The organism is Rhodococcus sp. R1101, from assembly GCF_000278445.1.
GTDB lineage: Bacteria > Actinomycetota > Actinomycetes > Mycobacteriales > Mycobacteriaceae > Rhodococcus > Rhodococcus gordoniae.
Genome location: NZ_AJVB01000003.1, coordinates 1 through 42944, shown reverse-complemented (window position 1 = coordinate 42944; position 42944 = coordinate 1). Strand labels below are relative to the sequence as shown.

Annotated in this window: 42 protein-coding genes and 1 tRNA gene; 18 read left to right on the top strand and 25 right to left on the bottom strand. The window is 67.5% G+C overall.

Annotation, left to right across the window (positions count from 1 at the left end):
• Positions 1–579 (bottom strand): SGNH/GDSL hydrolase family protein (locus tag R1101_RS0100815; RefSeq protein WP_026002745.1); only part of this gene is annotated, 579 nt, incomplete at its 3' end.
• 192 nt (positions 580–771) lie between these two features.
• Between R1101_RS0100815 and R1101_RS0100810 the strand changes: the two genes are divergently transcribed.
• Entirely contained in the window at positions 772–2097 is a 1326-nt protein-coding gene (locus tag R1101_RS0100810; protein ID WP_016931589.1) for a serine/threonine protein kinase, read from the top strand.
• 6 nt (positions 2098–2103) lie between these two features.
• On the opposite strand, the gene R1101_RS0100805 is transcribed toward R1101_RS0100810, so the two are convergent.
• Positions 2104–3111: a LacI family DNA-binding transcriptional regulator gene (locus tag R1101_RS0100805; protein WP_016931588.1), complete on the bottom strand. Its 1008-nt coding sequence runs from the start codon at positions 3109–3111 to the stop codon at positions 2104–2106.
• A 144-nt stretch (positions 3112–3255) separates the two neighbouring features.
• On the opposite strand from R1101_RS0100805, the gene R1101_RS0100800 reads away from it, so the two are divergent.
• Together R1101_RS0100800 and R1101_RS0100795 are read left to right on the top strand one after the other, a co-directional pair.
• Positions 3256–4443, top strand: coding sequence for an acyl-CoA dehydrogenase family protein (locus R1101_RS0100800; RefSeq protein ID WP_016931587.1), 1188 nt, complete (start codon positions 3256–3258; stop codon positions 4441–4443).
• The gene (locus tag R1101_RS0100795) at positions 4440–5552 is read left to right on the top strand and encodes a CaiB/BaiF CoA transferase family protein (RefSeq protein WP_016931586.1); all 1113 of its coding nucleotides are present in this window, start codon (positions 4440–4442) and stop codon (positions 5550–5552) included. Before R1101_RS0100800 ends, R1101_RS0100795 begins: the two co-directional genes overlap by 4 nt.
• A gap of 13 nt (positions 5553–5565) precedes the next feature.
• Here the strand turns inward: R1101_RS0100795 and R1101_RS0100790 are convergent, their stop codons facing one another.
• The 3 genes from R1101_RS0100790 to R1101_RS0100780 form a co-directional block, all read right to left on the bottom strand.
• Positions 5566–5778 (bottom strand): DUF4287 domain-containing protein, encoded by a 213-nt coding sequence (locus tag R1101_RS0100790; protein WP_016931585.1) that lies wholly within the window; start codon positions 5776–5778, stop codon positions 5566–5568.
• Positions 5779–5886: 108 nt separating this feature from the next.
• Positions 5887–6645, bottom strand: a complete 759-nt coding sequence (fabG, locus tag R1101_RS0100785) for a 3-oxoacyl-ACP reductase FabG (protein ID WP_016931584.1) — start codon at positions 6643–6645, stop codon at positions 5887–5889.
• Positions 6646–6675: 30 nt separating this feature from the next.
• Positions 6676–7437 (bottom strand): SDR family NAD(P)-dependent oxidoreductase, encoded by a 762-nt coding sequence (locus tag R1101_RS0100780; RefSeq protein ID WP_016931583.1) that lies wholly within the window; start codon positions 7435–7437, stop codon positions 6676–6678.
• A gap of 519 nt (positions 7438–7956) precedes the next feature.
• Here R1101_RS0100780 and R1101_RS30560 point away from each other — a divergent pair.
• The 6 genes from R1101_RS30560 (at position 7957) to R1101_RS0100745 (ending at position 12529) form a co-directional block, all read left to right on the top strand.
• On the top strand, positions 7957–9234 hold the full coding sequence (locus R1101_RS30560; protein ID WP_016931582.1) for a PPE domain-containing protein: 1278 nt from the start codon (positions 7957–7959) through the stop codon (positions 9232–9234).
• 4 nt (positions 9235–9238) lie between these two features.
• Entirely contained in the window at positions 9239–9973 is a 735-nt protein-coding gene (locus R1101_RS0100765) for an ESX secretion-associated protein EspG (RefSeq protein ID WP_016931581.1), read from the top strand.
• Between the two features lie 49 nt (positions 9974–10022).
• Positions 10023–10496, top strand: coding sequence for a DUF309 domain-containing protein (locus tag R1101_RS0100760; protein WP_016931580.1), 474 nt, complete (start codon positions 10023–10025; stop codon positions 10494–10496).
• Positions 10496–11116, top strand: a complete 621-nt coding sequence (locus tag R1101_RS0100755) for an LON peptidase substrate-binding domain-containing protein (protein WP_016931579.1) — start codon at positions 10496–10498, stop codon at positions 11114–11116. Before R1101_RS0100760 ends, R1101_RS0100755 begins: the two co-directional genes overlap by 1 nt.
• 100 nt (positions 11117–11216) lie before the next feature.
• The gene (locus R1101_RS0100750; RefSeq protein WP_016931578.1) at positions 11217–11699 is read left to right on the top strand and encodes a nuclear transport factor 2 family protein; all 483 of its coding nucleotides are present in this window, start codon (positions 11217–11219) and stop codon (positions 11697–11699) included.
• Positions 11699–12529 (top strand): SDR family NAD(P)-dependent oxidoreductase, encoded by an 831-nt coding sequence (locus tag R1101_RS0100745; RefSeq protein ID WP_016931577.1) that lies wholly within the window; start codon positions 11699–11701, stop codon positions 12527–12529. Before R1101_RS0100750 ends, R1101_RS0100745 begins: the two co-directional genes overlap by 1 nt.
• Here the strand turns inward: R1101_RS0100745 and R1101_RS0100740 are convergent.
• From R1101_RS0100740 to R1101_RS0100715, 6 genes are all read right to left on the bottom strand, one after another.
• On the bottom strand, positions 12491–13525 hold the full coding sequence (locus R1101_RS0100740) for an ABC transporter ATP-binding protein (protein WP_016931576.1): 1035 nt from the start codon (positions 13523–13525) through the stop codon (positions 12491–12493). The two genes, R1101_RS0100745 and R1101_RS0100740, sit on opposite strands and share 39 nt — an antisense overlap.
• The gene (locus R1101_RS0100735; protein WP_016931575.1) at positions 13522–14508 is read right to left on the bottom strand and encodes an ABC transporter ATP-binding protein; all 987 of its coding nucleotides are present in this window, start codon (positions 14506–14508) and stop codon (positions 13522–13524) included. The genes R1101_RS0100740 and R1101_RS0100735 overlap by 4 nt, the downstream gene beginning before the upstream one ends.
• Entirely contained in the window at positions 14505–15407 is a 903-nt protein-coding gene (locus R1101_RS0100730; RefSeq protein WP_016931574.1) for an ABC transporter permease, read from the bottom strand. The genes R1101_RS0100735 and R1101_RS0100730 overlap by 4 nt, the downstream gene beginning before the upstream one ends.
• The gene (locus tag R1101_RS0100725) at positions 15404–16351 is read right to left on the bottom strand and encodes an ABC transporter permease (protein ID WP_016931573.1); all 948 of its coding nucleotides are present in this window, start codon (positions 16349–16351) and stop codon (positions 15404–15406) included. Before R1101_RS0100725 ends, R1101_RS0100730 begins: the two co-directional genes overlap by 4 nt.
• A gap of 66 nt (positions 16352–16417) precedes the next feature.
• Entirely contained in the window at positions 16418–17956 is a 1539-nt protein-coding gene (locus R1101_RS0100720; protein WP_037221853.1) for an ABC transporter substrate-binding protein, read from the bottom strand.
• A gap of 31 nt (positions 17957–17987) precedes the next feature.
• Complete coding sequence (locus tag R1101_RS0100715) at positions 17988–19532, bottom strand: ABC transporter substrate-binding protein (RefSeq protein WP_051017426.1); 1545 nt, start codon at positions 19530–19532, stop codon at positions 17988–17990.
• Between the two features lie 201 nt (positions 19533–19733).
• On the opposite strand from R1101_RS0100715, the gene R1101_RS0100705 reads away from it, so the two are divergent.
• Together R1101_RS0100705 and R1101_RS0100700 are read left to right on the top strand one after the other, a co-directional pair.
• Positions 19734–19810 (top strand) — tRNA-Met (locus R1101_RS0100705).
• A gap of 131 nt (positions 19811–19941) precedes the next feature.
• Positions 19942–21072, top strand: a complete 1131-nt coding sequence (locus tag R1101_RS0100700) for an AI-2E family transporter (protein ID WP_016931569.1) — start codon at positions 19942–19944, stop codon at positions 21070–21072.
• Positions 21073–21147: 75 nt separating this feature from the next.
• Here R1101_RS0100700 and R1101_RS0100695 read toward each other — a convergent pair whose 3' ends face one another.
• Both R1101_RS0100695 and R1101_RS0100690 read right to left on the bottom strand, forming a co-directional pair.
• Entirely contained in the window at positions 21148–21795 is a 648-nt protein-coding gene (locus R1101_RS0100695; protein WP_016931568.1) for a CoA transferase subunit B, read from the bottom strand.
• Positions 21792–22538, bottom strand: a complete 747-nt coding sequence (locus R1101_RS0100690) for a CoA transferase subunit A (protein ID WP_016931567.1) — start codon at positions 22536–22538, stop codon at positions 21792–21794. The genes R1101_RS0100695 and R1101_RS0100690 overlap by 4 nt, the downstream gene beginning before the upstream one ends.
• Positions 22539–22692: 154 nt before the next feature.
• On the opposite strand from R1101_RS0100690, the gene pcaB reads away from it, so the two are divergent.
• Genes pcaB through R1101_RS0100670 form a run of 4 tightly spaced genes read left to right on the top strand, consistent with a single transcriptional unit; the run spans position 22693 to position 27260 of the window.
• The gene (gene pcaB / locus R1101_RS0100685) at positions 22693–24042 is read left to right on the top strand and encodes a 3-carboxy-cis,cis-muconate cycloisomerase (protein WP_016931566.1); all 1350 of its coding nucleotides are present in this window, start codon (positions 22693–22695) and stop codon (positions 24040–24042) included.
• The gene (pcaDC, locus tag R1101_RS0100680) at positions 24039–25208 is read left to right on the top strand and encodes a bifunctional 3-oxoadipate enol-lactonase/4-carboxymuconolactone decarboxylase PcaDC (RefSeq protein ID WP_016931565.1); all 1170 of its coding nucleotides are present in this window, start codon (positions 24039–24041) and stop codon (positions 25206–25208) included. The genes pcaB and pcaDC overlap by 4 nt, the downstream gene beginning before the upstream one ends.
• Positions 25205–26026, top strand: a complete 822-nt coding sequence (locus tag R1101_RS0100675; protein ID WP_016931564.1) for an IclR family transcriptional regulator domain-containing protein — start codon at positions 25205–25207, stop codon at positions 26024–26026. Before pcaDC ends, R1101_RS0100675 begins: the two co-directional genes overlap by 4 nt.
• Before the next feature lie 22 nt (positions 26027–26048).
• A complete protein-coding gene (locus R1101_RS0100670; RefSeq protein ID WP_016931563.1) occupies positions 26049–27260 on the top strand; it encodes an acetyl-CoA C-acetyltransferase in 1212 nt (403 codons plus the stop codon).
• 157 nt (positions 27261–27417) lie between these two features.
• Here the strand turns inward: R1101_RS0100670 and R1101_RS0100665 are convergent, their stop codons facing one another.
• The 9 genes from R1101_RS0100665 to R1101_RS25605 all read right to left on the bottom strand — a co-directional run bounded on the left by R1101_RS0100665 (position 27418) and on the right by R1101_RS25605 (position 36763).
• Positions 27418–28449, bottom strand: a complete 1032-nt coding sequence (locus R1101_RS0100665) for an NADP-dependent oxidoreductase (RefSeq protein ID WP_016931562.1) — start codon at positions 28447–28449, stop codon at positions 27418–27420.
• 99 nt (positions 28450–28548) lie between these two features.
• A complete protein-coding gene (locus R1101_RS30555; RefSeq protein WP_016931561.1) occupies positions 28549–28713 on the bottom strand; it encodes a hypothetical protein in 165 nt (54 codons plus the stop codon).
• Between the two features lie 164 nt (positions 28714–28877).
• Positions 28878–31364, bottom strand: a complete 2487-nt coding sequence (locus R1101_RS0100655) for a glycosyl hydrolase 2 galactose-binding domain-containing protein (protein ID WP_051017428.1) — start codon at positions 31362–31364, stop codon at positions 28878–28880.
• Between the two features lie 14 nt (positions 31365–31378).
• Positions 31379–32338 carry a DUF1839 family protein gene (locus tag R1101_RS0100650; RefSeq protein WP_016931559.1) on the bottom strand — a complete coding sequence of 320 codons (960 nt, stop codon included), beginning with the start codon at positions 32336–32338 and terminating at the stop codon, positions 31379–31381.
• A complete protein-coding gene (locus R1101_RS0100645; protein WP_016931558.1) occupies positions 32335–33291 on the bottom strand; it encodes an amino acid--[acyl-carrier-protein] ligase in 957 nt (318 codons plus the stop codon). The genes R1101_RS0100650 and R1101_RS0100645 overlap by 4 nt, the downstream gene beginning before the upstream one ends.
• Entirely contained in the window at positions 33288–34475 is a 1188-nt protein-coding gene (locus tag R1101_RS0100640; protein WP_016931557.1) for an acyl-CoA dehydrogenase family protein, read from the bottom strand. Before R1101_RS0100640 ends, R1101_RS0100645 begins: the two co-directional genes overlap by 4 nt.
• A complete protein-coding gene (locus tag R1101_RS0100635; RefSeq protein WP_016931556.1) occupies positions 34472–34714 on the bottom strand; it encodes an acyl carrier protein in 243 nt (80 codons plus the stop codon). Before R1101_RS0100635 ends, R1101_RS0100640 begins: the two co-directional genes overlap by 4 nt.
• Positions 34711–35142 (bottom strand): holo-ACP synthase, encoded by a 432-nt coding sequence (gene acpS, locus R1101_RS0100630; protein WP_016931555.1) that lies wholly within the window; start codon positions 35140–35142, stop codon positions 34711–34713. Before acpS ends, R1101_RS0100635 begins: the two co-directional genes overlap by 4 nt.
• Positions 35143–35389: 247 nt before the next feature.
• Entirely contained in the window at positions 35390–36763 is a 1374-nt protein-coding gene (locus tag R1101_RS25605; RefSeq protein ID WP_016931554.1) for an NAD(P)/FAD-dependent oxidoreductase, read from the bottom strand.
• Between the two features lie 156 nt (positions 36764–36919).
• Between R1101_RS25605 and R1101_RS0100620 the strand changes: the two genes are divergently transcribed.
• Positions 36920–37816, top strand: a complete 897-nt coding sequence (locus tag R1101_RS0100620; protein WP_016931553.1) for a LysR family transcriptional regulator — start codon at positions 36920–36922, stop codon at positions 37814–37816.
• Between the two features lie 95 nt (positions 37817–37911).
• On the opposite strand, the gene R1101_RS0100615 is transcribed toward R1101_RS0100620, so the two are convergent.
• Positions 37912–40035, bottom strand: a complete 2124-nt coding sequence (locus R1101_RS0100615; protein WP_016931552.1) for an oxidoreductase — start codon at positions 40033–40035, stop codon at positions 37912–37914.
• A 123-nt stretch (positions 40036–40158) separates the two neighbouring features.
• Positions 40159–40734, bottom strand: coding sequence for a TetR/AcrR family transcriptional regulator (locus tag R1101_RS0100610; protein ID WP_016931551.1), 576 nt, complete (start codon positions 40732–40734; stop codon positions 40159–40161).
• A 251-nt stretch (positions 40735–40985) separates the two neighbouring features.
• Between R1101_RS0100610 and R1101_RS0100605 the strand changes: the two genes are divergently transcribed.
• Both R1101_RS0100605 and ygiD read left to right on the top strand, forming a co-directional pair.
• Complete coding sequence (locus R1101_RS0100605) at positions 40986–41825, top strand: alpha/beta hydrolase (protein WP_016931550.1); 840 nt, start codon at positions 40986–40988, stop codon at positions 41823–41825.
• A 20-nt stretch (positions 41826–41845) separates the two neighbouring features.
• Entirely contained in the window at positions 41846–42688 is an 843-nt protein-coding gene (ygiD, locus tag R1101_RS0100600) for a 4,5-DOPA dioxygenase extradiol (protein WP_016931549.1), read from the top strand.
• 4 nt (positions 42689–42692) lie between these two features.
• Here the strand turns inward: ygiD and R1101_RS25600 are convergent.
• The coding region (locus tag R1101_RS25600) for an alpha/beta hydrolase (protein ID WP_037221849.1) at positions 42693–42944 on the bottom strand (252 nt) is incomplete at its 5' end.

The window sequence follows — 42944 nt, the reverse complement described above, 5'->3', positions numbered from 1 at the left end:
GTCGCTGGTGGGGATGTTCGGCCAGCAACCCCGGTTGCCGAAGACGCCGCCGTGCCCGACCAGCAGGACCCGTGCGCGCGGTGCACGTTGCTGAACGGCGGTGAGTGTCGCAGTGACCTTCGGTCCGAGCGCACTCAGTGAGGCGTCCATGCGCGAGACGGTGCCCGGGTCGGTGCGGCAGTGCGCGTCGCCGCCCGGAAGCTCGGTGTAGCACGCCGAAACGATCCCCGACCAGCCGACATCATTGCCACCGATGCTCAATGTGACGAGATTCGTGTCCGGGGCGAGCGAATCGATCTGCGGGGCGACCGATCCGGTCGACGTCTGCTGCGGGACGGATGTGATGTGTTCGGTGCGCGCACCCGTACAGGCGACGTTGACGAAGCCGACCGGGTGCAGCGAACCCGCGACGAGATTCGGATATCCCGCGTCGGCGCGGGCGCATCCGCTGATCATCGCCGCTGCGTCGAGGTAGGGTCCGGCGGCACGCGAGTCGCCGAGCGCGACGTAGCGAATGCCCTGCTCGCTGCCCGGGTCACTCATCGCGGATACCGGCCACACCATCGATGCAGCTGCCATGCCGGCGACGATCCCGGCTCGCACAATCGTCTTCATCCAGACCCTCCGACAGCATGTTCTCCCGGCTTGAGATCGGCACGAATTACAAACACGTTACGAGCAGCGGGTGAAGATCCCGGATGAAGCGCGGATGCACCTCGCCCCACCAGCACATTTTGTTTACCTTCCTGTTCGAACGGCTACCGTCCATCTGTGACCGCCCACAAAGTTCTCGACGGCCGCTACGAGCTGAGCGGCCTACTCGGCGTGGGCGGGAGCGGCGAGATCCACGACGGTTGGGACACTCGCCTCCACCGGCCCGTCGCGGTCAAACTGCTCGGACGGGAGTTCGGCAGCAGACCGGACGTACGACGACGTTTCGAGGTCGAGGCCCGGGCGGCCGCGGCCCTGAACCACCCTCGCATCGTCGCCGTGTACGACACAGGCGAACACGACGGACGTCCCTACATCGTTATGGAACGGCTCCCCGGCCGCACCCTCGCAGACGACATCTCTCGCGGACCCCTGCCCGGCGATCGGGTACGCACCGTGCTCGTCAGCATTCTCGAGGCTCTCGTCGCCGCACACGACGCAGGGATCCTCCATCGGGACATCAAGCCGGCGAACGTGCTCATCACAGAGAACGGCGAGATCAAGGTCGCCGACTTCGGCATCGCCAAGAGCGTCGGCGACGACCTCACCCGCACCGGTGAACTCGTGGGGACCGTCGCCTACCTGAGCCCGGACCGCATCACCGGACATGCCGCGTCCGTGACGGACGATCTGTACGCGGTGGGGATCGTCGGTTACGAATCCCTGTGCGGGCGGAGGCCGTTCGCCGAGGACAACATCCTCGCGCTGGCACGGGCCATCACACACGACCTACCGCAGCCACTGCCCGAGCTCCGTCCGGATGTCCATCCGGGACTCGTCGCGGTGATCGAGCGGGCCATGGCACGTGAGCCTTCCGACCGATTCCGCACTGCACGCGAGATGCTCTCGGCGCTGAGGAATTCCAGCGAATACCCTGCCGCGACGTCCCGCCTGCCGGCAGGATCCGTAGCCGGCCCGACAACCACCGCACACAGATCCACGGATCGTCCTCGTGGAGTTCTCCTCGCGACGGGACTGACGCTGGTCGGAGCGATCACCGTGGGCGGCCTCGCGCTGGGATTCGGACGGGATTCCGCCTCTCCGCCTGCCGCAACTCCGGAGACCGCCACTTCGGGCACCTCCGCGTCGCTTCCTCGACGGATACCGGCGACGACCGAGATCCCCCAGCCCACCGACTCCGGGGTCGTTCCGGCGAGCACCGCAGTCGAGACTCCGATCGTGCCCGTCCCGGAGACCGTCCCCGTCGCACCACCGACCGATTCCGTGCCCACGAGGTCCGGACCGGAGTCCCGCGGGAACAACGGGCCCGGCAACAACAACGGGAACGGCAGCGGAAATTCCCGGGGCAACAACGGGAACGGCAACGGCAACAACGGTAATGGGAACGGGAACGGGAACAGCGGCCGCGGCAACGGCAACGGCTGAGGCCGCTCAGCTCGATCCGCGCACCACGAGTTCGACGGGAAGTCGCGTCGACTCCGTTTCCCCGTCGCGCACGAGTTCGAGCAGCCGCTCGATGGCGGTCTCCCCGATATCGTGCGCGGGTGAACGCACGGTGGTGAGTGGCACCGGCAGCTGCGCGACGACGGGGATGTCGTTGTAACCGACCACGGCGAGATCGCCGGGGATGGACAGACCCAGGTCGCGGGCGACGCCGAGGATGCCGATGGCGATGGTGTCGCTGACCGCGAAGATCGCGCGGGGACGATTCGGACGAGCCAGCAGCGCACCGGCGGCCTCCACACCCCCGGCGACGTCGAAGCTCGACCGCACGATCCGCTCGGGCGGCAGTGACACCAACGCTTCCTTCAGGGTGTCGACGAAGCCGTCGCGGCGGTCGTGGGCGGTGCTGGCGTGGTCGGGACCGGCGATGATCGCCAGGTCGTCGTAACCACGGTCGAGCAGGTGCCGGGCGGCCAGCGCTCCCCCTCGGTAGTCGTCGCCCACCACGAACGGCAACCCCGCGTCGGCATGGCGGGTGACCGCCAGGATGGGCAGCGATCCGAGTGCCAGCGACTCGACGAACGGACGACCGGGAAGGTGCAGGCTGCTCAGCAGCAGACCGTCGACCTGGCGGCCCACGAGCAGCGCGATGGCGCGACGTTGCGCCTCGAGATCGTCGGGTGGACTCGACAGCAACACCGAATAGCCCGCTTTCGTGGCGGCTTCCTCGATGCCCTGGTAGGTGGTGGCGACCACGCCGTCGGTGAGCCGCGGCATGACGACGCCGAGAGTCGTGGTCTTGCGGGTGCGCAGGCTCGCTGCCCACAGGTTGGGCCGATATCCCAGTTCGGCCGCTACCTCCCGCACCCGCTGGGCGGAGTCCGACCAGCCGTCGACCGGTTCGGGCTGGCGCAACACCCGCGAGGCCGTCGAGACGTGAACGCCGGCGCGCTCGGCGATCTCCTTGAGTGTCGGGGCGCGGTCCGGACGGGGCATTCGGCTCTCCTGCTTGTTTCACATCGAGTTCGCTTTCCGGGTTGACGAGCCCGGAACATGCACTTAGCGTATGCCATGCAATCGTTCGTGCAAACGTTCTCGCAATCGTTCTGACAAACGTTTCCTCGACCACCGGAGAAAGCCATGTCCCACGTTCAGTCGCTGCCCCAGCTCTTCGCCCTCGACTCCCTGCTCGAGCAGGAGGAGATCGACATCCGCGACACCGTCCGCAAGTTCGGCAACGAGCGCATCCGCCCTCACGTGGCCCAGTGGTTCGAGGAAGCGAAGCTCCCGGCCCGCGAACTCGCCAAGGAGCTCGGGCAGCTGGGCGTGCTGGGCATGCACCTCGACGGTTACGGTTGCGCCGGCATGAGCGCCACCGCTTACGGCCTGGCCTGCCTCGAGCTCGAGGCCGTCGACTCCGGCATCCGCAGCCTCGTCTCCGTGCAGGGCTCGCTGGCGATGTTCTCCATCCATCACTGGGGCAGCGAGGAGCAGAAGCAGGAATGGCTCCCTCGCATGGCCGCCGGCGAGGCCATCGGCTGCTTCGGCCTGACCGAACCCGACTTCGGCTCCAATCCTGCCGGGATGCGCACCAACGCCAAGCGCGACGGTGACGACTGGATCCTCAACGGCACCAAGATGTGGATCACCAACGGCTCGATCGCCGACGTCGCCGTCGTCTGGGCACAGACCGACCTCGAAGAAGGCGCCAAGGGCATCCGCGGCTTCGTCGTCCCCACCGATACCCCCGGCTTCTCCGCACCGGAGATCCACGCCAAGCTGTCGCTGCGCGCCTCGGTCACCTCGGAGCTCGTCCTCGACGACGTGCGTCTGCCCGCCTCGGCGATGATGCCGAAGGCCGAGGGGCTGCGCGGACCACTCACCTCGCTCGGCGAGGCCCGCTTCGGCATCGTCTTCGGTGCGATCGGCGCGGCCCGCGATTGCCTGGAGACCGCGATCGACTACGCCCGGTCGCGCGAGGTGTTCGACAAGCCGCTCGCCGGCTACCAGCTCACCCAGGCCAAGATCGCCGACATGGCGCTCGAGGTCGGCAAGGGCCACCTGCTCGCCTATCACCTCGGCCGCATCAAGGACCGCGGCGAGATCGCCCCGGAGCAGGTCAGCCTCGGCAAGCTCAACAACGTGCGCGAGGCCATCGCCATCGCCCGCGAGTGCCGGACCATCCTCGGCGCCAACGGAATCACGCTCGAGTACCCCGTCATCCGTCACGCCAACAATCTCGAATCGGTGCTGACCTACGAGGGCACCTCCGAGGTCCACCAGCTGACCATCGGCAAGGCGCTGACCGGTGAGGCGGCCTTCCGGTGACCGCCGTTCCCGGCGCGCTCGAGGGGCTGGTGATCGCCGACTTCGGTCGCGTGCTCGCCGGCCCGTACGCCACCATGCTGCTCGCCGACCTCGGGGCAGAGGTCGTCAAGATCGAACGCCCCGGCTTCGGGGACGACACCCGGCACTGGGGTCCGCCCTGGGTGGGCGAGGAGTCCACCTACTTCCTCGGCGTCAACCGCAACAAGAAGTCGGTGGCCATCGATCTGACCACCGAAGGCGGACTCCACCAGGCCCGCGATCTCGTGCTCCGTGCCGACGTCGTCGTCGAGAACTTCCTGCCCGGCACGATGACCCGGCTCGGACTCGGCTACGAGCAGGTCCGGGAACTCAACCCCGGCATCGTCTACGCGTCGATCACCGGCTTCGGCGGACACAACGATCTGCCCGGTTACGACCTGCTCATCCAGGCCGTCGGCGGCTTGATGAGCATCACCGGACCCGACCCGGCGACACCCACGAAGGTCGGTGTCGCCGTCGTCGACGTCATCACCGGAATGCACGCTGCGGTGGGCATTCTCGCCGCACTGCGGCACCGCGACCGCACCGGGGAAGGACAGCGGGTCGAGGTGAACCTGCTGTCGTCCCTGCTGTCGGCGCTGGCGAACCAGTCGTCCGGCTACGTCGCGGCGGGTGTGGTGCCGAAGGCCATGGGCAATCGTCATCCGAGCATCGCGCCCTACGAGGTGTTCCACACCGCCGACCGGCCGTTCGTCCTCGCCGTCGGCAACGATCGTCAGTTCGCTTCGCTGGCCGAGGTCCTCGGAGCTCCGGAACTCGCCTCCGACGACCGGTTCACCACCAACACCGCCCGCGTAGCGAACCGAGAGGAATTGACGAAGATCGTCGACGAGTTGCTCTCGACCGAGACGGCCGATGTGTGGTTCGACGCACTGACCGCCGCCCGAGTGCCGTGTGGTCCGCTCAACGACATCGCCGACGCGGTCGCGCTCGCCGAACGACTCGGCCTGTCGCCGGTGGTGTCGATCGACGATCCCGAGCGGGACGCTCCGCTGCGCCAGATCGCCAACCCGATCCGGCTCAGCGCCACCCCCGCGACCTACCGCACGCCGCCCCCGCGGTTGCCGTAGACGGACGCTCTCGTCAGTCGGGGCTCTGTTCCTTCAGAGTGTGCGCGACGAGAGCGTTGGCGTGCCCGTGGCCCATGCCGTGTTCCTCTTTGAGCCAGTTCACCAGCTCCATGTGCTTGCCGAGATCCGACGCGCGGATCATGGTCTTCCACTCCTCGATCGGGCGCCCGTACTTCTGCTCGATCGACGGGAAATACGACTCGGGTCCCTTGACCTTCTCGCTCATGCCGGAAGGCTAGCCGGGGCGACCGACAAGTTCCGTCCGATCCGCTGAAAACGACCGCGGCGCCGCAGTCCCGGATGGGACGCGGCGCCGCGGAGGTACGGAAGTGGATCAGGCCTTCGGGCCACCGGCCACGTAGATGACCTGACCGGACACGAAGCCCGCGCCCTCGGACGCGAGGAACGATGCGGTGTGGGCGATGTCGTCGACCTCGCCGATGCGGCCGACCGGGATGTCGGCCGCGACGTTCGACTTGAAGTCGTCGAACGACACGCCGAGACGCTCGGCGGTCGCGGCGGTCATCTCGGTGGCGATGAAGCCCGGCGCGATGGCGTTGGCGGTGACACCGAACTTGCCCAGCTCGATCGCGAGGGTCTTGGTGAAACCCTGCATGCCGGCCTTGGCTGCGGAGTAGTTGACCTGGCCGCGGTTACCGAGGGCCGACGTGCTCGAGAGGTTGACGATGCGGCCGAACTTGGCGTCGACCATGTAGCTCTGGACGGCACGCGTCATGAGGAAGGCGCCACGCAGGTGCACGTTCATGACGGCGTCCCAGTCGTCGACGGTCATCTTGAACAGCAGGTTGTCGCGGGTGATGCCGGCATTGTTGATCAGGACGGTGGGTTCGCCGAGTTCGGTGGCGACCTTCTCGACGGCAGCGGCGACGGACTTCTCGTCGGAGACGTCGGCTCCCACGGCGAGCGCCTTGCCCCCGGCGGACTCGATGGCCGAAACGGTGTCTTCACAGGCGGATTCGTCGAGGTCGAGGACGGCGACCCGGTACCCGTCGCCGGCGAGACGCTTCGCGACGGCTGCGCCGATACCGCGTGCGGCTCCGGTGACGATGGCAGTGCGGGGTTGTGTGCTCATAGCGTTCCTCCGTAGGGATGGGTGGTGCCGTCAGGTGATGGTGAGTCCGCCGTCCACGGCGATGGTCTGACCGGTGACGTAGGCGGCGGCGTCGGACGCCAACCACACGGCGGTAGCTGCGATCTCCTCGGCATCCCCCGTCCGGCCGAGAATGATCCGCTGCTTCATGGAATCGAGGTATCCGGGCTGGTACTCGTCGGTCATCTCGGTGCGGAAGAAGCCCGGCGCGATGGCGTTGACGCGGATCCCCTTCCGCGCTCCCCACTGCTGCGCCAGGTCGCGCGTGAGGCCGATGACACCCGCCTTGCTGGCCGAGTACGCGGCCTGCGGCAGACCTGCCGTGGTGAGACCGAGAACCGACGAGATGTTGACGATCGCGCCACCGGGTTGCATCACCCGGGCGACGGCCTGTGCCGCCCAATACGATCCGTTGAGATTGATGTCGATGACCTGCCGGAACTGCTCGGGGGTCTCCTTGGTGGCGGGGACGGCCGTGCCGATCCCCGCATTGTTGATGAGGATGTCGACCCGACCGAGCTGTTCGACGGCCTGATCGACCATGCGCTGGGCCTGTTCGGGATCGGCGATGTCGGTCTCGACCGTGACGGCCTGCCGTCCGGCTTCGCGGACCAGCTCGGCGGTCTTCTCGAGTCGGTCGACCCGGCGTGCGGCGAGCACGACATCGGCTCCCGCCTCGGCCAGCCCTCGGGCGAACGCGACACCGAGGCCCGAAGAGGCACCGGTGACGACGGCAACGCGGCCGTCGAGACGGAAGCGGTCGAGCACGGACATACGTCATCTCCTCGCTGTGACGGGGCCTACAGGAACTGTACAGCCGACGGTCATCTCATCCACCAAACAGCCTGTATCCAATTTTGTTGAACAACACTGCGTTTCAGAGCCAGATCCTATTCTTCTCCTCGGCGGATCCTATGCTGCCGCGAACGCTGCAGCGCGGAGAGGACTCCGCGTCGCACCCACCGTTACCAAGTCGATAAGCACTGGCTTACTTCTAAGCGCTTGCTTATCGTGCGATGCCGTAGCGGGCTTGTCAACAGCAGCCGGACAGGAGCGGAAGACCTTCGTGAGCGATGCATGGGACGATGTCGTCGGCGGATCCGAGGCCCTCGGGCCGTTACGACGACGCTGCGATGATCAGCGCCCCGTATGCCGATCTTGCCCTGCGCCTGGTGGGTGCCGTGCGTTAGCATCGTCGCCACCATCGGATCGGGGGGATCTACGTGGGCAGGGGGATATCGCGCCGCCGTCGGCTCCTCGAGACGCGAGAGCATCTGAGGGGAGCTGTCGTCCATGTCCATCAATGACAACGTCGTCGACCGACTATCGGTGTCGCTCGGGGTCGACGCCCCGGCCCCCGATTCCGTCGCCCGCCGGCAGTCCAATTACGACACACTGGCCGCACGCATCGACGTGGGCGTCGATCCCGAGTACATCGCGGCGTTCGAGAACTTCCACGGCATGGAGCACGCCGACATCCACCGGCTGTCCCAGAGCATCAACCCCGTCGCGATGACCACCCTGGCCACCGAATGGGCCGAGCTCGGAAAGGGTTTCAGTCTCACGGTCGCGTGGGGCACGCTGATGATCCGCAAACTCGTCTCCCAGCACTGGGAGGGTGCGGCGGCCGACGCTGCCATGGACGCGACCGTGCGATTCGGCGAATCCGCACAGCAACTGTCCGACGCCGCACGCGCGACGTCCGAGAAGCTCCGCATCGCCGCCGACGTCGGTGAGCGGGTGCGATCGTCCGTCCCCCCGCCCTCGGCGAACACGTCGTCGCTCCTGTACGCGCTCGATCCCGTCGCGGGTGCCGCCGCGGCCCGGCAGGAGGAGGCCGCTCGCGCCCAGGCCGTGCGGGTGATGGAGGCGCTCTACAAGCCGTACTACCGCGATTCCGGCTCGGCGGTCCCGGTACTGCCCTCGCCGTATGCCGCCACCACGAGTCGAGCAACCGAGGGCTTCGTTCCTCAGAGCTACGGCACGTCGGCGATCGGCGGCACCCAGGCGGAGGGTGGCACGGCGGGGATCCCGAGTAGGAACGGAGGAGGTCCGGACGGGCCGACACCCGCGGAGGCGGAGAACCGTACGCCCGCGGAGACTCTCGGAGAAGACCCGGGCGCACGCGCGAACAACTCCGATTCCGCCGGTGGAGCAGGTTCGAACGATCCTGCGGCGACCACTCCTGCGGCCACCTCCCCCACTGCGACCGGCGCCCCGGGAAACCCGACAGGTCACTCGTACGGTTCTCCGTCCGCCGGGGCGGGTGGAGGTGTCGGGGGTGGTCTACCGGGTGGCGGCTCGGCCGGCGGGGCGTCACCTGCGGCCGGTCCCTCCCCGCTCGTCGCGGGAGCCGCGCCCACCGGCGGTGTGGCCGGTCAACCCGCTGCTGCCGCGACTCGCGGCGCAGGCGCTCGCCCGTTCGGGATGATGCCGGGAATGGTCCCGCCCGCCTCGTCCCGCGGCGACGAGCAGGACAAACGCGTGGCGAGTTATCTCGTCACCAGCGACAACGGGAACGAACTGATCGGGTCGTTGCCCGACACCGCCCCGCCGGTTCTGGGGGCCTGAGGCTGTGAACCGATACCTCACACCCGACCGATTCCTGGCCTCCTGGACCGCCGCGGGCGGCGACGAGTTCCCCTTCCCGCTGCGCTACCGAACCTCGGTCCTGTGGGAGGACGAGCACGCCGCGAACCTGCGGGCCGCCCGGGCGTGGCGGAACGAGACACCCGACCCTGCCCTCGACGACGCGATGCGCATCCTGCTGACCGGCCGGATTGCGGTGGAGGTCTACGGCCGTTCGACGGATCCGGCATGCGAGGTCTTCGTCCGCGCAGCCGCGACCGGCGAGCAGGCCGTCCTCGCCCGTCAGGCTCCCGTCGCAGGCGATATCCGCATCACCACGACCACCGACCTCGCGGGCGCGATCGTCGGGGAACTGCCGGTCGTGGCCGCGGGCCGCGAACCGGCACGCACCGCGCCGAGCCGCGAGGTGCTCGAACCATCCGAAGCCGGAGCAGTCCGCCGTCCGGCGGGTGGCACGCACGCAGAGTCGTTGCGCCGGTTGCTGCGTCGCGAACGCTCGGCCACCGGCAGCATCCGCATCCTGCGGTACGCGTATCCGGGGTACACACCCGTTGCCGACGTCGGCTGGTTCGACGTCGTGGACGACGGCCGGTATCTCTTCCACCCCGGTACCGATCTCCGTGTCGCTCCGGGCACCGTCGACGCGTTCGTTCGGGAACTGTCGACGCAACTGTCCAGGTTGTCACCCGAAGGTCGGAACGGTGTCCTCCGGCCGTACTGAGCGTCGTTCGGACCTCTCACCGAACAGGCCTGTCGTCTAGGCTGGCGACATGACGGACCGGGACCGCACACCCGACGGCAGGCCGCAGAACGCGCGTCCGCGCGACGCCCTGGGGCGCCCGCTGCCGCCGGGCGAAGAAGGCGTCGAACGCATTCCCGACGATATCGACCTCGATGTCGAGGAGACCATCGCCGAAGGTCAGCGTCTCCTCGATCACGGTTTCCCTTTCCACGCGCATGAGGTCTTCGAGGCGATGTGGAAGAAGGCGCCGCCCGAAGAACGTCCCCTCTGGCAGGGTCTCGCCCAGCTCGCCGTCGGTTTGACCCATCTGCTCCGGGGCAACCCGACGGGGGCCGCGTCACTGTTGAAGCAGGGGCAGGCCCGGGTGCGGCACTACGAGGACGAACCGCCGTACCGGCTCGACATCGACGGTCTCTCGAGCTGGGCCGATCATCTGCTCACCGAGATCGCTCGCGACGAAACCGTTGCCGCTCCCCCGACCCCGCGCCTGAGGATGCCCTGATGCCGATACTTCCCATGTTCCCGCTCGGCACCGCGCTGCTTCCCGGATCCGACCTGCCGCTACGCATCTTCGAACCGAGATATCTGCAACTCGTCCAGGACTGCGCGGCCTCGCCGGACGGCCCTCGCTTCGGTGTCGTTCTCATCGCCCGGGGACACGAGGTGGGCGGAGGCGAACAGCGACACGATGTCGGTACCGTCGCACGGATCGTGGTCGACAACGAGGTCGGTGCGGGTCGTCGTGAACTCGAATGCATTGCAGAGGAACGCATTCGCGTCACCCGATGGCTTCCCGACGATCCCTACCCGCGCGCGGAGGTGGAGCCCTGGCCCGACACCGATTCGGGGCCGGTGGATTTCGCCGCGATCACCGGACCGATGGGCCGGCTGTACGGGGTACTCGATCGTCTCACCGACGGCCGGGCCCCGCTCCCTCCCGCCACCACGGAGCTGCCGGACGATCCCGGCGCGCGACTGTTCGCCCTCGCCCGGTACGTGCCGATGGGGGAAGCGGACCGTTATGCAGTGCTCGCCGCACCCGGCCCGGCCGAACGCATGGCGGTGCTGCTCGAAGCGATATCCACCGCAGTCGATCTCGCGGAATGGAAGCTGAAGGGCTGAGATATCAGGCCGTCCGGTCAACGGGAACACGCCTCCTGCGACCACCCGGTTGCGGGCTAGGGTCCGTGGCACTGCTCGTTCCCGACCGGAAGGCACACCGATGGATACCGTCGAGCAAAGGCTGGCCCGGCTCGAAGCCCTCGAAGAGATCAGGATGCTCAAGCATCGCTACTTCCGGGCGTGCGACGCCAAGGACCCGGAAGCGATGCGCGACTGCTTCGTCGCAGGGCGCGCCGACATCTACTACGGACCTGCGCTGGGCAGCTTCGACGACGCCGACGCCCTGATCGACATCTACTCACGCATCGCTCTCGAACGGGTCGACGACCGTTACGTCGTGCTCGACATGCATCACGGCATGCATCCGAGCATCCACCTCACCGGACCCGGTACCGCCACCGGCGCCTGGACGCTGCGGTTCCGGCAAGTGGATCTGCGTGCCCGCACCGAACGGGTCACCGCACTCGACTACGACGACGACTACGTGGTCGAGAACGGAACATGGAAGATCTCCCGCTGCCACGTGAAGGTCCTGTGGTCGATCCAGCGGGCCCTCACCGACGACGTGGAAGTGGTGCAGTGATGGCAGAAGCAAAGGTGGCGCTGATCACCGGCGCGAGTCGCAGTGTCGGCAAGGGCATCGCGTGCGCTCTCGGTTCCGACGGCTGGACCGTCTACGTCACCGCCCGTGGCCCGGTCGACGTCGACGGTCCGCTCGACCACACCGCGGCGGAGATCACCGCCCGCGGCGGACGAGGCATCGCGGTGCAGTGCGATCACCGCGACGACACGCAGATCCACGAGTTGTTCCGCCGGATCGCCGACGAGCAGGACTCCCGACTCGATCTGCTCGTCAACAACGTGTGGGCGTCACCGCCGGGCTTCGCGGGGTTCTCCGAACCGTTCTGGAAGCGTCCGATCAGCGACTGGGACAGCCTGATCGACGTCGGGCTCCGCGCACACTATGTGGCCTCCGTCGAAGCCGCACAGCTGATGGTGCCGCGCGGCGACGGGATGATCGTCAACATCTCGTCGTTCGGTACGCGCGGTTATCTGCACTCGGTGCTCTACGGCATGTCGAAGGCCGGCCTGGACAAGATGGCCGCCGACATGGCCGTCGAACTCCGCGGAACGGGGGTCACCACCCTGTCGCTGTGGCCGGGCCTGGTGAAGAACGAAGCCATGCTCGCCCGTGGCATCGACAACTTCGAGGGCTTCTCGTTGGCCGATGCCGAAACCCCCGAGTTCATCGGGCGGGTGATCGTCGCTCTCGCAAACGATCCCGAGGTGAACGCACGCAGCGGCCGCACCCTCGTCACCGCCGAGGCCGCACTCGATTACGGCATCGTCGATGTCGAAGGCAACCACCCTGCTTCACACCGGGAGATCTTCGGGGGCGGGCCGCTGTTCTGATGTGTGCAGGTGGCAGGCCACCCGGCCGCCACCTGCCACTTCGGTGACCGCAGGTCGCACCTCCCGGCACACCGGCATGACCAGCGGGCAGCGAGTGCTGAACGCGCAGCCGGTCGGCGGGTTCGCCGGATCGGGCAGCTCCCCGTCCAGACGGATGCGTTCGCGGCGGCGCTGGCGCGCCGGATCCGGAACGGGGACCGCGGACAGCAGAGCCTGCGTGTAGGGATGGGCCGGTTCGGTGAACAGGCGCTCCGTCGGTCCCCACTCGACGATCCGTCCCAGATACATCACGGCCGTGGTGTGGGCGATGTGACGCACCACCGCCAGATCGTGCGCAATGAACAGATAGGCGATGCCCAGCTCCGCGGAAAGCTGCTCGAGCAGAGCGACGACCTGGTTCTGCGTCGAGACATCGAGGGCGCTGACGGCCTCGTCCGCGACCACCAGTTTCGGTTCCACCGCGATGGCCCGCGCGATCGCGATGCGCTGACGTTGCCCACCGGAGAACTCGTACGGATACCGGTCGGCGTGCTCGGCACGCAATCCGACCTGTTCGAGCAGCCGGCCGACCTTGTGCCGGCGTTCGTCCTCGGTGAGATCGGTATGCACCTGCAGGGGTTCGGCGATCGCATCCCCGACGGTGTGCGACGGATCCAACGACGAATACGGGTCCTGGAACACCATCTGCATATGACGTCTCGCGCTGCGCAGTTCGCTTCTGTCCAGCGCGGTCACGTCGACACCGTCGAGCACCACCGAACCCTCGGCGACATCGACGAGTCGCAGGATTCCCCGAGCCGTCGTCGACTTGCCCGAACCCGATTCACCGACCAGAGCGAACGTCTCTCCGGGGAAGATGTCGAAGTCGACCTCGTCCACGGCACGCACCACCTGCTTGCGACGCGACATCCGCCCCCCGACGGGGAACTCCACGCGCAGCCCACGAACCGTCAGCAGTGGCTTCCTGGTCTCGATGTCGACGAGTTCGACGGTCATCGGTTTCCCTCCAGCATCAGATCGTTCACCCGTGCGCAACGCGAGACACGCTCGTTCCCCAGCGCATGAAGCGGTATCACCGTGTCGCATTCGTCGAGATGGTGCGCGCAGCGCGGTCCGAAGCGGCAACCCTCCGGCATCGTGCCGGGTGCGGGCGGGGAGCCGGGAATGGTGTGCAGGTCGCTGCGACCGTCGATGGTCGGAACCGACCGCAACAGGCCTTGGGTGTACGGATGTTTCGGAGCTGCGAAGAGTTCCTCGGTGCGGGCCTTCTCGACCACCTGCCCGGCGTACATGACGACCACCTCCGTGCACAGGTCGGCCACCACCCCGAGATCGTGGGTCACGAACAACACGCCCATGTCGAACCGCTCGGCCATGTCCCGGATCAGGTCGAGCACCTGAGCCTGGATCGTGACGTCGAGCGCGGTGGTGGGTTCGTCGGCGATGAGGAGGGACGGTTCGCACGCGAGCGCCATCGCGATCATGACCCGCTGTCGCATGCCCCCGGAGAACTCGTGCGGGTACTGACGTACCCTGCGGGCCGCATTCGGAATCCCGACGAGGTCGAGTACCTCGACGGCGCGCGCCAGCGCGGCCTTCCGGTTCACGCGACGGTGCCGCCGCACCACCTCGGAGATCTGGTCGCCGACCGTGAAGACCGGGTTCAGGCTCGTCATCGGTTCCTGGAAGATCATCGCGATGTCGTTGCCGCGCACGTCGGCGAGTTCGCGGTCCGGCATCGCCAGCAGGTCGCGCCCGCGGAACCGGATGTTTCCGGAGACGGTGCGGGACTGGTTCGCCGGCAACAATCGGAGGACCGACGAGCAGGTGACGGATTTCCCCGAGCCGGATTCGCCGACGAGACCGACGAGTTCACCGGCCGCCACATCGAAGGAGACGTCCTGCAGGACCGATGTCCAGCCGGAACCGGTCGCGAATTCGACGCCGAGGCCGTCGACGCGCAGCAGTGGTTCGGTCATCGTTCGCTCCGGTTCTCGCGGCCCACCGAATCACGGATTCCGTCGCCGAGGGTGTTGCAGGCCAGTACGGCCAGGATGATCGTCAGGGCGGGAATCACCACCGGCCAGGCCGTGTAGTTCCATGCTTCACGCCCCTCCGCGAGCATGCGGCCCCAGCTCGCCTCCGGTGGCTGGACACCCAATCCCAGGAAGCTGAGTGACGACTCTGCGAGCAGAGCGAAACCGCACGCCAAGCTGATCTGAACGATCAACGGAGACAACGTGTGCGGAAGGACATGCATACGCACGATCCGTGTGGTCGAGGTTCCGATACTGCGCGAGGCCTCGATGAAGGTGCTCTCGCGTACTCCGATGACGGCTCCACGTACCACACGGAAGAATCTGGGGCCGAACACGATTCCGATCGCGATCATCGCATTGGTGAGATTGGTACCCATCACGCCGACGATGGCCATCGCCAGCAGCAGCGGCGGGAAGCTCAGGAAGGCATCGGCGACACGGGAGAGGATCGTGTCCCACCAGCCGCCGAGAAAGCCCGCGATCAGGGCGGGTACGACCCCGATGAGCAGTCCGACGGACACCGAGATGATCGCGGCGGAGACCGCGACGCGCGCACCGTACAGCAACCGGGACAGTGTGTCGCGACCCAGATTGTCCGTACCGAGCAGATATCCGTCCGACAGCGGAGGCAGGCGACGTGCGGTCAGGTCCTGGACGATCGGGTCGTACGGTGCGATCAGCGGGGCGAGCAATCCGAGGACGGCGATCAGCAGGAGGAAGACGGCCGCCACGACGGCTCCGGGACGATTCCGGAACCGGCGCAGGAATCTGCGGCGTGGAGATTCGCCGGTGGCCACGGTCGTGTTCTCCACCGGCGTGGAGACGGTGAGGTCGCTCATGCGGCGCTCCTTGTTCTCGGATTGAGGTAGCCGTAGGAGATGTCGACGAGCAGGCTCATGATCACGGTGGCGAAGACGCCGAAGATCACGACTCCCTGGATGGCGGGCAGGTCGCCGGAGAGCACCGCCTGCACCGCGAAATCTCCGAGGCCTTTCAGTCCGAAGACGGATTCGATGACGGCCGTGCCACCGAGCAGGAAGGCGATCTGCATGCCCAGGACCGTTGCCGTCGGGATGAAGGCGTTCTTCAGGGCATGCTTCCACAGGACGCTGCGCCGGCTCAGGCCCTTGGCGGTGGCGGTGCGGACGTAGTCCTGCTGCATCACCTCGATCATGGAGCCGCGCAACTGGCGGGCGATCTCGGCCGCCGCGGCCAGTCCCAGTGCGACGGCAGGCAGCAGCAGGTGACTGAGCCACGGCCACACTCCCTTGGCGAGGGGGGTGTAGCCGGTGGCCGGCAGGACGCGCAGGGTCAGCGAGAAGACGAGCACGAGGAGCAGACCCAGGACGAAGTTCGGCGTGGCGACTCCGAGCGTCGATCCCACGCCGGTGGCACGATCCTGCCAGCTACCGGGCCGGCTGCCCCCGACGATGCCGGCCGGGATCCCGACGAGCAACGCCACGACCACGGCCACCATCGCCAGCGAGAACGTCACCGGCAGGCGGTCGACGATCATGTCCAGCACGGGCGCCTGATAGGTGAAGCTCGTACCGAGGTCGCCGCGAACGACTCCGAACAGGAAATCGAAGTACTGCACGAGGACCGGCTGGTCGAGGCCGAGTTCCTCGCGGACCGCCTCGATCTGCTGAGGCGTCGCCGACTCCCCGGCGATCCGGTGTGCCGGATCGCCGGGGATCAGGAAGATCAGACCGAATGTGATGGCGGTGGCGATCATCAACAGCGGGACGATCGCCAGCAGGCGCTGACCGATAATCCGAAACATTCTGCACTCCCTGTGGTTTCACGGATCCGTGACGATCACGGTCATGAGACCGTGCGACTGCCTGTGTCAGGGGGCGGCCACGCCGACACCACGCCACTCGTCGACCACCCGGTTGGGCTCGTAACCCACCAGCCTGTCCGAGGCGACGGCACCCAGCTCGGCGAACGCGATCGGCAGCATTGCCGCATAGTTCATCACCACGGCGTTCACTTCACCGAGGCGCACCGCACGTTCTGCGGGGTCGGTGGCGCGGTTGGCCGCTTCCATGGCCTCCCGGAAACCGGGGATCGCATCATGGGACGGGTTCTGAGGGGAATCCTGACCGTAGAACGAGGTCAGCAGCAGGGACGGATCGGCGCGGCCGACGAGCGTGGTGAGGATGGCATCGAGCTCTCCCCGGTTGAAGGCGGGGTTCAGGTCCGTCGGCGTCATGGAGCGGATCTCCATGGTGATTCCGACCCGTGCGAGTTGCTCCTGCAGGATCTGCCCGATCATCTGGTTCTCGGGAAGGTTGGACACACCCGCCACGAAGGAGAATCCGTTCGGGACACCCGCGGTGTCGAGCAGTTGCTTCGCCTTGTCGGGGTCGAACGCGTACTGATCGTCGAGGGCGTCGTTGTGGGCGAAATATCCCGCAGGGAAGTTCTGGCTCGCCGGTTCACCGTGCCCTTCGAGTGCGGTCTCCACCACCGATTCCCGGTCCACGGCATGGGCCAGGGCCTGTCGCACTTCGAGCTTGCCGAACTCGCTCCGGGTCCGATTCAGGTTGAGAACGTAGTTGTTGAGGCTGGTCTGCACATTCGTCTGCAGTCCCTGCTGCTCGGCAGGGTCGAGCGACATCGGCGTCGCCATCGCCGCGTCGAGCTGGTCGGAGGCGACGGCATTCACACGGGTCTGCGGATCGGTCATGACGACCCACTCGAAGTGCTCTGCCTGCAACGCTTCCTGATCCCAGTAGTCGTCGCGGGCGACGAAACTGTACTGAGCGCCCGGCTGGGATTCGGTCACCGTGTACCGGCCGGCTCCCGCCGGTTGGAGTACGAGCGCCGCATTCTTGTCCGGGCTTCCGAAAGCGTTGGGGTTGACGATCATTCCCGGCAGGTCCGACAGCGTGAGCACGAGCTGTCCGCCCGGTCCGTTCAATCGGAGCACCACGGTGTGTGCGTCGGACGCCTCGACCGATTCGACGCCGGCGAGCATCGCGGCCGTGATCGAGTCGGGTTCCAGCGCGCGACGGAGATTCGCCACGACGGCAGGCGCATCGAGCGGTGTGCCGTCCGAGAAGGTCACGCCCTGACGCAGCTTCAAGGTCAGCGTGGATCCGTCCTCGGAGAACTCCCAGGATTCGGCGAGTCCGGGCACCGGATCGGCGTTCCGGTCGCGATGCACCAAACGGTCGTAGACGAGATTCAGCATGGTCGAATCGCTGGTGATCCGAGTCTTGTGCGGATCGAAGGACGACGCACCGTATGTCGTGGCATAACGCAGAGGCACCTGCGGGTCGATCTCCGCGGTGCTGTCGGTCGCAGCCGACGTCCCACAGCCGGCGAGCAGAAGCGCGGCGGCGAACGCGGCGACGACCGAGGTCAACGATTTACGAGACATGAGATTCCTTCGTTTCTGGAGCGGTCGACGGTCAGGACGCGGCGATGCCGACGCCACGCCATTCGTCGATCAACAGGTTCGTTTCGTATCCGACGACCCGATCGGTGAGCGTCGATCCGAGTTCGAAGAAGACCAAGGGCACAGCAAGGACGTTGTCCGAGACGGTCTTCGAGACCTCCCCGAGCCTGTCCCCCCGAACCTGCAGGTCGGTCTCACGATTGGCGGCGTCCAGCGCCTCCCGGAAACCCGGTGCAGTGGTGCGGGAAGGGTTCTGCGGTGAATTCTCCCCGAAGAGCGCGGACAGCAGCAGCGCCGGATCGGAACGGCCGGTGAAGGTCGTGAGAAAGGCATCGGCGTCACCCCGGTAGAAGGTCGGCGACGCATCCGACGGGGGCAGCGGCTCGAGCTTCATGTCGATGCCGACCTGTGCGAGTTGTTGCTGCACGATCTGCGCCACCTGCACGTTCTCGGGGAGATTCAGCAGGATGGCAGTGAACGAGAATCCGTTCGGCAGCCCCGCATCGGCCAGCAGCTGCCGCGCCTTCTCGGGATCGTATCGGTAGTCGTCGGCGAGATCCGGGTCGTACGCGAAGTAGTCCTTCGGGAAGTTCTGCGTCGCCGCTTCGGCGTGGCCCTCCATCGCCGTGTCCGCGATGGCCTGACGGTCGATTGCGTGTGCGATGGCCTTGCGTACCTCGAGCTTGCCGAACTCGCTGCGGCTCCGGTTGAAATTCAGCGCCATGTGGTCGAGCCGAAGTGCGGTCTCCACTCGAAGGCCCTGCTGTTCGGCGGCGTCGATCATCAGGGGTGTGGTGATGGCGACGTCGATGTCTCCGGCCGACACCGCGCTGAGACGCGCTTGCGGATCGGTCATCACCGTCCAGACGAAGGTGTCGGTGCCGATCGCCTCCGGGTCCCAGTAGTCCGCCCTGGCGGTGAACTCGTACTCGGCGCCCGGTCGGGACGCCGCAAGGACGTACCGTCCCGCCCCTGCGGGCGTGAGCGCGAGTCGTGCATCCTTGTCCGGGTTTCCGAAGGCTCCGGGATCGACGATCATTCCGGCAAGATCCGACAGCGCCAGCACGTACTGAGCACCCGGACCGTCGAAGCTCACCACGACCGTGCGGTCGTCCGATGCGGCGACCCCACTCACACCCGCCAGCATCGGCGCCGTGATCGAGTCCGGCTCGAGCGCACGTCGGAGATTGGCGACGACGGCGTCGGCGTCGAGGACGGCGCCACCGGAGAAGGTCAGCCCCTCACGCAGGTGGAGGGTCAACGACCTCTCGTCGATCTCCCACGATTCGGCGAGTCCGGGCATCGGCTGCCCGGCTGCGTCACGGTGGACGAGGCGGTCGTAGACCATGTTGAGCATGGTGGCGTCGCTGGTGATCCGCGTCTTGTGCGGGTCGAACGACGAGACTCCGAAGACGGTGGCATAGTGCAGCGGCACGGCAGGATCGGCGACCCCGGAATTCTCGGTGGGAGTCGAACCGCAGGCGGTGAGCAGGACTGCACAGGCTCCGATCGCCGCTCCCCACAAGCGGATCGGCGACCTCCTCGACACAACAGCCATGCCGCCCCTCTCTCGAAAATGTTCGTACAGACCGGTTTCGGGCAGCCGTACCACGGCTGCCCGATTACAGACCGAACCTATGAGTCTGTGACGCGTCACACTCTGCAGGTCCCGCTGATCGAGATCGGCAAGCGCGGGGACGTTCTACGGACGAGGGGTGGTCAACGCGCCCTCTGAAGTCGTGTATGGTTGGACATGCAACGCGGGGTGGAGCAGCTCGGTAGCTCGCTGGGCTCATAACCCAGAGGTCGCAGGTTCGAATCCTGTCCCCGCTACCACCGACCGGCCCGGACTCACACGAGTCCGGGCCGGTTCTTTTGTGGATGCTCCTCGGTCTCGGTACGGCTCCCCCCGGCCGCGCTCACCGAGTAGATTTCGCGGCAGAGTCTCTGCAGAGCGGGAGGGTGGGATGGCCAAGCGCGCGACCGTCGCCGATCGACCACGGACTCCCCGTTGGCTCCGGCCCACGATCGTCGGTGTGCTGTTGGCCGTCGCCTTCTATCAGATGTCGGGCTGGCTGTTCCACAATCTGAAAGGCTTCCTCGGCCTGCTGTTCCTGGCATGGTTGTTCAGCATCACCATCGAACCCATCGTCGATCGGCTCGAGCAGTTCGGGATGCGTCGCGGTGCCGGCACCGGCCTGGTGTTGTTCTCCCTGATCGCACTCACCATCGGGTTCTTCGCGGTGTTCGGCACGCTCCTGTTCGACCAGATCGCCCAGTTGCTCACCACACTGCCGGATGCGCTCACACGCCTCACCGATTGGGCGAACCGCACCTTCGACACGAATTTCAAGACCGGGGACGAGCTGCTCAAGATCACGCCCGACACGCTCCGTGATCTGGCGCAACGGTTCACGCCCGGGGTGCTCGGCGTCCTCAGCACCCTGGTCGGTGCCCTGTTCCAGATCCTGACGCTGCTGTTGTTCGTCTTCTACATGTCTGCGGAGGGGCCGCAGATGCGGCGGACGATCGCGAGCTGGTTCCCCGCCCGGCAGCAGCAGCTGATCGCGAACGTGTGGGAGACCTCGGTGGAGAAGGCCGGCGGTTACGTCGTCTCCCGGCTGATCCTCGCGGCCGCCTCCTCGATCTTCACGGGAATCTTCTTCCTGATCATCGGCGTTCCGTACTGGCTTCCGCTCGCGATCTGGACCGGGGTGGTCTCGCAGTTCATCCCGACCATCGGCACCTATCTCGCGATCGGTCTCCCCGCGCTCATCGCCGCGGTGCAGCAACCGCTCGACGGCGTGTGGGTGATCGCCTTCGGGACGATCTACCAGCAGGTCGAGAACTACGTGCTGCACCCACGCATCACGGCCCGCACCGTATCGATCCACCCGGCGGTGGCATTCGGTTCGGTGATCGTCGGTGCCACCCTGTTCGGCCCGGTGGGCGCTCTGGTGTCCGTGCCGGTGGTCGCGATCCTGCAGGCGCTCGTCGAGTCCTTCGGGCACCGCTACGAATTGATCCCGGAGGTGGGCGGGGAGGAGCCGGACCCGGACAGCCCCGACCTCACGGCCGACAGTGACGACTACGACTGAGAAGTGAGACGGGGCCGGTCGCACGATCTCCTCGCGCCCGGCCCCGCCGTCGTCGTCCGGTCGGACGATGTCCGATCAGACGATGAGCTTCGCCGCGGTCGCAGCGACGACGTCGTCGGTGCTCACACCGGGCGCCGTCTCGACGAGCTTCAGTCCCTCCTCGGTGACGTCGATGACCGCGAGGTCGGTGATGATGCGCTGCACGCACCCACGACCGGTGAGCGGCAGAACGCACTCCTCGAGGATCTTCGGGTCGCCCTTCTTGGTGACGTGATCCATCATCACGATGACGCGCTCGGCGCCGTGGACGAGATCCATCGCGCCGCCCATGCCCTTGACCATCGCGCCGGGCACCATCCAGTTGGCGATATCGCCCTTGGCGGAGACCTGCATCGCGCCCAGGACGGCGACGTCGATCCGGCCGCCACGGATCATGCCGAACGACTGTGCCGAGTCGAAGTACGACGCACCGGGGATCGCGGTGATCGTCTCCTTACCGGCGTTGATGAGCTCGGGATCGAGTTCGTCCTCGGTCGGGTACGGGCCGACGCCGAGTACGCCGTTCTCCGAGTGCAGGATGACCTCGACGCCGGGCTCGAGGTAGTTCGGCACGAGGGTGGGCATGCCGATTCCGAGGTTGACGTACTGGCCGTCCTCGAGTTCCTCGGCGACGCGTGCCGCCATCTCCTCGCGGGTCAGCCCCTTCTTCGTTGCCTGTGTCATGAGCGCACCGTCCGGTTCTCGATGCCGACCTCGACGGGGCCGACGTGTACGACACGCTGCACGTGGATGCCGGGCGTGTGGATTTCGTTGGGGTCGAGTTCGCCGGGTTCGACGAGGTGCTCGACCTGCGCGATCGTGATGCGGCCCGAAGCGGCGGCCGGCGGGTTGAAGTTGCGGGCGCTCGCCCGGTAGACGAGGTTGCCGTGGCGGTCGCCCTTCCAGGCGTGCACGAGCGCGTAGTCGGCGACGATGCCGCGTTCGAGCACGTAGGTCTCGCCGTCGAACTCGCGGGTCTCCTTCGGCTTCGACGCGAGGGCGATACCGCCGTGCCCGTCGTAGCGCAGCGGCAGTCCGCCTTCCTCGACGGCCGTGCCGACCCCGGCGGGCGTGAAGAAGGCGGGGATGCCCGCACCACCGGCGCGCAGGCGCTCGGCGAGCGTGCCCTGCGGGGTGAGCTCGACTTCGAGTTCGCCGGCGAGGTACTGGCGCGCGAACTCCTTGTTGGAGCCGACGTACGACGAGATGGTGCGGCGGATGCGCCCCTTCTCGAGCAGCAGACCGAGCCCGAAGCCGTCGGTACCGCAGTTGTTGCTGACGGTCTCGAGGTCGGTGGCGCCCTGTTCGAGCACTGCATCGATGAGTATCTCGGGGATGCCGACCAGGCCGAACCCTCCGACAGCGATCGTGACGCCGTCGGGAATGTCGGCTACGGCCTCGGCGGCGGAGGCAACGACTTTGTCCATGTGTGCCACGATACCCTCATGTGTACGTCATGTGAACTACCGTCCGCGATGCGAACAGATACGCGTAAGATCGTTGCGGGTGCACAACGGCGGCACTAGCCTGTTCGCAGAGCGTCCATCCGTCCACATCGCGAACATTTCGGATCGGAGGTCCGTGTCTTCCTCATCCCCCGGCGCCGGCTACCGGGGCCCGCTGTTCGACCCCGTCTTCGGCGCGGACGAACTCGGTGCCGCCCTGTCGGACCGCGCGTGGATCGGCGCCCTACTCGACGTGGAGGTCGCGCTGACCCGTGCGGCAGCTGCACTCGGCCGCATCGAGGGCGCCGACGCCGACGCCGTCGCGACAGCGGCCGCGTCGCTCGCCGGTGATCTCGATCCCGCCGACCTCGGACGACGATCCGCAGCGGGCGGCAATGCCGTCATCCCCCTGGTTTCGTTGCTGCGGGAGCGAGCCGATGCTCCCGCGCGGGCCGTGCACGTCGGCGCGACCAGCCAGGACGTCCTCGACACCGCGCTGATGCTGCTCGCCCACCGCGCGGGTGCCATCGTCGTGGCGAACCTGCGCTCCGCGGCCGACGGCGCAGCCCGCCTGGCCGCCACGCACCGGGAGACGCCGATGGTCGCGCGCACCCTCGGCCAGCAGGCGCTGCCCACCACCTTCGGTGCGCTCGCGGCCGGCTGGCTCCTGTCCCTGGACGACGCCGTCACCGAACTCGGCCGCGCCCTGTCCGTCCTGCCCGCGCAGTACGGCGGGGCCGCAGGCACGCTCGCCGCCGTCCATCCCGACGGCTTCGCGTTCGCCGACACCGTCGCCGACCTGCTCGGACTCGCACGTCCCGTCGCCCCGTGGCACACCGCACGTACTCCGATCACCACCCTTGCGGGCGCACTCGGCGTCGCCGCGGGTACGGTCGCGAAGCCCGCCACCGATGTCGTGCTCATGGCGAGCACCGAGTTCGGCGAGGTGAGCGAGGATGCGCCCGGCGGGTCGTCGGCCATGCCGCACAAGCGCAATCCCGTCGCGGCCATCACCGCGCGTGCCGCCGCCCGGCGCGTACCCGGTCTCGTCTCGACGATCCTGTCGTCGACCGACCACGAGTTCCAGCGCGCCGCCGGCGCCTGGCACGCCGAATGGGAGACGCTCGGCGACATCCTGCGCCTCACCGGCGGTGCCGCGCACCAACTCTCGGTGAGCCTGAACGGACTGCACGTCCACACCGACGCGCTCGACCGCAATCTCGCGCTCACCGGCGGAGCGATCCTCGCCGAGAAGGTCGCGGCCGCACTCGCCGAACACACCGACGACGCACGCTCGATCGTCACCGATGCGGCGGTCGCCGGCAGGCGGCTCGACGAGGACCCCATCGTCACAGCACATCTCGATCCGCAGAACGTGCGCGAACTTCTCGACCCCACACGCTATCTCGGCCATGCCGCCGACATCGTCGACCGCGTTCTCGCCCGCCACGACAGCACGAACCGAACCACAGGAGATACCCGATGACCGTCATGCTCAACTACGAACAGTACGGCGACCCCACGAAGCCGACCGTCCTGTTCCTCGGTTCGCTGGGTTCGGACCTGTCGATGTGGGCACCGCAGATCCACTCTCTGTCGACCGATCGGAACGTCGTCGCGGCCGACCATCGCGGACACGGCTCCTCCCCCGCGCCGTCCGGCCCGTACACGATCGAGGAGCTCGCCGGCGACGTCGTCGCCCTGCTCGACTCGCTCGGACTCGACGCCGTGCACTACGTCGGCCTGTCGCTCGGCGGTGCCGTCGGCCAGTGGCTCGCCGCGCATCACCCCGAACGCGTGCGCACACTGACGCTGCTGTGCACCTCACCGGCCTTCCAGCCCGCCCCGCCCTGGTACGACCGGGCCGCGTCCGTCCGCAACGACGGCCTCGCCTCGATCGCCGACTCCATCGTCTCGCGATGGTTCAGTCCCGAACTGGCCGAGCGCGATCCGGATCTGGTCGCCCGCCACGTGGAGATGGTGAAGGGCACCACCGACGAGGGCTACGCCGCATGCTGCGAGGCGCTGGCGACCTGGGACGGCCGTCCCGACCTCGCGCGGATCGTCGCGCCCACCCTGGTGATCGCCGGCGAGCAGGATCCCGCCACCCCGCCGTCGACGATGCAACAGCTGGCCGACGGAATCGCCGACTCGGCCTTCCACGTCGTCTCCCCCGGCGCGCACCTCGCCAACGTGGAGCAGGCGGGACGGATCACGAAACTCATCCGCGAACACATCTCGTGCGCCACTCCGCCCGCCGCGCACCGCACCGCGGTGTTCGAGGAGGGCCTGCGGGTGCGCCGTTCCGTCCTCGGCGACGCCCACGTCGACCGGTCCATCGAGTCGACCACCGAATTCACCCGGCCCTTCCAGGATTTCATCACCCGCACCGCATGGGGCGACATCTGGGCACGTCCGGGCCTCGACCACCGCACCCGCCGCCTGCTCACCCTCGCGATCCTCACCGCGGTCGGCAACGAGCACGAACTCGACATGCACATCCGTGCCGCCCTCCGCGCGGGGATCGATCCCGACGACCTCGTCGAGGTGTTCCTGCACACCGCCGTCTACGCGGGTGTCCCCAACAGCAACCGCGCGTTCGCACTCGGCAAGCAGGCACTCGCCGACACCGAGGGAGGTACGGGGTCGTGAGCACTCCCGACGTCACCACCCCCGAGGTCGCTCGCGAGAACCCCGGAGCGTCACCCGATTACGTGCAGTCGCTGGCCCGTGGCCTGTCGGTCATCAAAGCCTTCGGTGCGCATACCCAGCGGCAGTCGCTCTCGGACGTCGCCCGCGCGACCGGCCTCACCCGCGCCACCGCCCGCCGATTCCTGTTGACGCTCATCGAACTCGGCTACGTCCACACCGACGGTTCCCAGTTCTGGCTCACCCCACGGGTGCTCGAACTCGGATACAGCTATCTGTCCGCGCTGACGCTTCCGGAGGTTGCGCGGCCGCATCTCGAATCGCTCGCCGAGAAGGTCAAGGAATCGACCTCGGTGTCGGTGCTCGACGGAGACGACGTCGTCTACGTCGCGCGTGTCCCTGTCAGCCGCATCATGACCGTCACCATCACGCTCGGCACCCGCTTCCCCGCCTACGCGACCTCCATGGGACGAGTGCTGCTCGCCGGCCTGACCGACGACGAGTTCGAGGCCTATCTCGCCCGCGCCGATCTCGCACCCATCACCGGCAACACCGTCACCACCGCCGAGGAGCTGCGCGCCGAGATCGCCACGGTACGTCGCAACGGATACTGCGTGGTCGACCAGGAACTCGAAGAAGGCCTGCGATCACTTGCCGCACCGATCCGCGACGCGTCGGGAACCGTTGTGGCGTCGGTGAACCTGTCGACCCACGCGGCCCGCTACCGGATGGAGATCGTGCACGACGAACTCGTCCCGGCGCTGCTCGCCACCGCCGAGGCGATCTCCACGGATCTCGCCCGCACCCAGACCCACCAGTGAACAACCCCGATCGAGGTACATCATGACCGACGTAGTGATCTGCGAACCCCTGCGCACCCCGGTGGGCCGGTTCGGCGGTGTTCTCGAGGACATCGCCCCCGAGAATCTTGCGGCCACTCTCATCCGCGAACTCGTCGCCCGCACCGGCATCACCGGCTCCGACATCGACGACGTCCTCCTCGGCCAGGCCTCCCCCAACGGTGAAGCCCCGGCCCTCGGCCGCGTCGCCGCCCTCAACGCCGGTCTCGGCGTGGATGTTCCGGGCCTGCAGGTCGACCGCCGCTGCGGCTCGGGTCTGCAGGCGATCCTGCAGGCCGTCATGCAGGTCCAGACCGGCGGCAGCGACCTGATCCTCGCCGGCGGCGCCGAGTCCATGAGCCAGGCCGAGTTCTACGCGACCGGCATGCGCTGGGGCGTCAAGGGCGAAGCCGTCGCACTGTCCGATCGCCTCGCCCGCGCTCGCGTCACCGCCGGTGGCCGCGACTTCCCGGTGCCCGGCGGCATGATCGAGACCGCCGAGAACCTGCGCGCCGAGTTCTCCATCAGCCGTGAGGACCAGGACGCGCTTGCCGTGCAGTCGCACCAGCGCGCCGTCGCCGCGCAGAAGAACGGCGTGTTCGCGCAGGAGATCGTGCCCGTCACGGTGCCGCAGCGCAAGGGCGATCCACTGGCCGTCGACACCGACGAACACCCCCGCGCCGACACCTCGATGGAGTCCCTCGCCAAGCTGCGCCCGATCCGCGGCAAGGTCGATCCCGAGTCGACCGTCACCGCGGGCAACGCCAGCGGCCAGAACGACGGTGCCGCTCTCGCGATCGTCACCACCGCCGAGAAGGCCGCCGCGCTGGGTCTGCGTCCACTGGCCCGCCTCGCGAGCTGGGCGGTGGCAGGTGTACCGCCGCGCACCATGGGTATCGGCCCGGTGCCCGCCACCGAGAAAGCCCTCGGCCGGCTCGGACTCACGCTCGCAGACATGGACGTCATCGAACTCAACGAGGCGTTCGCCGCACAGGCCTTGGCGGTCACCCGCTCGTGGGGCATCGAGGCCGACGACCCGCGCCTGAATCCCAACGGCTCCGGCATCTCGCTCGGACACCCGGTGGGCGCGACCGGCGGACGCATCCTCGCCACACTGCTGCGCGAACTCGACCGCCGTGAGGGTCGCTACGGACTCGAGACGATGTGCATCGGCGGTGGCCAGGGGCTCGCCGCTGTATTCGAGCGCATCGCCTGACGGCGAGTGACGGTATTCGACCGTAGCGCCCGACGGCGAGTGACGGTATTCGACCGTAGCGCCCGACGGCGAGTGACGGTATTCGACCGTAGCGCCCGACGTTCCCGGCACGGTGCTCGCGACGCGATCCTCCGTCGCGAGCACCGTCCGGTGTCCGTCACTCCGGCGCGACCCGCACGAGCATCTTCCCGAAGTTCTTCCCTTCGAGCATGCCGATGAACGCCTCCGGGGCGTTCTCGAGTCCGTCGACGATGTCCTCGCGGTACTCGAGCTTCCCGTCTCGGACCCACGCCGAGACCTCACGCAGGAAATCGCCGTACATCTCCTTGACGAATTCGCTCTGGATGAACCCGCGGATCGTGAGGCTCTTGGTGAGGATCGAGTTGAACAGTCCCGGAAGACGGTCCTTGCGGTTCAGGTCTGCACCGTTGTACTGCGCGACCAGACCGCACACCGGAATTCGCGCGTAGGTGTTGAGCAACGGCCACACCGCCTCCTGCACCGGTCCGCCCACATTCTCGAAGTAGACGTCGATGCCGTCGGGAACCGCCTCGGCCAGCTTGTCGGCGAAGTTCGGGTCGCGGTGGTCGATCGCCGCGTCGAAACCGAACTCCTCGATCAGCGCGCGGCACTTCTCCTGCCCACCTGCGATACCGACCGCGCGCGCCCCTTTCAGCTTCGCGATCTGCCCCACGGCAGATCCCACCGGACCGGTGGCGGCAGCGACGACGACGGTCTCGCCCTCCTTCGGCTGCCCGATCTTCAGAAGTCCGGAATAGGCTGTGAAACCGGGCATTCCGAGCACACCCACGGCAGTGGATATCGGTGCGGCCCGCGGATCGAGTTTGCGTACCGCGGAACCGTCGAGGACGGCGTGCGACTGCCAGCCGGCACCTGCGAGGACGTAGTCGCCCGGCTCGAGTCCGTCGTACCGCGATTCGACGACCTGGCCCACCGTTCCGGCGACCATCACGTCCCCGAGTTCGACGTGCGCGGCATACGACTTCGCGGTGCTCATCCGGCCGCGCATGTACGGGTCGAGGGACAGGTAGACGACGCGCAGGAGGATCTGACCGTCGTCGACCTCGGGCAAATCCACCGTCTCGAAGCGAAAGTTGTCGGCGGTGGGTGCCCCCTCCGGACGCGAGGCGAGAACGATGCGGGTGCTCTGACTCGTGGTTTCACTCATGCCGACAGTGTGCCGCACGCGGAGGCGTCCTGAACGCCGCGCGGGCACCCCGGCAGGCACGATCTCGCGCCGGAGGGGTGTCGGGCCAGGCGTGTCGGGTCAGGCGCTGCGCTGCACCTCACCGCGAGGCACCTGATAATTCGAGAACAGCTGCGAGTGGATGACCTCGGTGAAGGACGGTCCGTCCTGCTCGACCCGGGCAGGACGGCGAGTGGGCGAAGCGGTGTGCGAGGCACCCATCTGCGATGTGGAGCGGATCGCCATGTCGATCTCCTCTCGGAAGGCGGGGAGAGGTGGCCACCGGCACCGTACAGAAGGTGCAAATCGGGTGAGCGACCCCTTGGGAGATACATATACCCCGTCCATGCCCGATATGCACCTGTCGCTTTCGGCGTATCTCGCACCGGTCCGTCGGAGGCCCTCGGGAGCTACCTGCGGACCTCGTGGCCGTCCGAGACGGGAAGTACACGGATCGGTGCGCTCGTGGCCGAGTTCAACGCCCCCACCCGGCCACTCAGGGTCGAGTCCGGATCCCAGGCCCGCACGGCGATCGCACGAGAACCTCCAGGAGGCAGATGGAACCACGAATCCTGCAGGTCACCACCTGTGACATCGAGACGAACGTAGTGCGCGGCGGCCTCGGTTCGCACCTGCACGCTCCAGCCGTCCGGGACCGGTCGAGCGGTCGCGTCCAGCCCGGTTCCACGCTCGACGGCCCGTGCCGGACCCCCCACGAGATGCACGGCCTCCGACAACACCGCACCGGCGTGATCCACCAGCCGTGCGGTGGCAGTCTCGAATGTGCGCGGCCCGAATCGATACGCAAAATTGACATCGGTGAAACCGCCCGTCAGCGCGGCCCACGAGAACACCCGGGTTTCGTGCGGATCGAGACACAACGGCAGCGACACGTCCACCGGCACGGCACCCGACGGGGTGTGGGCCTGCACCTGCAGCGTGACGTCGAGGACGTCGGCGGTGTCGTTGATCGCGTCCACACGCAGACCGTCGAGGCCGTCGTCGGTGAGAAGCACGGTGACGGGCGCGAACACCCGGGCCAGCACCCACCACGGTGCCTTCGGGTTCCCGTCGGCGTCGAGCACACCCCATCCGGCACCCGGTTGCAGGTCGCGGGCGGACAGGATCAGGGCGCCGCGACATCCCGATCCGGCTCGTCGCCAGTACTGCAGCACCTCGGTGTAGGCCTCGCAGATCGCCGCCCGTCCGAGCGCGAGATACCGGGCGGGATCGGCCCACCGCACCTCGGAGGGGTCGACGCCGAAGATCGTGCGCACATAGTGGTCTCGCACGTCCTCGAAGTCCCAGGAGGCGCCGTTGTCGCGTGGCACAGCCGCCTTCCACCGCGGATGGTGACCGGCGACATTCACGCTGCCGAACTCGGCTTCGATCGCGGTGTCGGACGGCGGAATCGAGAACGCGAGGCATTCGGCGGCGAAGCGGACGCCGGCGACACGTACGTCACCGATCGGACGGCGGTATCCCCCGACACCGAAGTAGTGCGCCACACCCGAACCGACCGCGATCGGAAGCGTGTCGCTGCCCGGGGGCGCGGACGGCGACGAGGACACCCACACCGTGCCCGGCCACTCCCGATCGACGATCTCGGGCAACCAGTCGTCGAGTGCCGCGATCGACACGCCGGTCAGACCCAGCATGGCCGGTTGCTGTTGGGTCTCACTCCCCCCGCACAGCACGACGGGAGCCGGATTCCCCGCACACCGGCGCGACAGTGCGCGCACCTCGCCCTCGAGCAGCGAGCGGACGTGCGGGTCGTCGGGCGGGTCTGTCGTGGCGAGCATGACGTCCTGCCACACCATGATGCCCAGTTCCGCACACGCCGAGTAGAATTCGTCGTCCTCGTAGACCAGGGTGCCCGGGATACGGATCGTGTCCACGCCTGCGGACACACAGCGTTCGAGGATGCGTCGGGTGCCGGCCGGGTCGTTCAGCGCGATGGGGTCGGTCGGTGTCCACACCAGTCCGCGGCAGAAGACGTCGACCTCATTGATCCGCAGTCCGAAGCCGTCGCCAGGAACCTGCTCCACCGAACGGAAACCGATGCGGCCCAGTTCGATCCGGTGCCCGTTCAGAAGAACGTGCGCCGCATACAGGTTCGGGTCGCCGCAGGTGTGCGGCCACCACCGCCTCACCTCGGGGATCGTCACCTGCATCCGCACGTGTGCCGTACCGTCGGATCCGTAGTCGGGCCGTGCGTGCGCCGTCGCGCCTTCGATGTCGACGACCGCCCCGGAGACGGCGGCGCCGGCCAGGACGAGGTCGAAATCGACGAGCCCCTCGGATCCGTGCAGAGCCGTCCGTATCGCACACTCCAGCACGATCGGTTCGCCGGAGCCGACGAGACGCACGGGACGCCACGGACCGACCGGTGCCGGAGCTCCGCCGTAGACCGGGGCGCGCCCGAGCATCGTGGTGCGGAACCACCGCAGTCCCTGGGCCGATACGAGCGACGAGCGCCAGCGTCCGCGCGGCCTGCGCTCACGGAGTGCGGCGTCGAGCGAAGCGCACCGGATGGCGATCCGCGTCGTCGACGACAGGTGGTCGAGAACTACGGTGAACGGCACGAACATCGATTCCGATGTGGCGACGAGCGTACCGTCGACCCAGACGTCCGCGAGGATCGCGAGCCCGTCGAAGGTCAGGTACCACGGCCCGTGACCGGACACCTCGACGTCGGTGACGAACCACCAGTCGCTGCTGTCGGGTGACGACGCCCGGGCCGCCGCGGCGCCGTCGGCATCCCGGATCGCGCCCGCAGCTGTGCCGGGTATGCGGACCGGCAACCAGCGACCGTCCTGTGGGAGTTCGTCGGGATGGACCACCGTCCCGGAATCGACTCCGAGGCAACGCCACCGGGTGTCGTGCAGCAGATCCATGTGCGCCGGACCCGTCATCGCACGCCGGCGGCGCGGACGACGGTCGCCATGGCGTCTCCCCAGGCATCAGCCATCGCGACCAGCTGATCACCGGGTTCGACATCGCGGCCACGCGCCGCGCGGGCCATGCGGAACTGCACGCTCTTCGCACCCTCGGCGACCGCGCGGAATCCGTCGGCCGCGGCCGCCGCACCGGGGTAGCCGCGACCGTCCATGTAGAGGCTCACGTCGGCGGCGAGTTCGGCGGTCGCGCCGCACTGACGGAGCACCCCGAACGTCCACGGATGGAAGACGTCCATCCCGCCGGTGCGGATCCGGTCGACGTCCGCAAGAACCCGGGTTCCGAGTTCGCGCATCGGGTTCGAACCGGCGCGCATACGCAGGTGCCGCAGGAGCACCGTGTCGAACGCATCGCACTGCGGCTGCGACGCCTCGACCCGCACCTGCTCGAGATAGGGCGGCCAGGTGGGTACCGGCTCGTCGAGACCGAACACTCCGCGGAAGTCCTCACCGGCGAGGACGTGATAGCCGCTGTTGTGGAAGTACTCGAGGGTCTCGGCATCCCGGTCGATGAGGTTGGGCACGATCGTGGTCTTGGAACGACTCTCCCGGTATCCGGTGCCCTCGGTGTCGGGCAACCAGTAGGCGTCCACCTCGACCGTGGACAGCAGGCCGGCGGCGGCATTGTCCTCGAGGTGGTCCACCGGACGGCGCCACACGTTCATCTCCGCGACGTCGATCCCGTAGAGCGACATCAGGTCTTCGGGGCGGAACTTGAGGAAGGTCCACTGGGCGCCGTCGAATCGGGCCGAGAACGCGCACGCGGCCGCGGGGACCGGATCGTGGCCGAGCGCATGCAGCACCTCGACCCACAGGTCGACGTAACAGTTGGTCTCGGTCCAGATCCGGTCGGCGGCGTGCACGAAATGCGGTGAGTATCCGCCGACGCGGACGTCGATGAGCCGATCGCTCACGGGAACAGCCTGTCGCGCACCGGAACGGGCCAACGGTCGACGTCGAGTCCGTGGGTCCGCAACAACGCCAGGGCGATGCGCTCCATACCGAATCCGACGCACGCGCTGTGTGCGACTTCGCCGTCGGCCGTGCGGATCTCGAACGTCTCGCCGAAGTGCTCACGATGGCAGTTGCAGGAGACCACGGCGGTGCCCTCGTCGAGGTCGCCGTAGAGACGGACGGTCAGTTCGGTCTTGAGGTTCTCGGTGCGCTGGTTGACGGCCAGCATGCGTCCGGCCCGTCCGAAGAACGGATCGTTGGCGGGCACGGCGCTCGCGTCGAGACCGAGCGAGTCGAGCACCTCGAGTCCTCGCTGAATCCAGGAATCACGATGCTGCGCAGCATCGTTCTCGGTACCGATGCGCACGAACTCGTGCATGCGGAAGGCCTGCATGCGGGCGGGATCGACGGCGGGTTCGTGCCGGAAGCAGTAACCGAGGACATCGAGCAGTTCGCCGCCCTCACGCAGCATGCCGGTGTACCGCGAGTAGGCGGGATGGCATGCGGCGGAGACGAGCACGGTGTCGGCGGGTTCGAGCCACGGGTCCCACGCCTCGCCGCGCGAGCGGGCGGCCAGCAGTGCGGCGTGCTCGGCGTTGCTGCCCGCGAAGGTGTTCACCGCTCCCGTCAGGTGCGGGAACGAGGCGATGTAGTCGGTCCGCTCGAAGCTCGTCCTCGGGAAGACCGGCGGGAAGCGCAATCGCGTCGCCGCCCGGCCCGGACCTGCCGCGACCACCACGCGGTCGATGCCGTCCACGATGTCCTCGAAGACACCCGAACGTCCGTAGAGGCCGGGAACACCGGTCTCCACGAGCAGTTCGGCCTCGAGCAACTGTTGCTGGAAGTCGAGGCGGGCGCGCTCGAGTTCGGACAGTTCGTCGGTGGCAGTGCTGGTCGTGGCCGGACTGGTCACAGAGTCCCCCGGTAGGCGATCGACATCTGGGCCGAGTTGTTCATGATGCGGTCGTTGTTGACCATCACGGCGGCACCGTGCGCGTCGCGCAGGTGACGGCCGAGCGAGTACTGCGAATCCTCGCGGTATCCGGCGATACCGCAGACGAGCATCGCGCGGTTCACCAGATCCACGACGAGGGTGGACGCGGTGACCTTGAGGTTGTTCATGGCGAGCGAGAAGCCCATGCCCGACATCGATTCGTCCTGTGCCGACGCCGCGGCGTCGAACCGGGCGGCGGACGCGGCGACGAGATCGGCGAACTGCTGGTGCACGGCGGCCGCTTCGGCGAGTCGCAACGCACCGGGCGGGGTGACACCCGGGCTGCGGCGCGCCGCCGACCGCACGAACGAACGGGCCTTCTCCATCGTCGCGTCGGCGATGCCGAGCCACACCGCCGACCACACACTGTGCGAAACGGGAAGCATGGTGCGCGACGAGATCTCGGCATAGGACGCACCTACCACGAGATCGGCGGACGTCGTGCCGGTGAGGACGAATCCGGGACTGCACGTGCCCCGCAACCCCAGGGTGTCCCAGCTTCCCGTGGGCTCGAGGGTCACCCCGTCGCGTCGGCACACGACGAGCGCCTGGTCGCTCGGCGGGCTGTCTGCGGTGCGGCGCGCGGTCACCAGGATCGCATCGGCGTACTCGCCGTACGAGATGACCGGCGCGTTCTTGGTGAGCGAGACCGCCTCTCCGTCCCGAGTGAGGGCACAGACGCTGCTGCGCACGTCGCCACCGGTGCCGAGTTCGGTGGTCGCCGAAGCGATCAGGTAGTCCTTCGCCACCGCCTCGGCCACGAAGGCCGCCACGCCCGGGGTGGAGTGACGCACGAGCGACAGGATCTGCGTCTGGTGCATCGCGAAGATCATCGCGGTCGAGGCGCAGTACCGGCCGAGGATGCGTGCGACGGCGCACAGCTCACCCAGCGACGCTCCCTCCCCGCCCTGTTCGACGGGGACAGCGCAGTTCAGGAGCTTGTAGGCGCGCAGCGCGTCGACGGCCTCGTGTGGAAAACGTCCCTCCCGATCCACCTCGGCCGCCGCGGGTCCGGCGCTCTCGCGTCCGACGATCTCGGCACGCGCGAGCAACGACAGCTCGGTGTTCTCCGATACGGTGAGCGGCGCGGACACGGAGGTCACGCGACGCCCAGTTCCGTCAACGCCGACCGGATGGCTCCGACGCTCGCGAACGTGCTCTTGCGCAGCAGTTCGTCGGGGAACTCCACGTCGAAGGCGTCCTCGAGGGCGAGCATCACGTTCACGCTGGCGTGCGACGTCAGGCCGAGTTCGTAGAGGTCGGCGGTGGAGTCGAGCACCGTGCTGTCGACCGACAGCTTCGCGTGCGCACCGAGGACCTTGCGGATCACCTGCTCCGTCATGGATGTTCTCCAATTTCTGCTTCTTCGACGCGGGTCGCCACGACCGTCGCGATGGCATATTCGGGCTCGTGAGAAATCGAGACCTGAATGTCGGTCACCTGTTCATCTCGCGCCAGGGCAGCCGCGTTACCGGCCAGTAGGACGGTGCATCCGCCCCAGTCCGCGCGGCGGATCTCGATGGCTCGCCACGGCACCGCACGGTCGCGGGGACGCAGGACCTTCATCACGGCTTCCTTCGCGGCGAAACGCGCCGCGAGCCGTTGTGCGCGACCCGGACCGGTGCATACCTCCAGCTCGTGGCGGGTGAACACACGCTGCAGGTAGCGGTCGCCGAAGCGGTCGATGCTCGACGCGATGTCGCGGACCGTGACGACATCGCAGCCGACGCGTGTCGTCGCGACGCAGGGGCCGCTGCCATCGTCGTTCATGGGTCACTCCTCGGGATGCGCTGCACACGGTAACCGCAGGCCGGCCGAGATACACCATCCGAACACCTCTGGACTGCAGGAAATCCCGGAAATCACCCCGACTTTCACCCGGAGTGCCCGTCGAGCACCGGCAGTTCGCGCGGTGAGCCGGGGTTCGCCACCGCTACACGCCGCGTCGGTCCCGGCTCGGCGCGTCGACGACGAAAGGCCCCGACCGGATGGTCGGGGCCTTTCGATGATCGGGGAACTATGCGGACGCCGGCACGGCTTCCTTGTCGCCCGGCCGCTCGTCCTTCGTCTCCGTCGCTTCGTTCTCGGCAGTGGGCACCGGTGCGGTGCCCTGCGCGTAGTAGAAGTGCGGGCGACGGTGTCCGAGGAAGGAACCGCACCACGACAGGACCGCGATGTAGCGGTTGCGGAAGCCGACCAGGTAGACGAGGTGGACGGCGAGCCACAACACCCACGCGATGAAGCCGGTGAGTTCGATCTTCCCGACCCGCGTGATGGCGCGGAATCGGTTGATGATCGCCATGCTGCCCTTGTCCTTGTACTGGAACGGGGTGCCCATCGCGACCTTGCCGATGATCATCTTCGCGACGTGGCGGCCACCCTGCATTGCGAACGGCGACTGCGCCGGCAGATTGTCGAGAGTGACCATGTCGCCGATCGCGAAGATGTTGTCGCTGCGGCCGACGGTGAAGTCCGGGTCGACGAGCAGGCGTCCGCCGCGGACCGTCTCGCAGCCGGTGCGCTCGGCGAGCACGTCGGCGAAGTCGTTGGCCTGGATACCGGCCGACCAGATGATGGTCTCCGCGGTGAGCCGGCGGGTCTCCTCGGTCGTGGGCGTGGTGAGCGTGGCACCGTGCTCGTCGATGTCGGTGACCATCGTCCCGAGAACGACGTCGACGCCGCTCTTCTCGAGCGATTCCTTGGAGTACTCGCTGAGCTTGCCGCCGAACGGGGGCAACACCTTGTCGGCGCCCTCGACGAGCGTGACGGTGACGTCCTCCGAGCGGATGTTGCCGATGGACTCGGCGAAGTAGCGCTGCGCCAGCTCCTTGATCTGTCCCGCGAGCTCGACTCCCGTCGGGCCGGCGCCCACGACGATGAAGCTGAGCAGATTCTTCCGACGTTCCGGATCGGTGGTGACGTGTGCTTCCTCGAAGCACCGCACGATCTGACGGCGAAGCCGCTCCGCATCCTCGACCGTCTTCAGCGCGTACGTCAGGTCGGCGAACTCGTCGCGTCCGAAGTACGCCTGACGCGCGCCGGTCGCGGCGACGAGGTACTTGTAGCCGAGGCGCAGACGCTGACCGCCGGCCTCGTAGACGACCGTATTCTCTTCGGGCAGGACATCGACGACCCGGCCCAGGCGGACGTCGGCCTGGGGGTACTCGGCGAGGATCGCACGCACGGAAGGAGCGATCTCACCGGGCGAGAGAACCCCGGTGGCGACCTGGTAGAGCAGCGGCTGGAACAGGTGCTCGGTGGTCTCCGAGATCAGTACGAAAGGCGTGCCGGCCTTGGCGAGCTTCTTGGCGGTGGCCAATGCTCCGAAGCCGGAGCCGACGATGACCACGTTCGTCCGATCGATCCGGGTCGCTGTGTCCGCACCGTCCATGCTGTCGTAAACCTCCGCGTGCTGGGTGTCATCTCCGTTGATGTATGACTCCCAACGTAGGTACGAAGGACCCTTGTTATCCACTAACCTGGGATATTCGAAAAACTGTTATCTGTTCTGCTCATAAATACAGGTGGCCTGTCCTCGGGAGGAGCCATGGATTTCCGTCAGCTGCGCTACTTCTTCGCCGTCGGTGAGGAGGGCAGCTTCTCTCGTGCCGCCCAGCGTTGTTTCATCTCGCAGTCGGCGATCAGCCATCAGATCGCGAAGCTCGAACACGAACTCGGCGCCACCCTGTTCGACCGCACCACTCGTTCGGTCGAGCTCACCCCCGCCGGCCGGCGTCTGATGCCGATCGCCGCCGAGGTGCTCGGCCTCGAAGCGAAGGCTCTCGAGGTCGGCCGCGAGCCGCGGGAGAGCATCCGGATCACCGCGAACATGAGCTTCGCGTCGCAGAGCCTCGACGCCATCTCCAGCGTCCGGGAACGTCATCCCCAGATCGACGTGGAGTTCGTCATCAAGGACTTCACCGACCGCGTCAATGCGGTCGCGTCGGGGGAAGCCGACCTCGCGCTGATCCGCGGCGACGTCGACCGCCCGGGTCTGGAAGCGGTGCGCCTCGGCATCGAGGAGCTCGTGATCGTCACGTCGAGCGAACACCCGCTGTCGGCGTTCTCGACCGTCGACCTCGGCGATCTCGCCCACTATCCGTTGCTGCTGCCGCCGCGGGGCAACCAGGTGCTGTTGCACCGTGTCGTGGAGGACGCTTTCGTGGAGGTCGGGCGCCGCGTGCGTCTCGGACCCCCGATCGCCCGCGACCACACGGCGACGCTCGAGGTACTCACCAATCCGCGGGCGTGGACCGTGCTCTACGCCGGGACGGCGGCCGGCACCCCTCGCAAGGGGCTGAAGTTCATGCGCGAGATCCACCATCGGCTGCAGGTGCCGGTGTGCGGGGTGGTGCAGAGGAACGCGAACCCGAACCCCGAACTCGAGTTCCTCATGCGGGCGCTCGCGCAGTCGATCGTGCCGCCCACCGACAGCGCGCCGTGACCCGCTCCTCCCCACGCCCCGGAGGAATCGGAGAGTGGGGCGGTCATCGGTGCGCGCGTTTCCGCGCACCGATGACCGCCTCACTCGTCCGCCTCCTACAGCGTGGTGGCAACCTGCCACGCCGAATGCATTGCGCCTTCGATGTAGTCGACCGAACCGGCGTCACCGACGACCCGGACGTCGACGCCCGAGCCGGTCAGTTCCTCCGCCAGAGGAGCGGCCGCCGACACCCCCGTGGCAACGATCACCATCGATGCCCGCACCGAATGCGTTTCTCCGCCTGCGACGAACTCGACGGTCTTGCGGGTGATGCGCTTCAGGGCGGCATTGCGGTGGATGTCGACGCCGACGTCGCGGGCATGTTTGACCGCCGTCCACCGGCGCGGCATCGCCATGGGCACACCGAGCTGACCGCCCTCGGCGACAAGGGTCACGCGGCTGCCGCGCTCGGCGAGGAACTCGGCCAGCTCGAGGCCCACGAGAGAGCCGCCGACCACGACGACGTTGCGGGTCATCGGCAGGAACTTGAGGAACTTGGTGCTCAGGAACCGGATCCTGTCCGGGCTCTTCGTGATCCCCAGCGCACCCCCGAGCCGCCCCATCACGCGCAGCAGAGGGGACTGGCCGGAGACGTCACCGGATCCGGTCATGAGAGCGCGCATGGTATCGCCGGTGTGCACGTGCGGGAGATTGCCGCCCGGGACGTCGGGCCGGTCGCGGACGGCGCCGGTCGCGACGACGACGACGTCGGGCGAGAGCGCCCGGACGGTCGCGGCGGTGGCGGTGGTGCCGAGCCGGACGTCGACGCCGAGGCGGGCGACCTCACTCTTCAACCAGTTCAGCAGCCGTTCGTTGTCGGGGGTGGTCAGCGTGGAGAACCACAGGGTGCCACCGAGCCGGTCGGTCTTCTCGAGCACGGTGACCCGGTGCCCGCGTTCGGCGGCGATACGCGCGGACTCGAGACCGCCGGGGCCGGATCCGACGACCACGACATGCTTGCGGGTCTCCGTCTTCGGGAACGGCAGCAGGGTTTCGTTACCGAGCGCCGGATTGACAGCGCACAACGGGGTGTCGTCCCAGAAATTCTCCTGGACGCACACGTAGCAGTTGATGCAGGGGCGAATCCGCTCGGGCGTACCGGCTTCGAGCTTGTTCACCACTTCCGGATCGGCCAGGAGCTGACGGCCCATCGCGACGAAGTCCGTGCGTCCTTCGGCGATCATCTTCTCTCCGACCTCGGGGAGCATACGGCCGACGGTGATGATCGGGACCGACACCGCGCGCTTGATCACGGCAGCGTTGTCGGTGTAGAAACCGACCTTGTTCGGTAGCGGGCCGTCGGTGAAGTTCGCGAACGCGTTGAGCGCCGTACCCGTCACATGGATGGCGTCGGCACCGGCCTGTTCGAGCAATACCGCTGCGGCAGCTGCCTCGTCGGGTGCCATGCCGTCCGATTCACCGTACTCCTGCCCGGCCAGACGGACGATCACCGCGAGGCTGTCCCCGACCTCGTCCTTGACGGCGCGCACGACCTCACAGGCGAGTCGTGCCCGGTTCTCGAGCGAGCCGCCGTATTCGTCGGTGCGCTGGTTCGAGTAGCGGCTGAGGAACCCGCCGAGCACATAGTTGTGAGCACAGTGGATCTCCACCGCATCACCGCCTGCCGCCTTCACCCGGCCGGCCGCCTCGGCGAACATCCTGACGAGCCACGCCAGATCCTCGTGGGTGGCTTCGTGATAGGTCGACGTCTTGCCCCCTTGGATGGCGGCCATCTTCTTCAATTCCGCCGGGGTGCAGTCGATCATGGCGCTCATGTCGCTCGGCGGCCGGGGCTGCGAGGGGACCAGCATCGGGCGGTCTTCGAGCGTGTCGATCCGCGCGACCCTGCCGTGATGGGTCATCTGGACACACAGCTTGCTTCCGGCCGCGTGGACGGCGTCTGCGAGGGCAGAGAGACCGGGAATGAACCGGTCCTCGGACAGGCCGGGCTCCTTCTCACTGGCGCAGCCGAGCGGATAGGCGACCGCACAGCAGCCGGTGATGATCATGCCGGTACCACCGGCGGCGCGCGCGGCGAAGTGGTCGATGTCGGGCTGGTGGATCTCACCGTCCTCGCACAGGTTCATGTCCATCGCCGCGAGCACCACTCGGTTGTCGAGGGTGATCGGGCCGATGGTGCCGGCGGAGAGGAGGTGGGAATAGGACCGGGTGTCGTTCATAAGGAAAGCAGCTCCTGGAAATGGCCGAGAGATCTCTCGAATGGCATGAGAATGTGTTGTGCAGCAGGTGTATACGCGATGGGCGTTCCTCGGAAGTGTGTTTCGGCGCGCATCCCGGCGGGGTCAGACGAGAGCCTGCAGGGCGGCACCGTAGCGGTCGACGATGTCGTCGATGGGCGCGGCGAGCAGCCACGGGCTTTCCACGACGTACAGGGCGGTCATCAACCCCGCGAGCTGTGCCGCCAGCAGATGAGCGCGCAACTCGGCGTCGTCACCGTCGAGACGCGGCGCCAAGGGGGTGATGATCATCTGTTCGATGGCGTCCTGCAGGTGCTCGCGGACGGCGGGGCGGTCCGACGCGCGTACGAGTGCGGCGTAGACGGCACCGGATTCATCGGTCTGCCGGGCGCGGGTGCGCCGGACGACGAAGTCGACCAGCGCCCTGCCCAATCCGTCGAGTGGCCCCCCGATGACCTCGAGGAACGCGTCGGACATCGTCATCGTCCGCACGAACAACTTTTCCTTGGATCCGAAATAGCGAATGACCAGCGCGGGATCGACACCGGCGTGGCGCGCGATATCCCGGACGCCGGTGGCGGCGAAGCCCTGCTCGGTGAACAATTCCTCGGCCGCTTTCTCCACGGCAGCACGGTTGTGGGCGGTACCGGTACGGGCACCCTGCTCGATTTCGCCAGACATCCTCGTCCTCACCTGTAGTTCCGACAGTCCAGTCAACGGTGTTGACGAGAACATGTCAACAGTGTTGACTGTCTCACCGTCACAGAAACTGGGCTCACCGATGAAGGTCCACGTCGCATCCGGCGTGAGCACGATGACCGTCCTCGTACGCACCTACGGATGCACCCGTCGCCGACCGGACTCGGACCGTTCGGCCGGCCCTCGTGCAAGGATGCGAGGAGCAGTAGTCGACGAGGCCGCAGGAGGCGCTCATGGAGCACACCGAATCGTCGTTCACCGGCGGTGGGGCGATCCCGATCGTGTACGACGTGTGGTCGCCGGAAGCCCCTGCGGGCGTGCTGATCCTCAGCCACGGACTGGGCGAGCACGCCCGTCGCTACGACCACGTCGTCGAACGGCTCACCGACCTCGGCCTGGTCGTGTACTCGCCCGACCACCGCGGTCACGGACGGTCGGGCGGCAAGCGTGTACACGCGCGCGAGATGCGCGAGTTCACCGAGGATCTCGACACCCTGATCGACCTGGCGCTCCACGAGCATCCCGGACTGCCGGTGTTCATGCTCGGGCACTCCATGGGCGGTGCCATCGCGCTCGCCTACGCGCTCGACCATCAGGACAGGCTCACCGCGCTCCTGTTGTCCGGACCGGCCGTGATCGTCACGTCGGGAACACCGAAGCCGGTCGTGGAGATCGGGAAGCTGATCGGACGTTTTCTGCCCGGTGTGCCGGTGCAGAAGCTCGACAGCACGGCGGTGTCGCGCGATCCCGCCGTGGTCGCGGCGTACGACGCCGATCCGCTCGTGCACCACGGTCTCGTGCCCGCCGGGCTCGCGCGAGTGCTGGTGCTCAACGAGCAGAGCCTCGAGCAGCGGCTTCCGAACCTGACCCTGCCGTTGCTCGTCATGCACGGCACCGAGGACACCCTCGCCGATCCGGCCGGGGCGCAACTCATCGCCGACCGTGCCGGTTCGAAGGATCTGACGCTGAAGTTGTACGACGGGTTGTTCCACGAAATATTCAACGAACCGGAGAAGGACCGCGTGCTCGACGACCTGACGGCTTGGTTGAAGGCCCGGCTCGCCGGCCGGTAGGAGAACTCGTGCCGACACGCATGCCGGTCGCCTTCCTCGGCCACGGCAGTCCCCTCAACGCGCTCGAATCGAACCGCTACACGCAGGCATGGGCGGCATTCGGACGTTCCGTTCCGACTCCCCGCGCGATCCTGGCGATCTCCGCGCACTGGTACATCAACGCCACTGCTGTGACGTCGATGCGATCGCCCCGCACGATCCACGATTTCTTCGGGTTCCCGCAAGACCTGTTCGACGTCGAGTATCCGGCTCCGGGTGCTCCGGAACTGGCGGAGGAGATCGCCGATCTCGTGCACCCGACGTGGGTGGGCGCCGACGTCGATTCGTGGGGCATCGACCACGGCACCTGGTCGGTGCTCACCCATGCTTTCCCGAATGCGGACATCCCGGTGGTGCAGCTCAGCCTCAATGCCTACAAACCGCTCGACTATCACGTCGATCTCGGCGCTCGCCTCGCCGCATTGCGCGACCGCGGGGTGTTGATCGTCGCGAGCGGCAACGTCGTCCACAACCTCGGCGCGTTGGATCCGCAGCGACCGGGGGCGGGATTCGACTGGGCGCATCGATTCGACGAGGACGTCCTCACCGTCCTTCACGACCGTCCCGGAGATGCGGCTGCGCTGCACGAGCACGCCGACTATCGCAAAGCCGTGCCCACCCCGGACCATTTCCTGCCGCTGCTGTACGTCGCGGGTCTCACCGCCGAGGCCGGGGACCGGCCGGCCACTCTCGTCGACGGGGTCGAATACGGATCGTTGTCGATGACCTCGTACGCCCTCGGAACGGACTGCCCGTCCGCCGACGGTGACGGGCACGGGGCCGGATTACCCGAGACCCCGGAGCCATCCGACACCAACCTGTGAGCGTTCAGGCAGCGTCGTCCACTGCCACGATCACGCGCCGTGCGAACCGGGTACTGAGCCCGATCAGCTCCATGGCCTCGGGAATCGCGCGGGCCAGGACCGGCCACGCGTGGATCTGCCCGCGCCACAGATGTGTCTCCACCGACCGACCTGCCGACGCGAGATGCTCGGTCATGATCTCCACGTCCGGCCTGGTCAGCTCGTATTCGGCCGCGCACATGAACATCGGGGGGAACAGCGCGGGATCGGCGTCGAC

Bases quoted from the DNA above. Each gene is read 5' to 3' on its own strand.
- R1101_RS0100695 (WP_016931568.1), bottom strand. From the start codon at position 21,795: ATGACACAGGCAACGAAGAAGGGGCTGACCCGCGAGGAGATGGCGGCA.
- R1101_RS0100730 (WP_016931574.1), bottom strand. From the start codon at position 15,407: ATGAGCGACCTCACCGTCTCCACGCCGGTGGAGAACACGACCGTGGCC.
- R1101_RS25605 (WP_016931554.1), bottom strand. From the start codon at position 36,763: ATGGACGGTGCGGACACAGCGACCCGGATCGATCGGACGAACGTGGTC.
- fabG (WP_016931584.1), bottom strand. From the start codon at position 6,645: ATGAGCACACAACCCCGCACTGCCATCGTCACCGGAGCCGCACGCGGT.
- R1101_RS0100610 (WP_016931551.1), bottom strand. From the start codon at position 40,734: ATGTCTGGCGAAATCGAGCAGGGTGCCCGTACCGGTACCGCCCACAAC.
- R1101_RS0100655 (WP_051017428.1), bottom strand. From the start codon at position 31,364: ATGGATCTGCTGCACGACACCCGGTGGCGTTGCCTCGGAGTCGATTCC.
- R1101_RS0100720 (WP_037221853.1), bottom strand. From the start codon at position 17,956: ATGTCTCGTAAATCGTTGACCTCGGTCGTCGCCGCGTTCGCCGCCGCG.
- R1101_RS0100805 (WP_016931588.1), bottom strand. From the start codon at position 3,111: ATGCCCCGTCCGGACCGCGCCCCGACACTCAAGGAGATCGCCGAGCGC.
- R1101_RS0100690 (WP_016931567.1), bottom strand. From the start codon at position 22,538: ATGGACAAAGTCGTTGCCTCCGCCGCCGAGGCCGTAGCCGACATTCCC.
- R1101_RS0100620 (WP_016931553.1), top strand. From the start codon at position 36,920: ATGGATTTCCGTCAGCTGCGCTACTTCTTCGCCGTCGGTGAGGAGGGC.
- R1101_RS0100605 (WP_016931550.1), top strand. From the start codon at position 40,986: ATGGAGCACACCGAATCGTCGTTCACCGGCGGTGGGGCGATCCCGATC.
- R1101_RS0100615 (WP_016931552.1), bottom strand. From the start codon at position 40,035: ATGAACGACACCCGGTCCTATTCCCACCTCCTCTCCGCCGGCACCATC.
- ygiD (WP_016931549.1), top strand. From the start codon at position 41,846: ATGCCGGTCGCCTTCCTCGGCCACGGCAGTCCCCTCAACGCGCTCGAA.
- R1101_RS0100750 (WP_016931578.1), top strand. From the start codon at position 11,217: ATGGATACCGTCGAGCAAAGGCTGGCCCGGCTCGAAGCCCTCGAAGAG.
- R1101_RS0100790 (WP_016931585.1), bottom strand. From the start codon at position 5,778: ATGAGCGAGAAGGTCAAGGGACCCGAGTCGTATTTCCCGTCGATCGAG.
- R1101_RS30560 (WP_016931582.1), top strand. From the start codon at position 7,957: ATGTCCATCAATGACAACGTCGTCGACCGACTATCGGTGTCGCTCGGG.
- R1101_RS0100745 (WP_016931577.1), top strand. From the start codon at position 11,699: ATGGCAGAAGCAAAGGTGGCGCTGATCACCGGCGCGAGTCGCAGTGTC.
- R1101_RS30555 (WP_016931561.1), bottom strand. From the start codon at position 28,713: ATGGCGATCCGCTCCACATCGCAGATGGGTGCCTCGCACACCGCTTCG.
- R1101_RS0100715 (WP_051017426.1), bottom strand. From the start codon at position 19,532: ATGGCTGTTGTGTCGAGGAGGTCGCCGATCCGCTTGTGGGGAGCGGCG.
- R1101_RS0100670 (WP_016931563.1), top strand. From the start codon at position 26,049: ATGACCGACGTAGTGATCTGCGAACCCCTGCGCACCCCGGTGGGCCGG.
- R1101_RS0100725 (WP_016931573.1), bottom strand. From the start codon at position 16,351: ATGTTTCGGATTATCGGTCAGCGCCTGCTGGCGATCGTCCCGCTGTTG.
- R1101_RS0100635 (WP_016931556.1), bottom strand. From the start codon at position 34,714: ATGACGGAGCAGGTGATCCGCAAGGTCCTCGGTGCGCACGCGAAGCTG.
- R1101_RS0100665 (WP_016931562.1), bottom strand. From the start codon at position 28,449: ATGAGTGAAACCACGAGTCAGAGCACCCGCATCGTTCTCGCCTCGCGT.
- R1101_RS0100780 (WP_016931583.1), bottom strand. From the start codon at position 7,437: ATGTCCGTGCTCGACCGCTTCCGTCTCGACGGCCGCGTTGCCGTCGTC.
- R1101_RS0100760 (WP_016931580.1), top strand. From the start codon at position 10,023: ATGACGGACCGGGACCGCACACCCGACGGCAGGCCGCAGAACGCGCGT.
- R1101_RS0100800 (WP_016931587.1), top strand. From the start codon at position 3,256: ATGTCCCACGTTCAGTCGCTGCCCCAGCTCTTCGCCCTCGACTCCCTG.
- acpS (WP_016931555.1), bottom strand. From the start codon at position 35,142: ATGAACGACGATGGCAGCGGCCCCTGCGTCGCGACGACACGCGTCGGC.
- R1101_RS0100740 (WP_016931576.1), bottom strand. From the start codon at position 13,525: ATGACCGTCGAACTCGTCGACATCGAGACCAGGAAGCCACTGCTGACG.
- R1101_RS0100700 (WP_016931569.1), top strand. From the start codon at position 19,942: ATGGCCAAGCGCGCGACCGTCGCCGATCGACCACGGACTCCCCGTTGG.
- R1101_RS0100755 (WP_016931579.1), top strand. From the start codon at position 10,496: ATGCCGATACTTCCCATGTTCCCGCTCGGCACCGCGCTGCTTCCCGGA.
- R1101_RS0100735 (WP_016931575.1), bottom strand. From the start codon at position 14,508: ATGACCGAACCACTGCTGCGCGTCGACGGCCTCGGCGTCGAATTCGCG.
- pcaDC (WP_016931565.1), top strand. From the start codon at position 24,039: ATGACCGTCATGCTCAACTACGAACAGTACGGCGACCCCACGAAGCCG.